Below are 57,119 nucleotides of genomic sequence, written 5' to 3'. Positions count from 1 at the left end.
TCGACCTGGCCGACGTCAAGGAGCCTGTGCTCTGCGCGCCGAACGACCCGGACGACGCCCGTCTGCTGTCGACCGTCGCCGGCGACAAGATCGACGAAGTGTTCATCGGTTCGTGCATGACCAACATCGGTCACTTCCGCGCTGCAGGCAAGCTGCTGGACAAGGTCAAGGGTGGCATTCCAACCCGTCTGTGGCTGGCCCCGCCAACCAAGATGGACGCCCACCAGCTGACCGAGGAAGGCTACTACGGCATCTACGGCAAAGCCGGTGCGCGCATGGAAATGCCAGGCTGCTCGCTGTGCATGGGTAACCAGGCACGTGTACAGACCGGTTCGACCGTGGTCTCCACCTCGACCCGTAACTTCCCGAACCGTCTGGGCGACGCCACCAACGTCTACCTGGCTTCGGCCGAGCTGGCCGCAGTTGCCTCGATCCTCGGCAAGCTGCCGACCGTCGAAGAGTACCTGCAGTACGCCAAGGACATCGACAGCATGGCTGCCGACGTCTACCGCTACCTGAGCTTCGACCAAATCGCCGAGTTCCGCGAAGCGGCGGCCAACGCCAAGATCCCAGTGGTCCAGGCGTAATGAGCGGCAAGCTGTAAGCTACAAGCTGTAATAAGAAGCCCCGGCAGAGATGCCGGGGCTTTTTTGTGGGCCTTGCATTGACTGCCCTGGACGCCTGGCAGGCACAAGCAGATGGAACAACGTGCAGGTTTACCCGCGAGAGGCTGACAAGGCGCACTCACATCACAAAGAGATCGACAAACCGCTGCACCGCTGTGCCTTCCAGCCTCGCCTGATCCTTGCACAAGGCAAAGATCTCATCACAGCGCTGACGCACGAACCGCGTCGCCAGGTTCTCCCTGAACTTGGCCTCCAACAGCGGTATGCCCTCCCCGCGTCGCCGCCGATGGCCGATCGGGTACTCCACCACCACCTGGGCGGTATGGGTCCCGTCCTTGAAAAACACCTGCAGCCCATTGGCAATGGAGCGCTTGTCCGCCTCCAGGTATTCCCGGCTGAAGCGCGGCTCCTCGACCACTTCCATCTTCTCGCGCAAGCGATCGATGCTGGGATGGGCCGCATGGAACGCATCCTCGTAGTGCTCGGCTACCAGGTTGCCGAAGATCAGCGGCACTGCAGTCATGTACTGCAGGCAGTGGTCACGATCGGCCGCATTGGCCAAGGGGCCGACCTTGGAGATGATGCGGATCGCCGACTCGTTGGTGGCGATGACGATGCGATCGACTTCGTGCAGGCGATTGCGCACCTGCGGGTGCAGCGTCACGGCAGCCTCACAGGCCGTCTGCGCGTGGAATTCGGCCGGGAAGCTGATCTTGAACAGCACGTTCTCCATGACATAAGTGCCGAACGCTTGAGGCAGGCGCAACGTGCGCTGGTCGACGGACTTGAGCGCCAAGTCCTTGTTGGTATGGCTGAACGAGACATCGTAGAAGCCCCACTGCGACGCCGTGAGTACACCCGGTACGCCCATCTCGCCACGCATGGCGATATCGGCCAGGCGCACTCCCCGACTGGACGCGTCGCCCGCCGCCCACGACTTGCGCGAGCCGGCATTGGGCGCATGACGGTACGTACGCAGCGCCTGGCCATCGACGAAGGCATGGGACAAGGCCGAGAGCAATTGCGCCCGATTGGCGCCCATCAGTTTGGCGCACACTGCCGTGGAGGCAACCTTGACCAGTACCACGTGATCGAGGCCGACGCGATTGAAGGCGTTTTCCAAGGCCAGCACCCCCTGGATCTCGTGTGCCATGACCATGGCTTCGAGCACGGTGCGCATGGTCAGCGGCGATTCACCGTTGGCCACGCGTTTTTGCGAAAGGTGGTCGGCAACCGCAAGGATGCCGCCCAGGTTATCGGAGGGATGGGCCCATTCGGCGGCCAGCCAGGTGTCGTTGTAATCCAGCCAGCGCACGGTACAGCCGATGTCCCAGGCAGCCTTGACCGGGTCCAGCCGGTAGGCCGTACCGGGCACCCTTGCGCCATAAGGGACCACTGTGCCCTCCACCAGCGGGCCGAGGTGCTTGGTGCATTCAGGAAAGCGCAGCGCCAGCAAGCCACAGCCCAGGGTGTCCATCAGACAGTTACGGGCGGTATCCAGGGCTTCGACCGACTCGACCTGGTAGTCGAGTACGTAGTCGGCGATGGTCTGCAGGACCCGGTCGTAGTCCGGGCGGTCGTTGAGGTCTACGTTGGCGCTCATTGTCTGCTCCCTTGAATAGGGGGCCGCAGCGCAGCCCCTCTCAACACAAGCCGAGCGCCAACGACGTGCTAGAAGCTATCGCCAGGCACGCGCACCCAGCCTTCCATCAACACGCGAGCACTGCGGCTCATGATCGCTTTGGTCACGGTCCATTCACCGTCCACCTTGCGCGCCTCGGCCCCAACCCGCAAGGTGCCAGAGGGATGACCGAACCGCACAGCGCTGCGCTCGCCGCCGCCAGCGGCGAGATTGACCAGCGTGCCCGGAATGGCCGCGGCAGTGCCAATCGCCACCGCTGCAGTCCCCATCATGGCGTGGTGCAGCTTGCCCATCGACAGCGCGCGCACCAGCAGGTCGACATCGCCCGCCTCGACAGGCTTGCCGCTGGACGCGGTGTACGACACCGGCGGCGCGACGAAGGCGACCTTCGGCGTGTGCTGGCGCCCCACCGCCTGGTCGACATGCTCGATCAGCCCCATGCGCACTGCGCCATAGGCGCGGAGGGTCTCGAAGCGCGTCAGCGCGGCAGAATCGCCGTTGATGGCATCCTGCAGCTCGGTGCCGGTGTAACCGATATCGGCAGCATTGACGAAGATGGTCGGGATCCCGGCATTGATCAAGGTCGCCTTTAAGGTCCCGACACCCGGCACCTCCAGATCATCGACCAGATTGCCGGTGGGGAACATCGAACCACCGCCGCCCTCCTCGTCGGCAGCCGGATCGAGGAACTCCAGCTGCACCTCGGCGGCCGGGAAGGTCACGCCGTCGAGCTCGAAATCACCAGTCTCCTGCACCTCGCCGTCAGTGATCGGCACATGGGCGATGATGGTCTTGCCGATGTTGGCCTGCCAGATGCGCACGGTGGCGATGCCGTTGCGCGGAATGCGCGCCGTATCCACCAGGCCTGCGCTGATGGCGAAGGAACCGACGGCGGCCGACAGGTTGCCGCAATTGCCGCTCCAGTCGACGAACGCCTTGTCGATGGAGACCTGGCCGAACAGGTAGTCGACGTCATGCTCAGGGCGAGTGCTGCGCGCGAGGATGACGGTCTTGCTGGTGCTGGAAGTGGCGCCGCCCATGCCGTCGATCTGCTTGCCGTAGGGGTCGGGGCTACCGATCACCCGCAGCAGCAGCGCGTCGCGCGCCGGGCCCGGTTGCTGGGCGCGCTCGGGCAGGTCTTGCAGACGGAAGAACACGCCTTTGCTGGTGCCGCCACGGATGTACGTTGCGGGAATCTTGACTTGCGGTACATGTGCCATGTTCGAATTCCTGTTTGCACGCCCCTGTGAGAGCACGTTTACTCGCCAAAGCGTGAGCACGGGCAACAGTGTTGCCTGATCGAACGCTTCGCGGGTAAACCCGCTCCCACAAGGACCGTGCTGCTCCTGTTTAGGCGGTCGCTTCCAGGAAGTCCTGGGCAAAGCGCTGCAGCACACCACCGGCCTCGTAGATCGACACTTCCTCGGCAGTATCCAGACGGCAGGTCACCGGCACCTCGAGGCGCTCGCCGTTACGACGGGTCACCACCAGGGTCAGGGTCGCACGCGGGGTACGTGCGCCAAGCACGTCATAGGTCTCGCTACCATCCAGGTCCAGGGTCTTGCGGTTGGTGCCCGGCAGGAACTCCAGCGGCAACACGCCCATACCCACCAGGTTGGTACGGTGGATGCGCTCGAAGCCTTCGGCGACGATCGCCTCGACCCCGGCCAGTCGCACACCCTTGGCCGCCCAGTCACGGGATGAGCCCTGGCCGTAGTCGGCGCCGGCGACGATGATCAACGGCTGCTTGCGCTCCATGTAGGTCTCGATGGCTTCCCACATGCGGGTCACCTTGCCTTCCGGCTCGATGCGCGCCAGCGATCCCTGTTTCACGCTGCCGTCTTCCTTGCGCACCATCTCGTTGAACAGCTTGGGGTTGGCGAAGGTGGCGCGCTGGGCGGTCAGGTGGTCACCGCGGTGGGTGGCGTAGGAGTTGAAGTCCTCTTCCGGCAGGCCCATTTTCGCCAGGTACTCACCCGCAGCGCTGTCGAGCATGATGGCGTTGGACGGCGACAGGTGGTCGGTGGTGATGTTGTCCGGCAGCAGCGCCAGCGGGCGCATGCCACGCAGCGTACGCTCGCCAGCCAGCGCACCTTCCCAGTACGGCGGGCGACGGATGTAGGTGCTCATTGGGCGCCAGTCGTACAGCGGTGCAACTTTCGGCCCGGTGTCCTGCTCGATGGCGAACATCGGGATGTACACCTTGCGGAACTGCTCCGGCTTGACCGCTGCCTGGACTACGGCGTCGATTTCCGCATCGCTCGGCCAGATATCCTTCAGACGGATTTCCTTGCCATCGACCACACCCAGCACGTCCTTCTCGATGTCGAAGCGGATGGTGCCGGCGATGGCGTAGGCCACGACCAGGGGCGGCGAAGCCAGGAACGCCTGCTTGGCATACGGGTGGATGCGCCCGTCGAAGTTGCGGTTGCCGGACAGCACGGCGGTGGCATACAGGTCGCGGTCGATGATTTCCTGCTGGATCTTCGGGTCCAGCGCACCAGACATGCCGTTGCAGGTGGTGCAGGCGAAGGCGACGATGCCAAAGCCCAGTTGCTCCAGCTCCTTCTCCAGCCCGGCTTCTTCCAGGTACAGCTGCACGGCCTTGGAACCTGGCGCCAAGGAGGACTTGACCCACGGCTTGCGGGCCAGGCCCAGCTTGTTGGCATTGCGCGCCAGCAGGCCTGCAGCGATCACATTGCGCGGGTTACTGGTGTTGGTGCAGCTGGTGATGGCAGCGATGATCACCGCACCGTCTGGCATCTGCCCGGGGACTTGCTCCCAGGCACCGGCGATCCCCTTGGCGGCCAGGTCGCTGGTCGCGACGCGGGCGTGGGGGTTGGACGGGCCAGCCATGTTGCGCACCACGCTCGCGAGATCAAAGCTCAAGACACGCTCGTATTCGGCCTTGGCCAGGCTGTCGGCCCACAGGCCGGCGGTCTTGGCATAGGTTTCCACCAGCTTGACCTGCTGCTCTTCACGGCCGGTCAACTTGAGGTAATCGATGGTCTGTTGGTCGATGGCGAACATCGCCGCCGTCGCGCCGTACTCCGGCGCCATGTTGGAAATGGTGGCGCGATCCCCCAGGGTCAGGGCGCGGGCTCCTTCACCATGGAACTCCAGGTAGGCACCGACCACCTTCTGCTTGCGCAGGAATTCGGTCAGCGCCAGGACCAGGTCGGTGGCGGTGATGTTCGGTTGCAGCTTGCCGGTCAGCTCGACGCCGACGATTTCCGGCAGACGCATCCAGGAGGCGCGGCCGAGCATGACGTTCTCGGCTTCCAGGCCACCGACGCCGATGGCGATCACGCCCAGCGCATCGACGTGCGGGGTATGGCTGTCGGTGCCGACACAGGTGTCCGGGTAGGCCACGCCATGATCGTTGTGGATGACCGGGGACATCTTCTCCAGGTTGATCTGGTGCATGATGCCGTTGCCCGGCTGGATCACATCGACGTTCTTGAACGCCTTCTTGGTCCAGTTGATGAAGTGGAAACGGTCTTCGTTGCGGCGATCTTCGATGGCGCGGTTCTTTTCGAACGCCTGCGGGTCGAAACCACCGCATTCCACCGCCAGGGAGTGGTCGACGATCAATTGCACCGGCACCACCGGGTTGACCTGGGCCGGGTCACCGCCTTTTTCGGCGATGGCATCACGCAGGCCCGCCAGGTCGACCAGGGCGGTCTGTCCGAGAATGTCGTGGCAGACCACGCGCGCCGGGAACCATGGAAAGTCCAGATCGCGCTTGCGCTCGATCAGCTGCTCCAGGGAAGCGTTGAGGGTAGCCGGATCGCAACGGCGCACCAGGTTCTCGGCGAGCACGCGGGAAGTGTACGGCAGGCCATCGTAGGCGCCGGGCTTGATCGCCTCGACGGCCGCGCGGGCGTCGAAGTAGTCCAGGTCGGTGCCTGGTAGGTTCTTGCGAAATGCGGTGTTCATATCGTTATCAGGCTCGGTCACGGTTTACCTAAGCGGGCACCACCCCTGCAGGAGCGGGCTTGCTCCTCTCCTGCAGGGAACGCGGAGCGCTCTGTTTCAACGCTGCTCGATGGGCACGAACTTGCGTTGCTCGACGCCAACGTACTCGGCACTCGGACGGATGATGCGGTTGTTGGCGCGCTGTTCGAAGACGTGCGCAGCCCAGCCGGTCAGGCGCGAGCAGACGAAGATCGGAGTGAACAGCTTGGTCGGGATGCCCATGAAGTGGTACGCCGAGGCATGGTAGAAGTCGGCGTTCGGGAACAGGCGCTTCTGCTCCCACATGGTCTTGTCGATCGCTTCAGAGACCGGGTACAGCACGGTGTCACCCACTTCGTCGGCCAACTGCTTCGACCAGCCCTTGATGACCTCGTTGCGCGGATCGGACTCTTTGTAGATCGCATGGCCAAAGCCCATGATCTTGTCCTTGCGCTCAAGCATGCGCAGCAGCTCGGCAACGGCCTCCTGCGGGCTCTGGAAGCGCTCGATCAGCTCCATGGCCGCTTCGTTCGCGCCGCCGTGCAGCGGGCCGCGCAGCGAACCAATCGCTGCAGTTATGCACGAATACAGGTCCGAAAGGGTCGAGGCGCAGACACGGGCGGTGAAGGTCGAGGCGTTGAACTCGTGCTCGGCGTAGAGGATGAGCGAGACATTCATCACCTTGACGTGCAGCTCGCTCGGCTTCTTGCCGTGCAGCAGGTGCAGGAAGTGGCCGCCCAAGGTGTCTTCGTCGCTGGTGCAATCGATGCGCACGCCATGGTGGGTGAAGCGGTACCAGTAGCACATGATCGCCGGGAAGACGGCCAGCAGGCGGTCGGTCTTCTCGCGCTGGGCCTCGAAGGTCAGTTCAGGCTCCAAGGTGCCCAGTACCGAGCAGCCGGTGCGCATCACGTCCATCGGGTGGGCGTCGCGGGGGATGCGTTCGAGCACTTCCTTGAGGGCCTGGGGCAGGTCGCGCAGGCCTTTGAGCTTGCGTTTGTAATCGGCCAGCTCGGCCTTGGTCGGCAACTCGCCGTACAGCAGCAGGTAGGCGACTTCTTCGAATTCGGCACCCGCCGCCAGATCGCGGACATCGTAGCCACGGTAAGTCAGGCCGGCACCGGCCTGGCCAACGGTCGACAGCGCGGTCTGGCCGGCCACCTGGCCACGCAGGCCTGCGCCACTGAGTACTTTTGCTTCGGCCATGGTGTGTTCTCCTTTCTTGAATTTGTTATCGAAATCTTGCTGGCTAATTCGGTTGCCTGTGCCGGCCTCATTCGTGGGGTGAAACCCACTGCTGCAGGTCCGGCGCATCATCGATGCATCAGCGAAAACCCTGTGGGAGCGGGCTTACCTGCGAACCGGCCGCTCACTCCTGTCCAGACTCGAACCTTCAGCCTTTCTTCTGGGCGAACAGCGCATCGAGGCTTTGCTCGAAGGCGTGATAGCCGATGGCATCGTAGAGCTCCATGCGCGTTTGCATGGTGTCGACAACGTTCTTCTGGGTACCGTCGCGGCGCAGTGCGGTATAGACGTTCTCGGCTGCCTTGTTCATGGCCCGGAAGGCCGACAGCGGGTACAGCACCAGCGAGACATCGACCGAGGCCAGCTCTTCGGTGGTGTACAGCGGCGTGGCGCCAAATTCGGTGATGTTGGCCAGGATCGGCGCCTTCACGCGGTCAGCGAAGGTCTTGTACATCGAAAGCTCGGTGATCGCCTCGGGGAAGATCATGTCGGCACCGGCCTCGATGCAGGCGGCGGCGCGGTCCAGGGCGGCGTTCAGGCCTTCGACGGCCAGAGCGTCGGTACGAGCCATGATCACGAAGCTGTCATCGGTGCGGGCATCCACCGCGGCCTTGATGCGGTCGACCATTTCCTGCTGGGTGACGATTTCCTTGTTCGGGCGGTGGCCGCAGCGCTTGGCACCGACCTGGTCCTCGATATGAATGGCCGCGGCGCCGAACTTGATCATCGAGCGCACGGTACGGGCCACGTTGAAGGCCGAGGCACCGAAACCGGTGTCGACATCCACCAGCAGCGGCAGGTCGCACACATCGGTGATCCGGCGCACGTCGGTCAGGACATCATCCAGGCCGCTGATGCCCAGGTCAGGCAGGCCCAGGGAGCCCGCCGCGACACCGCCGCCGGAGAGGTAGATGGCCTTGAAGCCGGCACGCTTGGCCAGCAGGGCATGATTGGCATTGATGGTCCCGACCACCTGCAACGGATGTTCGGCGGCGACCGCGTCACGGAAACGCTGGCCGGGCGTGCTCTTCAAAGTCATGACTCACCTCGTGGGCTATTGTTGTCGGCGCCTTGGTAGTGACGCTCGATGTTGCGCTTGGATGCGCCGATGTGGCGACGCATCAGGAGTTCGGCCAGCTCGCCGTCACGGTCGGCAATGGCATCGAGAATGCGATGGTGTTCGGCGAACGCCTGGCGTGGACGATTGGGCGTGGCGGAGAACTGGATGCGGTACATGCGCACCAGCTGGTACAGCTCGCCGCAGAGCATCTTGACCAGGGTCTGGTTGCCGCTGCCCTGGATGATCCGGTAGTGGAAGTCGAAATCGCCTTCCTGCTGGTAGTAGCCGACGCCGGCCTGGAACGCCGCGTCGCGCTCGTGGGTGTCCAGTACCCGGCGCAACTCATCGATCTCGGCTAGGCTCATACGCTCGGCAGCCAAACGACAAGCCATGCCTTCAAGCGATTCACGGATTTCGTACAGCTCGATGAGTTCGGCGTGATTGAGCGACACCACCCGGGCACCGACATGCGGAACCCGAACCAGCAAGCGCTGGCCTTCCAGACGGTGAATGGCCTCGCGCAACGGGCCACGGCTGATCCCATAGGTGCGAGCCAGTTCCGGTTCGGAGATCTTGCTGCCCGGGGCGATCTCGCCTTTGACGATGGCCGCCTGGATACGCCGGAAGACGTTCTCCGAGAGCGTTTCCGACTCATCCGACGCAGACAGGAGCGCTTGGCTTGCATCCAACATATTGTCGACACCTTGCGTTTCAATAGCGCCAAAGCTAGCTAAACGGAGTAATGGAGTCAAAGACAAAATCAATATTGTCGACAATCGTCTAAGAACGAACTTACCCGATACACCTGCTGTCAGATCGCGGCGCGCTGGCGTCCAACTGTCGGCGTGATAGAATGCCGCGCCTCCCAAGGGAGTATGGATAGTGTGTCTGCCAACCTTTTCAGCGTGTTGACAGATGAACGAGGAAGCTTGCGCAGTACTTGCCAGTCGCCTTGCCCCGAACCCGCACAGCACCGCGCCAGGATTTATGAGACTTACACCCGCTTCATTGCTGTTCTGCCTCGCCCTGCTGCCGGCCCTTGGCCAGGCGGGAGAAAAGACCGTGTACGGCCTGAATGAATATGCGCGCCTTTCCGATCTTGATCTGGAGGTGGCGGCCAAACTCGACACTGGCGCCAAGACCGCGTCCCTGAGTGCCCGAGACATCAAGCGTTTCAAGCGCAACGGCGAAAGCTGGGTACGTTTCTACCTGGCCATCGATGCTGCCCATTCGCATCCGATCGAGCGTCCCTTGGCCCGCGTCAGCAAGATCAAGCGCCGGGCCGGCGACTACAACCCCGACGAAGGCAAGGCCTACACCGCCCGCCCGGTCATCGAACTGGATATCTGCATGGGTCAGGCCAGGCGCACCATCGAGGTCAACCTCACCGACCGCAGTGCCTTCCAGTTCCCGTTGCTCATTGGTTCCGAGGCGCTCAAGCACTTTGACGCGCTGGTCGACCCAAGCCTTAAATACGCGGCCGGCAAACCTGCCTGCGCCACCAAAGCTCCCACCGCAGAGTAATTCCGATGCGCTCTCTTACCCTTCACCTGAAAGTCCTGATCACCGTCCTGGTGCTCCTGGGCGTGCTGGTCACGGCCTATCAGATCTTCATCCTTGGCATCCCGGTGACCGAGGATGAAACCGACGATTTGTGGAACATCGACGCCAAGGTCGAGTTCGTCGCCAACCCGAAGGACCCGGTCAAGGTGCAGATGTTCGTGCCCCCTCTGAACCGTGACTATGTCAGCCTCAACGAGAGCTTCATCTCCAACAACTATGGGGTGAGCGTCAACCGCGCCGACGGCAACCGCAAGGTGACCTGGTCGGCCCGCCGCGCCAGCGGCAACCAGACCCTTTACTACCGCCTGGTGCTGACCAAGCGCTACAGCAACGAGAAGACCACGGTCAAAGGCCCGACCTTCCGCGACAGCCTGGCGGTCGAAGGCCCTGAGAAGATCGCCGCTGAAGCGCTGATGGCGCCGATCCGACAGCATTCGGCCGATGTCGAGACCTTCGTCAGCGAGACCATCAAGCGGGTCAACAACCTCAACGACGACAACGTCAAGCTGCTGCTGGCCGGCGATACCTCGTCGATGAAGAAAGCCCAGGTCATCGACCTGCTGCTGTCCATCGCCCACGTGCCGATGGAGAAAGTCCATACCATCCGCCTGGTTGCCGACACCCCGCAAACGCCCGAACTGTGGCTGCGCAGCTTCAACGGCAACGACTGGCTGTACTTCAATCCCGATACCGGCGAACAGGGTCTGCCCAGCGATCGCCTGCTGTGGTGGACCGGTGACGACAACCTGATCACCGTCGATGGTGGCAAGAAAGCCAACGTCACCTTCAGCATGAACAACAGCGAGATGAACGCCATCCGCCTGGCCAAGCTGACCGACGAGAACACCGACGCCGACTTCCTGGAATACTCCCTGTACGGCCTGCCCCTGCAGACCCAGCAGACCTTCATGATCATGGTGATGATCCCGATCGGAGTGCTGGTGATCCTGGTGCTGCGCAACCTGATCGGCATCCAGACCCTCGGCACCTTCACTCCGGTCCTGATCGCCCTGGCCTTCCGCGAAACCCAGCTGGGCTTTGGCATCATGCTGTTCACGGTGATCACCGCCCTGGGTCTGTCGCTGCGCTCGTACCTTGAACACCTGAAGCTGCAGATGCTCCCGCGCCTGTCGGTGGTGCTGACCTTCGTCGTGGTCCTGATCGCCGCCATCAGCCTGTTCAGCCACAAGCTGGGTCTGGAACGCGGCCTCTCGGTGGCCCTGTTCCCAATGGTGATCCTGACCATGACCATCGAACGCCTGTCGATCACCTGGGAAGAGCGTGGCGGTGGCCATGCCATGAAGGTGGCCATCGGCACCCTGTTCGCCGCTTCGCTGGCGCACCTGCTGATGATGGTGCCGGAGCTGGTGTACTTCGTCTTCACCTTCCCGGCCGTACTGCTGATCCTGGTGGGCTTCATGCTGGCAATGGGCCGCTACCGCGGCTACCGCCTGACCGAGCTCGTTCGCTTCAAGGCTTTCGTGAAGGCTGACGCCTGATGTTCGGACTGATCAAGACCTGGAAAGCCCTGGAGGCCCGGGGCATCATGGGTATCAACCGGCGCAACGCGGACTACGTCCTGAAGTACAACAAGCGCCACCTGTACCCGATCGTCGACGACAAGATCATCACCAAGGAGCGTGCGATCAAGGCCGGCATCCATGTGCCGGAGATGTACGGCATCATCGAGACCGAAAAGCAGATCGAAAAACTCGACCAGATCATCGGCAACCGCAACGATTTCGTCATCAAACCGGCCCAGGGGGCCGGTGGTGACGGCATCATGGTGATCGCCGACCGCTTCGAGGACCGTTACCGCACGGTGTCGGGCAAGATCATCAGCCACGAGGAGATCGAGCATCAAATCTCCAGCATCCTCACCGGGCTCTATTCGCTCGGCGGGCACCGCGACCGCGCGCTGATCGAGTATCGAGTCACCCCGGACCAGATCTTCAAGAGCATCAGCTATGAAGGGGTGCCGGACATTCGCATCATCGTGCTGATGGGCTACCCGGTGATGGCCATGCTGCGCCTGCCGACCCGCCAGTCCGGCGGGAAGGCCAACCTGCACCAGGGTGCGATCGGTGTGGGCGTGGACCTGGCCACCGGCCTGACCCTGCGCGGCACTTGGCTGAACAAGATCATCAGCAAGCACCCGGACACCACCAACGCGGTGGATGGCGTGCAGTTGCCGAACTGGGATGGCTTCATGAAGCTGGCAGCCAGCTGCTACGAACTGTGCGGCTTAGGCTACATCGGGGTCGACATGGTCCTGGACCAGGACAAAGGCCCGCTGATTCTCGAGCTCAACGCTCGCCCGGGCCTGAATATCCAGATCGCCAACGACTGCGGCCTGACCCAGCGCACCCACGCCATCGAGGCGCACCTGGAAGCGCTGGCCAAAGACGGCGTGAAGGAAACCGCCGAGCAACGCGTACGCGTGTCCCAAGGCCTCTTCGGGCACGTTCACCCGCAATAACCCCTGGGCTGCCTTGCAGCCCATCGTAGGCTTCGCCGGCCCCCACAGTGCGAGCGCTTTTACTGTGGGAGCCGGCTCAGTCGCGAACGAGCCTAGCCTCGCCATCTGCCATCTTCTCCGCCCGACAGCTTTGCGCTTCTCCCACAGGCGAATACAATCCCCCTCCTCGCTTTGTCATCGCCGTCCACTCTGATGCCAACCTGTACGCTCCACCCCCTGCCCTATCAGATCGACCCCGCTGTCCATTTCGCCCGCCTGCGTCAGGCGCCGGGCGCGATCCTGCTCGACAGTGCCCGCCCCGGCGCCGAGCGTGGTCGCTTCGACCTGCTCAGCGCCTGGCCGCTGCAGCACTTGCAAGCCGAGGCGGGAGAAGATGGCCGAGCCTATCTGCAACGCCTTCGCGATGCTCTTGCTCATCTGGGGCACGCGACGTTGCCCGACGGCATCGAACTGCCGTTCGCCGGCGGCCTGATCGGCTACCTGAGCTACGATTTCGGTCGACGCCTGGAGCACCTACCCAGCCAGGCTAAGGATGATCTTGGCCTGCCGGACGCGCAGCTGGGCCTGTATGCCTGGGCCATGGTCAGTGATCATTTGCACTGCACGACACACTTGGTGTTCCATCCCAGCCTCGAGCCCGGCGAACGCACCCGCCTGATCGAGCTGTTCGAAACGCCTGAGGCCGATGAAGCAAGCGATTTCACTTTGCTCGCGCCGATGCGCGGTGACCTGCATCCTACGCAATACCGAGACGCGTTCGATCAGGTACAGGCATACATTCAGGCAGGCGACTGCTACCAAATAAACCTGACTCAGCGTTTCCGCGCCCCCTGCCAAGGCGACCCGTGGCGGGCGTATCAGGCGCTGCGCAAGGCCTGCCCGACGCCGTTCTCCGGCTATCAGCAGCTGGCCGACGGCAGCGCCTTGCTGAGCTTCTCGCCAGAGCGCTTCATCCAGGTCAGCCAGGGCCAGGTTGAAACCCGGCCGATCAAGGGCACACGCCCTCGCTCCGCCGATCCGCAGCAGGACGCACGCAACGCCGCCGAGCTGCAGAACAGCCCCAAGGATCGCTCGGAAAACCTGATGATCGTCGACCTGCTGCGCAACGACCTGGGGCGCACCTGCCAGATCGGCTCGGTCAAGGTGCCCGAGCTGTTCAGCCTGGAAAGCTACCCCAACGTCCACCACCTGGTCAGCAGCATCACCGGGCGCCTGGCCACCGGCAAGGATGCCCTGGACCTGATCGGCGACAGCTTCCCCGGTGGCTCGATCACCGGCGCCCCGAAAATCCGCGCCATGCAGATCATCGACGAACTCGAGCCGACGCGCCGTGCGCTGTACTGCGGCTCGCTGCTGTACGTGGACGTACGGGGCGAGATGGACAGTTCCATCGCCATCCGCAGCCTGTTGGTCAAGAAAGGTCAGGTCTGCTGCTGGGGCGGTGGCGCAGTGGTGGCCGACTCCGAATGGCAGGCCGAGTACGAAGAGTCCATCGCCAAGGTGCGGGTATTGATGGAAACCCTGCAAAGCTTGTGACCGATGGCGCCTCTTCATGGGTCGACCCGCGAAGAGGCGCCTCAAGGCAAACGTCTACCTGCCATTTTTTGTTACCATCGGCTCACTACGAGCGCACAGCGCCACACACACGATGGAAACCGCCTGATGAGCCAAACCTTCGACGTCGCCGCCCTGGCCGCGGCCTATGCCAGCAAGTCCCCCCAGGACATCCTCAAGCTTGCCTTCGAGCACTTCGGCGATGACCTGTGGATTTCCTTCAGTGGCGCCGAGGATGTGGTGCTGGTCGACATGGCCTGGAAGCTGAACAAGCAGGTCAAGGTGTTCAGTCTCGACACTGGCCGCCTGCACCCGGAGACCTACCGCTTCATCGACCAAGTCCGCGAGCAGTACAACCTGCCGATCGAGATCCTCAGCCCCGACCGCGCCCTGCTCGACCCTTTCGTGAAGGAAAAAGGCCTGTTCAGCTTCTACAAGGACGGCCATGGCGAATGCTGCGGCATCCGTAAGATCGAGCCGCTGCGCCGCAAGCTGGCCACCGTGAGCGCGTGGGCAACCGGCCAGCGCCGCGATCAAAGTCCCGGCACTCGCAGCCAGGTGGCAGCACTGGAAATCGACACAGCGTTTTCCACACCCGAGCGCACCCTTTACAAGTTCAACCCCCTGGCGCAGATGACCAGCGAGGAAGTCTGGGGCTATATCCGCATGCTCGAGCTGCCCTACAACAGCCTGCATGAGCGCGGCTTCATCAGCATCGGCTGCGAGCCGTGCACACGCCCTGTGCTGCCCAACCAGCACGAACGTGAAGGTCGCTGGTGGTGGGAAGAGTCGACCCAGAAGGAATGCGGCCTGCACGCCGGCAACCTGATCACCAAGGCCTGACCCTCCAAGCTCCAAGCTACAAGCTACAAGCCACAAGAAAAAAGCGGCCCTCATGAGGACCGCTTTTTTCTTGTGGCTTGTAGCTCGGGGCTTGTAGCTCAATGCACCGGCAGCTCGACCCCTTCGAAGAGCTCTTCGAGCTCCTGCTTGTTATGGCACTGGATGGCCTTGGCCATCACTTCGCGGGTCAGGTGCGGCGCGAATTTCTCGATGAAGTCGCACATGAAACCACGCAGGAAGGTGCCACGCCGGAAGCCGATCTTGGTGATGCTGGCCTCGAACAGTTCGCTGGCGTCCAGGGCCACAAGGTCGCTGTCGAGCTTGGTGTCCACAGCCATCTTGGCCACGATGCCCACGCCCAGCCCCAGGCGTACGTATGTCTTGATGACGTCGGCGTCGGCGGCGGTAAATACCACTTTCGGCGTCAAGCCACGGTGATTGAACGCCTCGTCCAGCTTGGAGCGCCCGGTGAAACCGAACACATAGGTCACGATCGGGTACTCGGCGACCGCTTCGAGGGTCAGCTTCGGCAGCTTGGTCAGCGGATGCCCCTGAGGCACCACCACGCAGCGGTTCCACTTGTAGCACGGCATCATGATCAAGTCGCCGAACAGCTCCAGCGCCTCGGTGGCGATGGCGAAATCGACGGTGCCGTCGGCAGCCATCTCGGCGATCTGCATGGGCGAACCCTGATGCATATGCAGGGCGACTTCAGGGTACTGCTTGATGAAACTGCTGATCACCGGCGGCAGCGCGTAGCGTGCCTGGGTATGGGTGGTGGCGATGGACAGGGTGCCCTTTTTCTCGTTGGAAAATTCCTGAGCGATCTGCTTGATGCTCTCGACCTTTCGCAGGATTTCGCCGGCGGTATTGATGATGCGCTCACCGGCGGGAGTGACGCGTGTCAGATGCTTGCCGCTGCGGGCGAAGACCTCGACGCCGAGCTCGTCCTCGAGCAGACGGATCTGTTTGCTGATCCCGGGCTGGGAGGTATAGAGGCTCTGCGCTGTCGCGGAGACGTTGAGGTCATGGTGCGCTACTTCCCAGATATAGCGCAGTTGTTGAAGCTTCATAGGTTTCCCTCGGATCAGCGGTAGGTCACCGGCAGCAGGCAGCGATGAGATATAACTATATTAGTGGTTCCCGAAATAAAACTAGAACTATTTTGTTACATGCCCTCGTTTTGACCTATCCCCTGTTTCAGCCTTTCCTACGCCCCAAATGCTGCGCCAATGGCACCATGTAGATCGGAACCGGGGACAGTTGCAGCAACCGCGCCGCAGTGCGGCCGATCGGCACATCCACCCCTGCTCCCTGGCTGTGACTGCCGAAAATCAGCAGATCGACGCTCAAGCGCTTAGCCTGCTCAATGATCACCTGGGCCGGATCCCCCTGACGCACCCTCACGGCCCGGATCAAGGCCAGGTCCGCTTCTTCACCTAGTTCGTCACGAAAGTTTTCCAACACCCGCTGCTCGATGTTGGCCATGACCGTATTCACACCCTCGCTGTGCAGCTCGTCCAGGGTCTGCTCGTCGAGGTAACTCTGCAGCAGGGACTCGGCGAACTGGCCCATGGGTTCCACCGCATGGATCACGTACAGCTCTGCGTTGAATGTCCGGGCCAGGGCCAAGGCGTGCTGCATGACAAAAGGCGCGTATACACCGAGGTCGGTGGCATACAGCATGGAATGAATCATTCGACCTCCTCGACTGCCGTTACGACAGAGCAAGGTTCAGCTTAGCAGCGCCGCGTACGACCGCTTGGCCGTCCGGCGCGCTGCCGGCGCCCGGCCTGGAGGGGTCAGCCGCTGCGATTGCGACGGTCGATGAAGGCCAGGGTCTGATACAGCATCTGCAGTTGCGGCAAATGACACCCAGCCGCTTGCGCACGTGCCAGCGGTTCGGCATAGATCGCCTGCAACTCCAGCGGTCGCCGCTGAGCATGATCGTGGTACATGCTTGGCCAGTAATCAGGCATCTTTTCGGTCAGGCGAAACAGTTGCTCGGCGTAACCATTCGGCAAGACATGGCCGCAAGCCTGGGCTCCCTGCACCACTTCAGCCATCAGCGCGCGTACCAGATCACGACTGTCGGGGTCCGTCATCAGTGCCGTGGTGCTGGCCTGAAGCAGTACCGAAAGACCGTTGTAAGGCATATTCCATACAAGCTTCTGCCAACGGGCCTGAGCAAGGTCATCCATGGCCTGGGAGTCGATGCCCGCCGCCCGGAACAGCGCCACCCCTTGGGCAACGATAGCGGCACCTCGATCCTCGGCCGGACCACTGTGGTATCCCAGATTGACCGTGCCTAGCGCCTGATGGCACACCACTCCAGGCGCCTGGCGGTTGACGCAAATGAAGCACAGTCCGCCAAGCAGGTGCATATCGGCGCGCAGTGACGGCCGTAACTGCTCCTCCACGCCCAGGCCATTTTGCAACAACACGACCCTGGCACCCGGGGCTGCGGCCTGGAGGATGAGCGGTGCAAGCTCCCGGTTGCTGGTGGCCTTGGCACCTACCAGCAACCAGTCGCAGGGGGGCATGTCGGCGGCCGAGGCGTAGGCCTGCACCTTCATGTGCAATTGGCCGTGAACCGCACTGTCCACGGCCATGCCATGCTCATGCACGATGCGGTATTCACTGCGCAACAGAAAATGCACATCGAAACCGGCCTGCGCAAGCATGAGCCCGTAGAAACCGCCGATGGCGCCGCTGCCGATAATGCCGATACGTGGGTTGCGAGTGTCCACACGCGCTCCTTGTCCGAAATCTGGTACTTGGTTTTACACCTAAACCCTTCGGTTTTCGAACGCAGAAGCATCCGCTCGCCCCTTAGCTGGCCGTACCACCTTGCAAATAAATCACGCCTTGGTCGTAAAAACCCAGTACCGGCGGGGGGCAGCCCATTGTCGAGCCACCTTGTAACGCGCTAAGGTTCGGCTCCCCGTTGCGAACAATCTTGCTGCTGGGCCGCACGGGGATTGCTGGCGGCCGGCACCCGTGACCTGACGAGTAACACGATGGCTGATTTACCGATCGACGACCTTAACGTTGCCTCCAACGAGACTTTGATCACCCCCGATCAGCTCAAGAAGGAACTCCCCCTCAGCGCCAAGGCCCTGCAGACCGTGACTGCCGGCCGAGAAGTGGTGCGCAACATCCTCGACGGCAAGGACCATCGACTCTTCGTCGTGGTGGGCCCCTGCTCCATCCACGACATCAAAGCCGCCCACGAGTATGCCGAACGCCTGAAGGTGCTGGCCGAAGAAGTTTCCGACACCCTTTACCTGGTGATGCGCGTGTACTTCGAGAAGCCGCGTACCACCGTCGGCTGGAAAGGCCTGATCAACGACCCTTACCTGGATGACTCCTTCAAGATCCAGGACGGTCTGCACATCGGTCGCAAGTTGCTGCTGGACCTGGCCGAAATGGGCCTGCCCACCGCCACCGAGGCACTCGACCCGATCTCCCCGCAGTACCTGCAGGACCTGATCAGCTGGTCAGCCATCGGCGCCCGCACCACCGAATCCCAGACCCACCGGGAAATGGCCTCCGGCCTGTCCTCGGCAGTCGGCTTCAAGAATGGCACCGACGGCGGCCTGACCGTGGCTATCAATGCCCTGCAGTCGGTCTCCAAGCCTCACCGCTTCCTGGGCATCAACCAGGAAGGTGGCGTGTCCATCGTCACCACCAAGGGCAACGCCTATGGCCACGTGGTGCTGCGCGGTGGCAACGGCAAGCCCAACTATGATTCGGTCAGCGTTGCCCTGTGCGAGCAGGATCTGGCCAAGGCCAAGATCAAGGCCAACATCATGGTCGATTGCAGCCATGCCAATTCCAACAAGGATCCGGCCCTGCAGCCGCTGGTAATGGAGAACGTCGCCAACCAGATCCTCGAAGGCAACCAGTCGATCATCGGCTTGATGGTCGAAAGCCATCTGAACTGGGGATGCCAGGCAATTCCGAAGGACCTGAACGAACTGCAATACGGTGTTTCCATTACCGATGCCTGCATCGACTGGAGCGCCACCGAGAAGGCCCTGCGCAGCATGCGCGCCAAGCTCAAGGATGTCCTACCTCAGCGTCAGCGCGGCTGACAATAGGGAGCAAACGAAAACGCCGGGCAATGCCCGGCGTTTTCATGTTCGGTGTTCGATTGTACCGTTCAGGCCTTGCTCGACTGACGTTGCTGACGCTCCATGTAGCGTTCGACGTAGGAGCAGGAGGGGATCACCGTGTAGCCCATCTCCTCGGCGTATTCCAGCGCCTTCTCGGTCAACGCTGCAGCGATGCCTCGCCCCCGCAGGGCATTGGGCACGAAGGTACGGTAGATATCCAGCGTCTGCTTGCCCAAGTCCATGTACGTCAGATAGGCACGGTGACCGTCCACATTGGTCTCGAACTGATGACCGGCCTGGTCATGGTGGATGGTCAACGCTTCGCTCATCACTACTCCTCGCAGGTCTGTCGGCAGACCCTTACCTTAACCGATGGTGTTTCCGGCGGAGGAACCTCTACGCCACCCCTGCCCCTTGGACCGTAAGGCGATCCGAATCGTTCTGCTGCGCGGGCACCCTACAAATAGTAGGCGCCGGAAGCGGGATTGCTCAAGGTGGCACGGGAAAAAGTACGAGATAACCCCTGCCCGTCGCTTCGCGGCCGCGTACACAGTGTTCTAGGCCTATGACGCTGACCGACAGTTAAAGTCACCATTAGTTCACCAAAAAGTTCCCGCTCTACAAATGCTTGCAGCCGCTGCGCAAAATTTTCACAAATGCCATACAAAGGTTGTCACCTTTTGGGGGCGGCAACATTTTTTTTGCAGTTCTTGCGCTTAGTCAGTTTACTTACTACAAGTAATGGGTACTATGTACGCCGGCCAGTTTCTCTTTTCCGAGAGATGGCTCTTTAATAGAAAGTCCTTGAAGGGGAACACGATGAACAACGTTCTGAAATTCTCTGCTCTGGCTCTGGCCGCAGTTCTGGCTACCGGTTGCAGCAGCGTATCCAAAGAAACCGAAGCTCGTCTGACTGCGACTGAAGACGCAGCAGCTCGCGCTCAAGCTCGTGCTGATGAAGCCTACCGTAAGGCTGATGACGCTCTGGCTGCCGCTCAGAAGGCTCAGCAGACCGCTGACGAAGCCAACGAGCGCGCTCTGCGCATGCTGGACAAAGCCAGCCGCAAGTAATAATCCTCACGGATTGTTATGGAGCCGACCCACTAGTGGGTCGGCTTTTTTATTGCCGCCTGAAAAGCAAACGGCAAAAACGAAAAAGGCCTGCACTAAGGCAGGCCTCGATTCGGGTTAACCGGAGCACCTCCCGAAAGAGACATCCCGCTTACTGCAGCTCCGGGGGAATGCTCGAAACCATCGGCGCTGTCCCACCATTGACCGGCACCGCGATTTCCACTGGCATGCCATCTTCGGCAGCCACCACGTCGCGCACCATGTCCCAGTTCATGCGCAAGTTGTTGGCCAGGTCTTCGCGCTTGAGCAAAGCATTGATGACCGCAGTATGTTTATCCACCACCGATGGATTGCCATGATCATCGAGCGGTGTATGAGCCTCGAGATAGACCTTTCCGCCACTGATGCCAAACTTGTAGGGTTCGTTGATGATGCGTACTGGCGTACCCACCGGCACCATCTTGGAAAGTTCCAGCACGTTGTTGTTGAGCATACGGAAGCAGCCATGGCTGGTACGCATGCCGATACCGAACTTCTTGTTCGAACCGTGGATCAGGTAACCCGGTACACCCAAGGTGAACTTGAACGGCCCCAGTGGGTTGTCCGGGCCGGCCGGCACCACGGCAGGCAGGATGTCACCGTCGGCGGCGTGTTCGGCCCGGATCGAGGCGGGTGGCGTCCAGGTCGGATTAGGGGTCTTGGCCGTGATCTTGGTGTTGGCGATGGGCGAGCCCCACCCTTCGCGACCGATACCCAGCGGGAAGGTGTGCACCACGTTCTGCCCTTTCGGGTAGTAGTACATGCGGTATTCGGCCAGGTTGATGACGATGCCTTCACGCGGACCTGGCGGCAGAATGTAGCGTGTCGGCAGGATGATCTCGGTGCCAGCGCCCGGCAGCCATGGATCCACGCCCGGGTTGGCCGCGATCATTTCGAGGTAGCCCAAGTCATTGGCGGTGCCGATGTCGGCAAAGGTGTCTTCGTACTTGGCCTTGATCACCTGGACCTGGCCGACGATATCTTCACCGGCAGGTGGCAACGGCAATTCCAGCGCAACGGTTGGACCGGCCACCAACAGGGCGGCCAGGGACAAGCTACGGGTGACGGCGGGAAGGCGCGGCAACATCCGGTAAATCCTTCGAAAGATGGGTCAAGAGGATCGATTGTACACCTACCCCAGGACAAGCGGGAGGCATCGGGTTCATGCTGGCATTTCAGATGATGAAAGGTGCTCAGAGTTCCGGCCACACCGGACGCATGCCACGGCGCTGGGCATCGAGAATCGCTCGGCACAACGCACAAAGGCGACCATCGCGGTAGACCGACCGCTCCACTGCGGACCAGCGCGGTTGCGCTGGCAACAGCCCACCGCACAGCGTGCGATCGACGGGCACGCCAAGCTCGAGCTGACGCGCCACCAGGTGAACGCGAACCTCCTGGCAAGCGAACAGGTCGAGCTGTTCATCGGGCTCGATCAGTTGATAGGCGTACAAAGACCAGGCAGGGCGCGGCATTGGGGGCTCTCGAAGCGGGGGGCGCAACATTAGCCGAAAGCCGGCCCCGATAAAAGCGTCACAGCAAGGGTTTTATCGCCGGCCAGGCATTTTCCAGCAAGCGCGGCTGGGCCCCCACGCTCGGGTGGATACCATCGGCCTGCATCATCTGCGGTACACCGCCGACGCCCTCGAGGAAAAACGGCACCAAGGGGACCTTTTTCTGGGCCGACAAGCGCTCATAGACCTGAGCGAAGGCGCTGGTATAACGCACACCATAGTTGGGCGGCAGCCGCATACCCAGCAGAACCACCTTGGCGCCCGCCTCACGCGCCTGATCGACCATCGAAGCAAGATTTTGTTGCAATTGCTGGGGCGGCAGCCCTCGCAGTCCGTCGTTGCCGCCAAGCTCCAGTACCACCAGGCTCGGCTTGTGCGCCGCAAGCAGCGCCGGCAGCCGCGCCTGGCCACCGGCGCTTGTGTCTCCACTGATCGAGGCATTGACCACTTGGTCGGTATAACCCTCCTCCTTGAGGCGCTGCTGCAGCAGGGAAACCCATCCCTGGCGGCTATCCAGGCCAAAACCGGCGCTGATACTATCCCCAACGACCAGCAGTGTACCCGCCGCCGCGCTTTGGGCCAGGCAATACAGGGCCAGACCGGCACTCAACCACCACACTCGCATCGGATTCTCCATGGGCCCCAGCATTCTCGTTGCGCAGAACCTTAGCAAAGTGGTCCCCAGCGCGGAAGGTGACCTGACCATCCTCCACGCCCTGTCATTGTCCCTTGCGCAAGGCGACAGCCTGGCCATCGTAGGCGCCTCGGGCTCGGGTAAATCGACCCTGCTCGGTCTGCTCGCCGGCCTCGACCGCCCCAGCGCGGGCAAGGTCATACTCGCCGGCCATGACCTGGGCCCTCTCGATGAAGATCAGCGTGCCCGGGTGCGCGCCGAGCATGTGGGCTTCGTGTTCCAGTCGTTCCAGTTGCTCGACAGCCTCAACGCTCTGGAAAACGTCATGCTTGCGCTGGAGCTCGATGGCCGCCGCGATGCACGCGAGCAAGCCCGGACCCTGCTGGAGCGAGTCGGCCTGGGCAAACGCCTGAGCCACACCCCACGCCAACTCTCCGGTGGCGAACAACAACGGGTGGCGATCGCCCGCGCCTTTGCAGCCCAGCCTGCGGTGCTGTTCGCCGACGAGCCGACCGGAAATCTGGACAGCCACACCGGCGAACGCATCAGCGACTTGTTGTTCGAATTGAACAAGGAGCGTGGGACCACACTGGTTCTGGTCACCCATGACGAGCGCCTGGCCCAACGCTGCCGACGCCTGATCCGCCTGGATGCCGGCCGCCTGGTGGAGTCCTGATGAGCCGCCTGCCCTTCTCCCTCTTCTGTCGCCTGGCCCTGCGGCAGTTACTGCGCGATGCCCGCGCCGGGGAAGTCCGGGTGCTGTTTTTCGCCCTGCTGGTGGCGGTGGCAGCCAGCACTGCCATCGGCTACTTCGGCGCGCGCCTAAACGGTGCCATGCAATTACGCGCCAGCGAATTCCTCGGTGCTGACTTGGTGCTGCAAGGCGGCTCGCCGGCCCGAGACAAGCAAATCAGCGCAGGCAAGGCGGCCGGCCTGCAGCACGCTCACGTGGTGGAATTCACCAGCGTGGTCGGTGGCGACAGCGGCATCCAGCTATCGAGCATCAAGGCCGCCGACGCCGCCTACCCTCTTCGCGGCCAGCTGCGCAGTGCCGCCACGCCCTATGCCGAGGAAACCCCTGGCGGCGGCCCCGCACCTGGCGAAGCCTGGGTCGAGGCACGTCTACTGGCGGCGCTGGGACTATCGATTGGCGACAGCATCGACGTCGGCATGAAGACCTTGCGTATGAGCCGCGTGCTGACCTACGAACCCGATCGTGCCAACAACTTCTATAGCCTCACACCACGCGTGCTGATGAACATAGCGGACCTGCAGTCCACCGGCGTGATCCAGCCGGGAAGCCGGGTCAGCTACCGCGACCTGTGGCGCGGTACTCCCGAGGCGCTGGCGCAGTACCGTGGGGAGGTGAAAAAGACCTTGGCCGCCAACCAGCGCCTGCTCGACACACGCGATGGTAACCAGCAAGTCGGTGGTGCGCTGGGCAAGGCTGAGCGCTACCTGAACATGGCCAGCCTGGTGGCGGTATTGCTGGCCGGGGTTGCCGTCGCGCTGTCTGCCAGTCGCTATGCGGCCCGTCGCCTGGATGCCAGTGCCTTGTTGCGTTGCCTGGGGCTTTCCCGACATCAGGCACTGGGCATTTACTGCCTGCAATTGGCCGCGCTCGGCCTGATTGCCGCGACCATCGGCGCCTTGCTCGGCTGGCTGGCGCAGTTGGGGCTGTTCCACTTGTTGCAAGGGCTGATGCCGAGCGAGGTGCCGGCTGGCGGCATGACCCCAGCCCTGGCCGGCGTAGGCACCGGCCTGGTGGCCTTGGCCGGGTTCGCCTTGCCGCCGCTGGCCGCCCTTGGCCGCGTCCCACCCTTGCGTGTATTGCGCCGCGACTTGTTGCCCGTGCCGCCGAGCAGCTGGCTGGTATATGGCGCAGCCTTGCTTGCCCTGGGGCTGATCATGTGGCGTTTGAGCCTGGATCTTCTACTCACTTCGGCCTTGCTCGCCGGGGGCTTCTTCGCCGCCTTGCTGCTTGGTGGCCTGCTACTGCTGGGCCTGCGCAGCCTGCGACGAGTGCTGGCCAGTGCTCCCTTGGCCTGGCGTCTGGGCCTGGGTCAACTGCTGCGCCATCCACTGGCTGCCGCCGGCCAGACGCTAGCCTTCGGCCTGATCCTGCTGGCCATGGCCTTGGTCGCACTGCTGCGAGGTGAATTGCTCGATACCTGGCAAGCTCAGCTGCCCAATGACGCCCCCAACCACTTCGCCCTCAATATCCTGCCTGACGAGCGCGACCCTTTCGCCCAGCGACTGCAGGCGATCAACGCCAGCTCAGCTCCCCTGTATCCGGTGATACCGGGACGCCTGACGCACATCAACGGTCAGCCGGTGCGGCAGTTGGTCAGCAAGGAGTCCACCGCCGAGCGCGCCGTGCAGCGTGACCTCAGCCTCACCTGGGCCGCCGAACTGCCTCCGGGTAACACCCTGAGCGCCGGCCACTGGTGGCAAGCATCACCTGCTGCAGACGAGTTGCCTGGGGTGTCGGTGGAAGCCCAGCTTGCCGACAGCCTGAAACTCAAGCTCGGAGATCTGCTTGACTTCGATATCGGCGGCCAGCAACGCCAGGCGCGGGTGACCAGCTTGCGTGCTGTGCACTGGGACAGCTTCCAGCCCAACTTCTACATGATCTTCCAGCCTGGAACCTTGCAAGGGCTGCCGGCGACCTACCTGACCAGTTTCTACCTGGCGTCAGGGCACGACCAGGAAGTCGTTGCTCTGTCACGGACGTTTCCGGCGGTGACCATTCTCCAGGTCGATGCGCTGCTGGCGCAGTTGCGCAGCATCCTGGCGCAGGTGACATGGGCGGTCGAATACGTGCTGTTGTTCGTGCTGGCGGCGGGGCTGGCGGTGCTATTCGCCGGGCTCCAGGCGACATTGGACGAACGTATTCGCCAGGGGGCGTTGTTGCGCGCGCTAGGGGCCGCCAGGCCGTTGCTGGTCAAGGCAAGGCGGATCGAGTTCGGCTTGCTTGGAGCGGTGAGTGGGTTGTTGGCTGCGCTAGGGTGCGAGCTGATTACTTGGGTGCTCTACCGATATGCGTTTGATCTGGCGTGGGGGCCACATCCCTGGTTGCTGGTGGTGCCGGTGGTGGGAGCTGTCGTGGTAGGCGGAGCTGGAGTCGTCGGGACGCGGCGGGCCTTGAACGCGAGTCCGTTGGTGGTATTGCGGGAGGGGTAGGCTTGGGCTTTCAGAGGGTTTGACTATCTGATTCTGGCGAAGGCCGCGCAGGAGCTGTGGCGCTGGCGAAACCTGTGATGGGTCGCGCAGCGGCCCTTTGGGTGAACGCTCCTCAATCGAAGGTCTGTATGAAATGTGTTCGCGCGAAGCCTCTTGAAAACAGCACAACCCGACTACCCATCAACCCCATAACAAATACGATTGACGTACCAGATCGCCTCCCCCGTAGGTGTCTTCACCACCACCTCATCACCCTCTTCCTTCTTGAGCAGCGCCCGCGCCATGGGTGAGTCGATGGAAATATAGTCGTTGCGCCCATAGATCTCGTCATACCCCACAATCCGAAACTTGAGCACCTCGCCTTCGTCATTTTCGATTTCCACCCAGGCACCAAAGAACACCTTGCCCTCTTGCTGCGGCGAATAGGCCACCACCTTGACGTCTTCAAGCCGCTTGCGCAGGTACCGGACCCGGCGGTCGATCTCTCGCAAAAGCTTCTTGTTGTACTGGTAGTCCGCGTTCTCGCTGCGGTCGCCCAGGGAGGCGGCCCAGGTGACCTTCTGGGTAATCTCAGGACGATAGACTCGCCACAGGTGATCGAGCTCTTTCTTCAGAGCCTCATGACCTTCAGTGGTGATGATGTTGGTGCTCAAGCGGCATTCTCCTCAGTGCATCCTCCGCTGACGCACACCAGCGGAGGGCTCCGAGCTTAGCGAAAAATCCCGTGGACGACACGCAGCTCAGCGGCGGGTGATTAGCCCCTGGCGCGCGATACGTGTCAGCTGGCCGATGACTTCGGCGGCGTCGGCGGCCAAGGGCGCCTGGATCACCGCAAGGTCGAAACGGTCATTGCCAAACTGGGCAAAGCCGTCACAGGTTTCGGCAAACTGCACGAGAAATGCACGCGCTTGCCCCTTGCGCCGCGACAAGCCGTCAAGGTTGCGTAAAAGAGTGGGTTGATGCTGGCCACCGAGCAGGATGCGCGGTGTACGGGAAGCCTGGCTGGCAGGCAATGGACTCAAGCAGACACTGGTACGTGGACAACTCATGGAGATATCTCTGCGCCTCGCAAATCCCGCTGGGCAGCGGTGGGAGGCGTCACCGAACCAGCGCTTTAGCGGTATTTCGGATGACCCAAAAGAGTTATCCCGCGCCCCGCAAGTAGCTGTTTAAATCGGCGCAGTCGGTATGCTAGAGCGTGACGCGATAAGTTACAAGATACCGATAGCAGCTAAACGCTAAGACTTTCGCAGGCCTGCCCCTTCACATGAAAAAACCCGCTTACCCGTACACCTGGAAAGCGGGTTCGATGTTAGCCGCAGATCAGTGGCGAGCGATCAGCCGGTCCAGGGAGAAGCGGCCTGCGCCTTCGATCAACACCGCGACCGTACCCGCCAGTAGCGCCAGGGCGAACTCGTAGCCATTGTTCGCCATAAACAGGCCATTGTTGATGTGCACCGAGAGGATCGCTACCACCAGGGTCACGGACAGCGCCAGTGCCGCAGGCCGTGCAAGCAAGCCAATCACGAGGGCCAGGCCACCGAAGAACTCGGCGCTGCCCGACAACAGAGCCATCAGGTAGCCTGGGGCCAGGCCGATGCTTTCCATCCATTGGCCGGTGCCTTCCAGCCCGTAGCCGCCAAACAGGCCGAACAGCTTCTGGGCACCGTGGGCCATGAATATGATGCCTACCAAGATACGGATGACGCTCAGACCGGTACCGGCGCGGGTAACGAACAGGGCGTTGAGTGTGTTGTTCATTTCGATGCTTCCTGAATCAAGGGATGATGTGTGCAGATGGCGCCATTCTAATCACCAAAATAGATAATAAAAGCGCAATAAACAGCCTATTTACATCTATATATTCGATTCGTTACCGGTTCGCGACGCGCTCCAGCGATTCCCGCTGCCGATTGAAAGCCAGGAAGTACTTATTGACGCTATTGACGAAGTTGACCGGCCCCATGCCTACCTGCTCCATGGCGATGCGCTCGGTCTGGAAGAACCACTGATTGCCATTTAGCCCACGGCGCCGCGCCTCGGCGCGCATGGCCTGGACCCGTTCCGGTCCAAGGTTGTAGGCGGCGAGGACAAACGCCATGCGCTCACGCTCATTGAGCTGGGGGCTGGCGAAGAACTTGCGGCGGATCAATGCCAGATACCGGGCGCCCGCCTGCACATTGCCGTCGACCGAGGCGATGTCACTCACCCCAACGCGGCGAGCCGCTGCCGGCGTGATCTGCATCAGCCCATGCGCGCCACCACCTCCGCGAGCCGCCGGGTTGAAGGTGGATTCCTTGAACGCCAGCGCCGCCAGGTTCAGCCAGTCGATCTGCTGCGCAGCGCCATGCTTCTGCAGCACCGTGCGCAACGACTCCAGACGCTTGCGGTCCTTTCTCGCCAGCGGATCATGCACACGGTATTGACGCCGGTAGATACGCTCGAAGGCTGCGTCCTGGTTCGCCGGCGCTCGGTAGCCTTCCAGGAAGCGATCCACCGTGGCGAGCAACATGCTGGCGTCACGTCGCACATACCAGCGCATCGCCTGAGGCTGGCCCAGGCTCACGCGCGAATCCAGCCGCAAGCGCGGCATCACCCGAGCCCAGCGCTGGGCAATCGGGCGCTCCACCACGGTCAGGTGATAAATGCCTGCCTGAACCATCTCCAGCACATCTTCCACCGCCAGACTGGCATCGACCCACTCCACCTTGATCGGTGCACGCTTGCGCAACGCCAGTTGCTGGTTGATCTGGGTGATCACCGCGCCAGCGGCGCTGGCACTGGTCAACGCGACAGTTCGTCCGGACAACTGATCCACCCGGGTGAAGCCGCGCTCCCCTTTGCGTCCGACTAGCATCAATTGCACTTGGTCCCGGACCGCTACGCTGCCACTGACCCCACGCACCAGCGCAGGATCGAGCAACTCGCCAGGGGCCGCCAGGTCGCCCTCGCCACGCTGCAGGGCGGCGAGTAGTTGCTCCTTGGCGCGGGGGATGAGCTTGAGGCGGATTTGCTGACCGTCCCGGGCCCGAGCATTGAGGTAGTGCTCGAGACCTCGCAAGCGGTGATGTTCCACGCCCACAGGCTCGCCTTTGACTTCACCCGAGCTGTTGCGACTCTGGTTGACCAAAACCCTGAGGACTTTGCTGCTGCGGATCTGTGCCAGGTCGCGAACCTGGCTGGCCGGCACATGCTGCTGGGGCCCCGGCAGCCGGGCATTGGCCGCTGGGGCCAGAGTCAAGCCGACAAGCAGCAGCGGTATCAGCAGTGATCGCAGCATGCGAGAACCTGTCCGGGGGCTGGGAGCGGGTGTCATACAGCGAGGTCCGTCCATGACAAATGACGCTAAAAGACCACGACAACCACTTGAAGTTCTGGGATTTCTTACGAATTACCCGTTTTTTGCTATGCTGGCCGGCCCGCGGCACGAGGTAGAAAGATGCAACTGATCGATATTGGCGTCAACCTGACCAACAGCAGTTTCCATGACCAGCAGGCCGCCGTCGTCGAGCGGGCCGTACAGGCGGGCGTGGTCCAGATGGTGCTCACCGGGACTAGCCTCCAGGTCAGCGAACAGGCCCTGACGCTCGCTTCGCAGCTCGATCCGGAAAGCCTGCGCTTGTTCACCACAGCCGGTATCCACCCTCACGATGCCAGCCATTGGGACAACGCCAGCGAGCGCTTGCTGCGTGAACTGCTGGCCCAGCCGCGGGTGCGGGCCGTGGGCGAGTGCGGGCTCGATTTCAACCGCGACTTCTCCCCCCGCCCGCAACAAGAGAAAGCGCTGGAGGCTCAGTTGGCGTTGGCCGCCGAGCTGGGCCTGCCCGTGTTCCTCCATGAGCGAGAGGCCAGCGCACGGCTGCTGGCGATCCTCAAAGCCTATCGTGACCACCTACCAGGGGCCGTGGTGCACTGCTTCACCGGCGAGCGCCAAGCCTTGTTCGCCTACTTGGATCTGGACTTGCACATCGGTATCACGGGCTGGATTTGCGACGAGCGCCGCGGCACCCATCTTCACCCGCTGGTAGGCAACATCCCCGAAGGCCGCCTGATGCTCGAAAGCGACGCACCCTATCTGCTGCCGCGCAGCCTTCGTCCGAAGCCAAAGAAGGGCCTCAACGAGCCTGCTTTCCTGCCCGAAGTCCTGCGAGAGGTTGCGCTGCACAGGGGAGAATCCCTGGAACAGACAGCCGCGCACACCACTGCCACCGCCAAAGCATTCTTCCAGCTGCCCTGAAACCGGGCTGGGTTTGTTGACGCATATCAAGGCAGGCGCTGGGACGAGCGGACACAATGATGGCACCTTGCCAATAATGTTTCCGCTCAACTCAGAGAAGACCTATCCATGGGTGCCTGGCTTAGCAATATTTCCCTGAAGTACAAGTTCTGGGCCGTCAATGCGGTGGCCTTCGTCACGACCCTGCTCCTGGTGCTCTACGCGGTTTACCTGGAGCAGCAAGCCCGTGCAGAAGGCGCGCGCAACCAGGCCGTTGCCCAGGCCGAGCTGATCGCGGCCTGGCCTGAAGGGCAACCACTGCCCCAACCCTCCCAGGCCGTGATGTGGCAGTCCGGGCAGACGCCGGTCATCGCCAACCAGCCGCGTGAGGCCTTGGTCGATGCACAAGGCTGGGTCGCCCTGCCCAATGCCTGGATCCTGGGCAACAATCCCTTGCAGGGCGCCCAAGTGATCCACCGGGCAGAGCAGCGCATCGCTGTGCTGGCCGAATCCCCCAGCCTGCGCCAGGTGTTCTTCGAGCGCTTCACCCAATACGCGGTCTGCGTGCTGATTCTGATGTTGGCGATGCTCTGCGCTTCGCAGTTGCTGATCCGTTTCTTGCTCAGCCAGCTCAATACGCTCAAAGACGTGATGCTGCATGTGGAGAAGACTGGCGACTTGTCGGCCCGTGTCCCGCTGTCCTGTGGCGATGAAGTCGGCCAGATGGCAGGCGCCTTCAATGCAATGCAAGCCACCTACCACCGGGTGGTCAGCACGGTAGCTCGTACCGCAGCGCAATTGGACAGCGGCGCAGCACGCCTGGCAGTGAGCATGGACGAGGTGCGCCACGGCATGATCGGCCAGCAAAGCGAGACCGACCAGGCTGCCACCGCCATCAACGAGATGTCCGCCACGGTCCATCATATCGCCCAGCACGCCGGCGCCACCCGTGACCTGTCGCAAACCGCCGATACCCTGGCCGGCAGCGGCCAGGCGGTGGTCACACGTGTGCAGGACTCCATCGCCGGCCTGTCCAGCGGTGTTCAGCAAACCGCCGAAATGATTCGCCAGCTCGCCGAGGACAGTCAGCGCATCAACGGTGTAGTCGGCGTCATCCATAGCATCGCCGAGCAAACCAATCTACTGGCCCTCAATGCTGCGATCGAGGCGGCCCGGGCAGGCGACCTGGGACGTGGGTTTGCCGTGGTGGCGGACGAAGTGCGCAACCTGGCCAAGCGCGTGCAGACCTCCACCGATGAAATCACCGGCATGGTGTCCGCCCTGCAGGCAGGTACCCGTGATGCCGTGGATTTCATGCAGGAGAGCTCCTACAAAGCCGACGATTGTGTCAAACAGGCCCAAGAGGCAGGCGAGGCGTTGCTGGAGATCACCAGTGCCGTCGCGCAAATGCGCGAGAGCAACACGCAGATCGCCGTCGCCGCCGAACAACAAAGCCAGGTGGCCGAAGAGATGAACCGGGCGGTGGTGAGCATTCGTGACGTCACCGAGGAAACGGTCCAGCAGACCGTCGGTTCTGCCACCACCAGCAACGAGCTGGCGACCCTGGCGGCCGAGCTGAACAAAGCCATCGGCCAGCTCAAGCTATAAGGCCGATAACCCGCCTCGATTGGCCCTCGCCGGAGGGCCACACTAAGCTTTGGGCATGACCGAGAGGAAATGCCCATGAGCAAACGACTGCCCAATCTGCACGCCTGGCAATGGCGTGGTTACCATCACAATCACCGGCATCCGACCAACCTGGTGCTGCATCTGATCGCCGTCCCATTGTTCATCCTGGGCACCCTGTTGATGCTCGGCGGGGTATTTGGCCTGGACCTCGGCCAACTGGCCATCGGCTTGATCGCCCTGGCCGCTGGCCTTGGACTGCAGCGCCACGGCCATCGTCTGGAAACCGAGCAACCCGAACCCTTCGCCAGCCGCAAGGACGCCGTTCAGCGTCTACTAACCGAGCAATTCATCACCTTTCCGCGCTTTCTGCTGAGCGGTGCCTGGTGGCGTGCCTGGCGCGAGCGCCACAAGCATCGCCGCTAGCTGCCCAGGTCTAGGCGAACACCGTCACGGTCTGTCGGCTCAAGGCAATCAGCTCGTTCTCGGCTGTCCACAGGGCAGCCGAGGCGTGCCCATAGCCATCGCGGGCGTGCTCGGTCTCGACACAGTAACGACACCAGTCCAAGGTCGACAGCTTGGGTGCTGGCTGAATGAACTCGATCGTCCAGGTCAGGGTGCTGCCTGCGGCAGGTTGTTTAAGATGCGGTAGCAAACTGGGCGGCCAGGCATCGACCATTGCCAGCACATGCGCTTCGCTCGCCGGCCCGTCGGCCATATCGCGCAGGCGTACCCAACCGCCCATCCGTCGATCATCGTTACCGCTGAACGGCAGGCCGCCAATGGCCCAACGCAAAGCCACATGACGCATGAACTCAGGCGTCACGCCTTTGATATAGGGTAATTCGGCGGCAGACTGATCGAGCGGCTTCATGTCCACGGCAGGCTGAGCCTTGACCTCGATTGCCGAAGGACGGCCATCTCCGAAGCTGCCCTGTACCAAGGTCACCACCTGCCCCTCCTGCACCGCGCGTCCCAGCAGCGTGCTGACAGCTTTGCCCTCACGCAACACCTCGACCTCGAAACTGATCGGCACCTCCGGCGTCGCTGGCCCAACAAAGGTGACAGCCAACGATCGCACCGGACGCCCCTCACCGAGCTTGGCACGCATCGCCTCATGCATCAGCGCGACCATCAGCCCGCCAAATACCGCGCGCCCCTGGCCCCAACTGGCCGGCACACTGACAGATTCGGGACACTCGCGCACGGCGCTGAGCAATTGCGTGAAATTCATATTCGGCTCCTACACCGGGGCTTGATTGGCTGCCACGGGACGTGCCCGCGTCAGAACGTGCCCCGGATATTAGCCAGCGAGTGCCTGGCTGGCAGCCCGCATAATGGCCATTCCCTGTGGCTATCGACGCGCCACGGCTGCCCGCAAGGCCTCCAGGGTGGCATCGGCCTTCTGCTCGGCCTCCTGCAGCTCGCGTTCCCAGGCTTTCTTGAAGGGCGCCAGATCGGCGTGATCACGCGCCAGCAAAAGCCATTGCACACGGTCGTGCCAATCGCCCAGGTCGGCCTGGGTGCGCTTGAGCAGGCGTTGCAGTTTGTTTCCGGCGTGCTCCAGCTGTGGGTACGCCTCGTCGCCATAACGCACCCGCTTGATCAGCAGGCGCAGGCGATGACGGTCGTGGCTGGGATCGTCAAGCGCCTTTTCGAGCTTGCGCCATTGCTTGTCCAGGCGCTTGTCGATGCGCTTGCCCAGGCCTCTGGCCAAGCCTTCGCGCGCGCAGGCCCGCAGGAATAACGGAAAGGTGTCGATGATCGCCAGCACCCGGGTGAGTTGGCGGCTCACGGCCACACTGGCGAAGATGCCCGCCCTGCCCTCCAGGCGACGCGCCCCAGCCTGCTCGTGTCCTTGGCTGATCAGGTGGGCCGCCAGCACCTCGCGGTCCCGCAAGGGGGTCGTGAGCGCGCCCAGCGAGCGCGCCGCGTCCTCCAACTGCTTGACACCAGGCAGCCCCCGCAAAGGCCGCAGCAGGCTCCGCAGGCGCCGCAGGCTTGTACGCAGGTCGTGCAATGCTTCGCTGTCGACATCGGCCGCCAGCCGCTCCTGACATGCCAGCAGACGGACCTGCAAGGCCAGTACCTGTGCGATGACATGATCGAGCATGGCGGCCATACAGCCCTCCTGGATCAACGACCCGCGCGGGACTCACGGATGTAGAAACGCGCCTTCTCGGCCTTGCGGCTACAGCCTTCGAAGGCCTCGAACTGCTGCTGCGTCTTGGCACCAGTCAACAGCGACAACGCCTTGGAATAGCTGACCGTGCCGGCAAACCCTTCGGCCTTGGCCAGGTCCAGCTCCTTCCACGCAGCATCGAGCTGAGTTGCACAGCTGTCACGGTACGCCGTCTTGCCCGCGCAACCTGTGAGGACAAGGGCGATCAGGGGAAGGCAGATCCAGGCTTTCATCAGTCAGTAACCTCAAGTTTGAACAAAAAAGAGTGGCAGTTCGACGCTCAAACAATCGAAAAGTGCCCTGCTCAGCGTAGCCCAGCGCGGTCTACATTGAAGCACAGGCAACAATGGGTGCATTGTTGGACCATGGTTGCACAGCAGTAGGGGACAGTCATGAGCAAACGCGTGGCATTGGTACTGGGATCAGGGGGCGCACGCGGGTATGCGCATATCGGCGTGATCGAGGAGATAGAGCGACGCGGCTACGAGATCGCCTGCATCGCCGGCTGTTCGATGGGTGCAGTGATCGGCGGCATCTACGCTGCCGGAAAGCTGGATGAATACCGCCGTTGGATAGAGAGCCTGGACTACCTCGATGTGCTGCGTCTGGTGGATGTGAGCTTTCGCCTGGGCGCGATCCGCGGCGACAAGGTGTTTGGCCAGATCCGCAAGATCGTCGGTGAGGTGAACATCGAACAACTGTCCATCCCCTACACGGCGGTGGCGGCGGACCTCACCAACCAGCAGGAAATCTGGTTCCAGGAAGGCTGCCTGCACCAGGCCATGCGGGCCTCGGCGGCGATCCCCAGCCTGTTCACGCCAGTGATGCAGGGTAACCGCATGCTGGTCGATGGCGGCATTCTCAATCCGCTGCCGATCGTGCCGGTGGTGTCCAGCCATTGCGATCTGATCATCGCCGTCAACCTCAACGCCACCAACCAGAAACAATATCAATTGCCGGTGATTGAGCGGCCTGCGGCGTTCAAGATGCGCTTCGATGCCGTCATCAGCTCGTTGGGCTCACGCCTGCCCTTTCGCCGCAAACCGGCCGAACAATTGATGCGCATCGAACAGGAAATCGTCGCCGAGGGACTGAGCGCGAGCGACCCCTGGCTTGGCGAATCTGCCGACCCAGAAGGCCAGCAACCGGCAGCGGCACCCGAACGTGGCGGCGCGCCCAAGTCCGCCACCGGTTCTTTCATCATCGATAACGTGGGGCCTGCGTCCTTGCTCGACCTGATCAACCAGAGCTTCGAAGTCATGCAGACCTCCCTCGCCCAGTACAAAATCGCCGGCTATCCACCAGACGTGCTGATCAACGTGCCCAAGCGGGTGTGCCGCTTCTTCGAGTTCTACAAGGCGCCGGAACTGATCGCCCTGGGACGGGAAATTGCCCGGGACACGTTGGACACTTACGAAGGTGAGCGGCGTTAGCCCACCAAAAACAAGAAAGGCCGCATGAGCGGCCATTCTTGTTGCGCGATTGCACTCAGTAGCGAGTGACGTCAGCCGCGGCTTCCAGTTGCTTGCGGTAGGCCGCGAAGTCCTGCTGGCCTGCACGCGAAGCGAGGTAACGGCGGATCTGCGCTTTCTCCTCGTCAGTGGCTGCAGCGCCTTCGTTGACCCCCTTGAGCTGCAGCACCACCAGACTGCCATCGCCGAGGACCACGCTGCCGTAGACCGGCTTGTCCTTGGAGGCAGGCTTGGCCAGGCGGAATACCGCTTGCAGTTCGGCCGGATCGATACCGTCCTGGCCACGCGTAACGGCCTCTTGGGTCTTCCACTTCTGGCCTTCCTGTTCGGCGGTCAGAGGGATGGCGCCATCGCGCAGGCCAGCGATCAGCTTGTCAGCCTTGGCCTTGAGCTCGGCAGTCGCCTTCTCCTTGGCCAGGTGCTCGCGGATGTTCTTTGCCACAGCCTCCAGCGGCAGCTGCTCCGGCTTGCGATGCTCCTTGACACGCAGCACGACCACGGTCTCCGGATCCAGCTCGATGGCATTGCTGTTGGCGCCCTCTTCCAGCACTTCTTCGCTGAAAGCGGCCTGGACGACCGAACGGTTGGCCGTGATACCCTCACCGCCTTCCCGACCGAATGCGGCCGAAGTCTGAACCTTCAGGCCCAGGTCCTGGGCCGGCTGAGCTAGGTCAGAGGCTTCGAACGCGGCATCTTCCAGCTGCTTGGTCACTTCAACGAAGCGCTGTTCGACCTGTTGGGTCTTGAGTTCGCGGGTCAGCTTGTCCTTGAGGCTTGCGAAGGTCGGAACTTCCGGCGCCTGCACACCCAACAGCTTGATCAGGTGGTAACCGTACTCGGTGCGTACCGGTGCCGATACCTGGTCCTTGTTCAGCTTGTACAGGGCATCCTCGAAGGCTGGGTCGTAGACGCCTGGGCCTGCGAAGCCGAGATCCCCCCCATTGCTGGCCGAACCTGGGTCCTTGGAGAATTCCTTGGCCAGTGCGGCAAAGTCCTCGCCTTTGGCCAGACGCTGCTGGATCTCTTCGATACGGGCCTTGGCCTGTGCATCGGAAACCTTGTCGTCGACCTCGATGAGGATATGCGCGGCATGACGCTGTTCGGCCAGGTTGGCGATTTCCTTCTCGTACAGGGCCTTGAGTTCGTCCTCGTTGACCTGTACCTGATCGAAGAAGGCCGACTTCTTCAGCTCGATGTAATCGATGACCACCTGGTCAGGCGTCATGAATTCCTTGGCGTGCTGGTCGTAGTGCGCCTTGATCTCATCGTCGCTCACCTTGACGGCGGCCGGGTCGGCCTTGAAGGTCAGCGAAGCGAAATCGCGGGTCTGCTTCTCCAGGCGAGCGAAGGCTTCGACCTGTTTGTCGGTGACGAAGCTGCTGCCAGCAAGGCCGGTGCGCAGCTGCCCGATGAGCATTTCCTCGGCGAGCATCTCGCGGAACTGCATGCGCCCATAGCCCATCTGGCGAATGACCGCATCGAAACGTTCGGCGCTGAACTTGCCATCGACCTGGAACTCCGGCGTTTGCAGGATCAGCTGATCCAGCGCGGCCTCGGAGAAGGCGAACTTGGCGTCTTCGGCACCCTGCAACAGCAGCTTGCGCTCGATCAGCCCTTTGAGCGCGGCTTCGCGCAGCATCTTTTCATCCAGCAGTGCTGGGTCGAAATCCTTGCCCAGCTGTTGCATCAGCTGGCGGCGCTGCATGTCGACGGCCTGGCTCAGCTCGTTCTGACTGATGGTCTGGCCGTTCACCTTGGCGGCGTCCTGGCTATGGCTGGTGGCCTGGAAAATGGCCTCGAAGCCGGTCAGCGCCATCAGCACGACGATAAGGCCGATGATGGTCTTGGCAATCCAACCTTGTGAATTGTCCCTGATATTCTGCAGCATGCGTCCCCCAGAAACGGTTGTACCACTGCGTCGACAACCGTGGAGCGTGGGTAGAGTCCTGATAGAAGAAAGGCGCATCCTGTGGGATGCGCCTTTTCAAAGCGAGCGTGCCAACGGGAACGTTTGCGGCCCCGCCGTCACGCGGTCGGGCCTGGTTTGACCAGGTCCGGCTGAAAGAGACGACTTAGTTGACGGCGTCTTTCAGGCCTTTGCCAGCCTTGAAGCCTGGAACCTTGGCAGCAGCGATCTTGATCGCCTTGCCGGTTTGCGGGTTACGGCCGGTGCGCTCAGCGCGCTCCTTGACCGAGAAGGTACCGAAGCCAACCAGTACAACATCGTCACCTTGCTTCAGGGCGCCGGTGACGGATTCGATGACTGCGTCCAGCGCACGGCCAGCTACAGCTTTCGGAATGTCAGCGGATGCGGCGATAGCGTCAATCAGTTCCGACTTGTTCACTCTAAGTCCCCTTATATCTCTATTGAGTTTGTTTCTAAGTATGTAATGAAAAGCTTATGAAACGAGCACTGGGCGGCCTATTGACACTGGCGTGCCGTTTTATAGCAAGGCCCCGAAAAAACTGTCAAGGAAAGCCCCCCAGCGAAATACGTACTAGTGCGTGCTAATTCTTTCCTTAGCATCGCCGTCGCGCTTTTCATCTTTCGCGACAATCTCCGGAGCCACATCTGGCAAGGGCTCCGGGGCGTATTGCAGCGCAATTTGGAGGACTTCGTCAATCCATTTGACCGGTTTGATCTGAAGATCCTGTTTGATATTTTCCGGAATCTCCTTCAGATCACGAACGTTTTCCTCTGGAATGATCACCGTCTTGATCCCACCGCGGTGTGCCGCGAGGAGTTTTTCCTTCAAGCCACCGATGGCCAGAACCTGGCCACGCAGGGTGATTTCACCGGTCATGGCCACATCGGCGCGCACCGGAATCTGGGTAAGCGCCGAGACCAGCGCCGTGCACATGCCGATACCCGCACTTGGGCCGTCCTTAGGCGTAGCGCCCTCGGGCATGTGGATGTGCACATCGTGCTTCTCGTGGAAATCGGCGGCGATGCCCAGACTGCGGGCACGGCTGCGTACCACGGTCTGCGCGGCGGTGATCGATTCGACCATGACGTCGCCCAAAGAGCCGGTCTTGATCAACTGGCCCTTGCCGGGGATGACCACGGCTTCGATGGTCAGCAGTTCGCCGCCCACCTGGGTCCAGGCAAGGCCGGTGACCTGGCCGATCTGATCCTGCTGCTCTGCCAGGCCGTAGCGGAACTTGCGCACGCCCAGCAGATGCTCGAGCTGCTCGCCGGTCACCTTGACCTTGAGCTGCTTCTCGCCGGTGTGCTCCTTGACCACCTTGCGGCAGACCTTGGCGATCTGGCGCTCCAGACCGCGCACGCCGGCTTCGCGAGTGTAGTAACGAATGATGTCGCGGATCGCCGTGACATCGATCTCCAGTTCACCCTTCTTCAGGCCATTGGCCTTCACTTGCTTGGGCGTCAGGTACTTGACCGCGATGTTGATCTTCTCGTCCTCGGTGTAGCCCGGCAGGCGGATGACCTCCATCCGGTCGAGTAGCGCCGGCGGAATGTTCATCGAGTTCGAGGTGCACAGGAACATCACGTCCGAGAGGTCGTAGTCGACCTCCAGGTAGTGGTCGTTGAAGTTGTGGTTCTGCTCAGGGTCGAGCACTTCCAGCAATGCCGAGGCGGGATCGCCGCGCATGTCGCTGCCCATCTTGTCGATCTCGTCGAGCAGGAACAGCGGGTTGCGTACGCCCACCTTGGTCATTTTCTGAATCAAACGACCCGGCATGGAACCGATGTAGGTGCGACGATGGCCTCGGATCTCGGCTTCGTCACGCACACCGCCCAAGGCCATGCGCACGAACTTGCGGTTGGTAGCAGCCGCGATCGATTCGGCCAGGGAGGTTTTACCAACGCCAGGTGGGCCTACCAGGCAAAGCACAGGGCCGCGAATCTTCTTCACGCGCTTCTGCACAGCGAGATATTCAAGGATGCGCTCCTTGACCTCTTCCAGGCCATAGTGATCGGCATCGAGGATTTCCTCGGCCTTGGCCAGGTCCAGACGCACTTTGCTCTGGGCTTTCCAAGGCACCTGCACGAGCCAGTCCAGGTAGGAGCGAACCACAGTGGCCTCTGCGGACATCGGCGACATCTGCTTGAGCTTGTTCAGCTCGGCCTGGGCTTTGGCCAGGGCGTCCTTGGGCAGGCCAGCAGCTTCGATACGCTTCTTCAGCTCCTCGACTTCGTTGTGGCCCTCGTCGCCATCGCCGAGCTCCTTCTGAATGGCCTTCATCTGCTCATTCAGGTAGTACTCGCGCTGGCTGCGCTCCATCTGCTTCTTGACCCGTCCACGGATACGCTTCTCGACCTGCAGCAGGTCGATTTCCGCATCGAGCAATGCCAGGACATGTTCGACCCGGGTCGGTAGATCGACAATTTCGAGGATTTCCTGCTTCTGCTCGATCTTCAGGGCCATATGGGCGGCCATGGTGTCGACCAGGCGGCCGGGCTCTTCGATGCTGTTGAGCGAGGACAGGACTTCAGCCGGGACCTTCTTGCCCAACTGGACGTACTGCTCGAACTGCGACAGCAACGTGCGCACGAAGACTTCCGACTCGCGCTCGGCGGCCTCGACTTCATCGATCAGGGTGACTTCGGCACGGACATGCCCTTCCACTTCCGTGAAACGCTCGACGGCGCCGCGCTGCTCGCCCTCGACCAACACCTTGACGGTACCGTCGGGTAGCTTCAGCAATTGCAGGACAGTGGCAATGGTACCGACGCGATACAGGGCATCTTCGCCCGGGTCATCGTCGGCAGGATTCTTCTGGGCCAGCAGGAGGATCTGCTTCTCGCCCGTCATCGCCGCCTCAAGGGCTTCGATGGACTTCTCGCGTCCCACGAACAGCGGGATGACCATGTGCGGATAAACAACGACATCGCGCAATGGCAAAAGAGGCAAGTCGAGGGTGGTCTTCATGATTTCGCCTCTACAGCGGCCTTATGGCCGGAAACCGGTGGAAATGATGCTTGGACCTAATGTGGGGGCAGGTCCATAAAATTACAAGCGTTGAGATCGGAAAAGCAGAAAGGGGCCCATAGGCCCCTTTCTTGCTCGACTTGGCTTACCCGACTCAGGCGTCAGGTGCGGCCTTGGCTTGCGGCTCGCTGTTCTCGTAGATCAGCAAAGGCTGCGAGGTACCATCGATGACGCTCTCGTCGATCACCACCTTGCTGACATCCTTCTGCGAAGGAATCTCGTACATGGTGTCAAGCAGCACGCCTTCGAGGATCGAACGCAGGCCCCGGGCGCCGGTCTTGCGCTCGAGCGCCTTGCGAGCAACCGCCTTGAGCGCGTCGCTACGGAACTCGAGGTCCACATCTTCCATCTCGAACAGCTTGGCATACTGCTTGGTCAAGGCGTTCTTCGGCTCGGTGAGGATCTGCATCAGTGCAGCCTCATCCAGCTCGTCGAGGGTTGCCAGCACCGGCAGACGGCCGACGAACTCCGGAATCAGGCCAAACTTGACCAGATCATCCGGTTCGACCTCACGCAAGGACTCGCCGACCTTCTTGCCTTCCTGCTTGCTGCGCACTTCAGCGCCAAAACCGATGCCACCTTTGGTGGAGCGGTTCTGAATGACCTTTTCAAGGCCCGAGAACGCACCGCCGCAGATGAACAGGATATTGCGGGTATCAACCTGCAGGAATTCCTGTTGCGGATGCTTGCGACCACCCTGAGGCGGCACGGAAGCCACAGTCCCTTCGATCAGCTTCAACAGCGCCTGCTGCACGCCCTCGCCCGACACGTCGCGGGTGATCGACGGGTTGTCCGACTTGCGCGAGATCTTGTCGATCTCATCGATGTAGACAATGCCCATCTGGGCCTTTTCCACGTCGTAGTCGCACTTTTGCAGCAGTTTCTGAATGATGTTCTCGACGTCCTCACCCACGTAACCGGCTTCGGTCAAGGTGGTGGCGTCGGCGATGGTGAACGGTACGTTCAACAGGCGCGCAAGGGTTTCGGCGAGCAGGGTCTTGCCCGAGCCGGTCGGCCCGATCAGCAGGATGTTGCTCTTGCCGAGTTCGACTTCGTCGCCCTTCTTGTCACGTTGGTTCAGGCGCTTGTAGTGGTTGTACACCGCTACGGACAGCACCTTTTTCGCGCGTTCCTGGCCAATGACGTACTGGTCCAGGATACCGCTGATTTCTTTCGGCGATGGCAATTTGTGCGCGTTGCTTTCGGCCTGGGCTTCCTGCACCTCCTCACGGATGATGTCGTTGCACAGGTCGACGCACTCGTCGCAGATAAATACCGAGGGCCCGGCAATCAATTTGCGCACTTCGTGCTGGCTTTTGCCGCAGAAGGAGCAATAGAGCAATTTGCCGCTGTCCTCGCCGTTACGGGTGTCAGTCATTCGATCGATCCAATCCGGTAGGCATGAAACACAAGATGAAGGCAATTGCGGGCTTTTTCAAGTCCGCAGGTAGGCGCCAACGGCGCCCACCCGCTCTGGCACCTTGGTTCAGGACGCCAGTTGCCGCTTGTCGTAGACCGAGTCGATCAGGCCGTACTCGGCCGCGCGCGCGGCGCTCATGAAGTTGTCGCGTTCGGTGTCGCGCTTGATGGTCTCGAGATCCTGGCCAGTGTGATGGGCCAGCAGCTCGTTCAGACGCGCCTTGATGTTGAGGATTTCCTGGGCATGGATCTCGATATCGGTCGCCTGGCCCTGGAAGCCACCCAATGGCTGGTGAATCATCACGCGCGAGTTCGGCAGGCAGTGACGCTTGCCTGCAGCGCCGGCCGCCAGCAGGAATGCGCCCATGCTGCAGGCCTGACCGATGCAGATGGTCGAGACGTCCGGCTTGATGAACTGCATGGTGTCGTAGATCGACATGCCGGCGGTGACCGAACCACCCGGCGAGTTGATGTACAGATGGATATCCTTGTCCGGGTTTTCCGCTTCAAGGAACAGCAGTTGTGCCACCACCAGGTTGGCCATGTAGTCCTCTACGGGACCAACCAGGAAAATCACACGCTCCTTCAATAGGCGCGAGTAGATGTCGTAGGCGCGCTCGCCACGGGCGGACTGCTCGATAACCATCGGGACCAGACCGCCCGCGGCCTGGATGTCGGAGCTCTGTTGAATATAAGAATTGCGGGACATGTCCTGCACTCACTCCCAAATAGTCATGGCTTGAATACGCACAAGCCAGCTCGAAGGCTGGCTTGTGGGGGTTTCCTACGAGAGAAGACCTATCACTCAGCGGCGGCAGGAGCCTGTGCTGGCTTGACAGCTTCTTCGTACGAGACCGACTTGTCGGTCACAGTCGCTTTCTGCAGGACAGTATCTACAACTTGCTCTTCCAGCACAACCGAACGGACTTCGTTCAGTTGCTGGTCGTTCTTGTAGTACCAGGAGATGACCTGCTCCGGCTCTTGGTAGGCCGAGGCCATTTCCTCGATCATTTCACGGACCTTGGCGTCGTCCGGCTTCAGCTCGAACTGCTTGACCACCTCAGCAACGATCAGACCCAAGACCACACGGCGCTTGGCTTGCTCTTCGAACAGCTCGGCCGGCAGTTGCTCTGGCTTGATGTTGCCGCCGAACTGCTGAACAGCCTGCACGCGCAGACGGTTGACTTCGTTCTCCAGCAGAGCCTTCGGCACTTCGATCGGGTTGGCGGCCAGCAGACCGTCCATGACCTGGTTCTTGACCTTGGCCTTGATTGCCTGACGCAGCTCACGCTCCATGTTCTTGCGAACTTCGGCGCGGAAGCCTTCCAGGGTCGATTCCTTGATGCCGAACTGGGCGAAGAAGGCTTCGTTCAGCTCAGGCAACTGAGGTGCCGAGACGCTGTTGACGGTGATGGTGAACTCGGCAGCCTTGCCGGCCAGGTCCAGGTTCTGGTAGTCCTCAGGGAAGGTCACGTTGACAACGCGTTCTTCGCCCGCTTTTGCGCCAACCAGACCGTCTTCGAAGCCTGGGATCATGCGGCCGGAGCCCAGCACCAGCTGGGTGCCCTTGGCCGAACCACCCGCGAAAGCTTCGCCGTCGATCTTGCCAACGAAATCGATATTGACCTGATCGTCGTTCTGGGCGGCACGTTCAACGGCCTCGAAACGTACGTTCTGCTTGCGCAGCACTTCCAGCATGTTGTCCAGGTCCGCGTCAGCGACTTCGGCGCTCAGGCGCTCGACCTTGATCGACTCCAGGCCGCTAACGGTGAACTCTGGGAAGACTTCGAAGATGGCGACGAATTCCAGGTCCTTGCCTTTCTCGAAGGACTTGGGCTCGACAGCAGGAGCACCAGCCGGGTTCAGCTTCTGCTCGACGATGGCTTCGTAGAAGGAAGCCTGGACCAGGTCACCGAACGCTTCCTGACGGGCATCGGCCTCGAAACGCTGACGAATGACGCTCATCGGCACCTTGCCTGGGCGGAAGCCGGCGACCTTGGCGCGCTTGGCAGTCTGCTGCAGACGCTTGTTGACTTCGTTCTCGACGCGCTCGGCCGGAACGGCGATGGTCATGCGGCGCTCGAGAGCGGAAGTGTTTTCAACAGAAACTTGCATGGATATTCCTCGTTGCACAGACGTTAGCCGGCGATAGCCCGACTCCAGAATCAAGGGCAAGCATTCTAGTGACTCGCGCATCAGAAGTCACCCCACCCCAGATGACGGAGAACCACACCGGTCAATTTCATTGAAGGCCCCGCACGGCGCGCCGCCGAAGCCCTCGCGTATCGCTTGCACGCAACGGCGGTTGCACGTCGCTTGCGCTGTAAAAACTTGTCAAACAATGCAGCTATATAAAGGCAGAGCTCAGTCGGAGTCGATCTCGTTGAACTGGCAATACTCTTCCCAGCTCATCCCTAGCGCCTCGGCCACCTCGCGGTGCACCTCCAAGCGCATGACCTGCAGCTCCTCGGGGCTTTGAGCGATCAATTGCAATGCCAGCTCCCAAGGCTCGACACCCTGCTCTTGCGCAGCATCCTCGAACGCCCACTGGATCTGCTGGGCCTGTTCATGCGCACCAAGCTCGCGGATCTCCTCGAGCAATTGCGGATTGGCCTCAGCGAAGCGCTGCAGTGCCAATGCCTGGCGAGCTTCTTTTGCAATCATGCGACAGCTCCTATATCGGGCCCGCTTGCCCTATTTCAACCGGCTGAAATCTAACAATTTTTGCCCGAGCAGCACCAGTACCACACGCCGGCACTGATGTTTGAAGAAACTGCAGACAATAAAAAAGCCGCTCCAGGCGGCTTCTTTATGGGTTTCGCGCGACTCAACGAAAGGCGGCAAAACCAAGGATGGTGCGGACGAAGAGACTCGAACTCTTACAGCTTGCGCCGCTGGAACCTAAATCCAGTGTGTCTACCAATTTCACCACGTCCGCGTGGAGCACTTAAAGCAAAGGCGCCAGATTATACAATCAAGGCGCCTTCGAGAATATGGGGTGGACGATGGGAATCGAACCCACGACAACTGGAATCACAATCCAGCGCTCTACCAACTGAGCTACGCCCACCATATTGCGGTATTGCGTCAAAACATCACTTGCTGTGCCAAAGCTGCCTAATGGCGCACCCGGCAGGACTCGAACCTGCGACCATCCGCTTAGAAGGCGGATGCTCTATCCAGCTGAGCTACGGGCGCATATTCAATCTGCTTTCTGTTACGATTGCAAATCAACTTTCAGCCGTACCGAACAAGCTAGCAAATCCACTCATTCTGCCTGACCTTGCTAACCAGTGCTAGGCTCTGCCCGACAAGTGCGACGAATGTTATAGACGAGCCGGAAGGTCGTCAACACTTTTTTCAAAAAAATTTAGTTTATTTAAGGGGTTAGGGGATTTGGCCGACCACCCGCCTTTGCCCTCGGGCCGTGTCGTGCGAGAATGCGCCCTCTTTTATGTTCCCTTCTCGATGGTTAATCACGCGTCTATGACTGCACACCTAATCGATGGCAAGGCGATCGCCGCCAACCTGCGCCAGCAGATCGCTCAACGTGTCGTGGAGCGTCGCCAGCAGGGCCTGCGTACCCCAGGCCTGGCGGTGATCCTGGTCGGTACCGACCCTGCTTCCCAAGTCTATGTTTCGCACAAGCGCAAGGACTGCGAAGAGGTCGGCTTCATTTCCCAGGCTTTCGACCTGCCCAGCGAGACTTCGCAGCAAGCCCTGACCGACCTGATCGACCGCCTCAACGACGATCCGGCCGTCGACGGCATTCTCCTGCAATTGCCACTTCCGGAGCATCTGGATGCCTCGCTGCTGCTCGAACGCATCCGCCCAGATAAAGACGTCGACGGTTTCCACCCCTACAACATCGGCCGCCTGGCCCAGCGCATTCCGCTTCTGCGCCCCTGCACGCCAAAAGGCATCATGACCCTGCTGCAAAGCACCGGTCAGGACCTGTACGGCATGAACGCTGTAATCGTCGGCGCCTCCAACATCGTCGGTCGCCCGATGGCCATGGAGTTGCTGCTGGCCGGCTGCACCGTCACCGTCTGCCACCGCTTCACCCAAGACCTGCCTGGCCACGTAGGCCGTGCTGACCTGGTGGTAGTCGCCGCCGGCAAACCGGGCCTGGTCAAGGGCGAATGGATCAAGGAAGGTGCGATCGTCATCGACGTCGGCATCAACCGCCAGGAAGATGGCAAGCTGGTGGGCGACGTGGTCTTCGAGACCGCCCTGCCCCGCGCCGGCTGGATCACGCCTGTACCGGGCGGCGTAGGCCCGATGACCCGTGCCTGCCTGCTGGAAAACACGCTTTACGCGGCAGAAGAACTGCACAAGTAGTTCGCCCTCTGTACCAACGGCACCTCTCGAGGTGCCGTTTTTCTTTCCGGGCTCGACCGGTCCGCGGTACTTATCTAACCCTTGCGCTCCCTCGCATCGCCCTAGGCTCGCCGCTTCTGATACCAGAGGTACCGCCATGAGCCTATCGCACTTCAGCTTCATAGACGCCCGCCTGCCAGGCTGGCTGAAATCAGCTACCCCAGCCCAACGCCAACGACTTGAACAACACATACGCCAGAGCCATCAGGCCACCCGCGCCCTGGATCGGGCACTTAAACAAGTGCAGCCCATCGACGCCTTCTGCCGTCCGTTGCTCAACGATGCCATGTCCCACTGGTACCCCGACCGAGAGCTGCCCGCGCCTGACCAAGGGTGGCTCTGGAACAACGCCGAAAAGCGCGATATGTCGTGGCTCGAAGCGGCCCTGCAGAACTTCGACAGCGACACATCAGTGACGCTGTATCTTTCCAAGAACGCCCCCGGCCCGATGACCGTGGACAGCACATTGTTCGTGAAAGGCGCCCGGAACCTGGACCTGGGACAACGCTACCGCAATCATCTGGGCGAACATGTCGATACCCCAGTGTTTCGCAGCCTGGTACTTCAGCAGGATCGCACAGCCTTCGAAGCCGATACGACAATGGCCGAGCTGCAAAAGCATCTCGATAGCCGAGGCCGGATGCTGGCAGATGCCGCGCTGGCAGGCGAATCATTCCTGCTTCACAGCGATGGCAAACCCTGGCCACTGGAATGCGGATACCTGGAGCTGTGCGGGACGCCTTTGTATGGCCCCTTGCTGATCCGCCAGCAGCCCATCGGGGGTGTCGAACCGTGTCTGCTGTATTTGCCTGGTCACCCACGCCAGCCACTGCGTCAATATGGCTCGCTGCGAGCAGCAGGCAAGGCGCTGACTCGACTGCTGCGCAAAGACAACGAGCGGCGCTTCTTCATGCGTTATGTCGCCCATGCCGAGCAACCTGGATTGGCGACCCAACTACGCCAGACCTTGTTTCCGCGATATCCCTACAAAGATCTGCAAACGGTCACGCCGGTACTTGAAGAGGGTCACTCCTTCAACTGGCTCAAGCGCCTGTTCCCCGCTCCGCGCGACCTATGGCAGCCGACATTAGACAAGAACGCCCGCTTGCCGCTTGCGTTCAAGCAATGGCCTGACGAATGTTTCAGCGCCCGCGCACGGACCCGGGTCGAGCTCATGCTACGCAACGCCGCCGACATCGCCGTGCCGGTCGCCCAGCGAGACGCCGCAGCCCAACTGGCCCGCATCGAAGGCTGGCTAGGGGTCGGTTTGTCGGTACTGAACATGGCCGGCTTTTTTGTTCCCGGGCTCGCCGAGGTCATGCTAGTGATTGGTGGCGCGCAACTGGTCGATGAGTTTCTCGAAGGCGTACATGCGGCAAACGAGTCAGATGCCGATGCGGCCATCGGTCATCTGTTCTCGGTCGTGGAGAACCTTCTTCAGGTAGCGGCGCTTGGCGCTGCCGGGCAGTTCATCGAGCCCAAAGGCACCCTGCACGCTTGGTCCCGCATCGGCCAGGGCGATCAGCAACGTCTTTGGCAGGGCAATCTGGAGCCGTTTGCACGTACTTCCCCTCCACAATTGCCGCCCAGCCTTGACCCCTACCTCTTCCAAGGCCGTCATTGGATCACGCTGGACGGCCGGCACTACCCGGTCGAGGCCACTCCAGAGGGCGGTTGGCGACTGTGCGCAGCCAAGGGACATCGCCATCAACCTTCACTGCTGGGCAATGGCGAAGGGACCTGGCTGCTGGACCACGAGCGACCTTTGGCTTGGGACGAGGACACCCTGTTGCGCCGACTCGGCCCGGCCATCGACAACCTGGACACCTCGACACTCCGACAGGCCCTGCGCTGCAGTGGCTATGAAACGGCCGACTTACGCCAGACCTTGGTCGAGCACCGCCCGCTGCCTGCGTTGCTGCTGGAGAGTCTGGAAGCCTTCGGCGCCGCTATCGAGCCGAGACCAGCTGTCTTTACCCAGGAGGATGCGCTCCTCGCCCAGGACTTTCCTTCACTGAGCCCGACACTGCGTCGGGAAATTCTGGCCCAGGCCCGGCCCCGTGACTTGAGCCAGATGCAGCGCACTGGCCGGATACCGCTCAATGTGTCCGAAACCGCTCGCCTTTACCTGCGTGCGTCACGCATCAACCGCGCGCTGGTGGCCTTTCATCAGGCCAGCGACAGTCTCGACGATCGCGATGCATTGGTGTTCGGTGCGCTGCAACGGCTCTGCGGATGGTCTGGCCAAGTACATCTCGAGCTGCGCGAAGGTCGTCTGGGCGGTTCACTGCTGGAGACGACAGGTGCAGCACAAGCTCCACTCAAGACCCTCGTACGCCGCGGCGATGGCTATGAGCCGTTCGACGAGGACGGCCAGAGCCTGGCCAACCGAGACAACCTATTCCGAGCAATCCTCCAGGCCCTCCCCGACAGCGAACGCGAAAATCTGGGCCTGCAGATCCATGAGTCGGAGACTTTGCGCGACCGACTTTTCGATCTGGCAACCGCAGACCGGGAGCAGGCCGCCCGTGACCTTGGCATGCAGCCTGTCCGCCCCTGGTACCGTCTGCCCACCCGACTGCCGGGCAGCCCTCGCCTTGGCTATGCCTTGAGTGGTCGTGGCCGGGGCTGGTTGACCGCTGATGAGCAGTTCGATCAATTGTTCCCTTCCAACCTGGACAATGATCGGGAAACACTACGCGCCCGGCTGCGTGAACAGACCGGTCACGACCCCATCGCCTTCAACCGCCTGATGCAGAATCTGCGTGACCAATACCGACAACTGGATAGCACCTTGCAAGGCTGGGTTCATGACACCGACGGCATCGCCGCCGATGAAGCCCAGGAACGCCAGACTGCGCGCCAAGCCACGGCCGAACGCATCCGCCGGGCGTGGCGGCGAGAAAACAACGACGCCAATGGGAGCCTCGACGAGGTCATCCTGAGCATCGACGCAGAGTACCTGGGCGCCTTGCCATCCCTGCCGATACAACTGCCACAGGTTCGCCAGCTGAACGTAACCGGCTTGTGGCGGGGCGGTACCGACAGCTTGGGCGCATTCCTTGCCGCCTTTCCCCAGGTTCGCGAACTGGAGCTCAGCGAAAACGGCTTGTACACGCTGCCAGAGCAATTGGGCGGGCTGACGGACGTCCAGTTGCTGGACCTCTCGGAGAACAACCTCGACCTGTCCATTGATGCCAACCTGTCCATCCTGGGCCGACTGACCAAGCTGCGCGCCCTGAACTTGAGCAGCGCTATTGGAGACCTACCGGTAGCCGCGCTAGAGCAGCTCGCGCAACTGCCCAACCTGATGGGGCTGCAGGCCGAAATGAACGAGCTGTTGCTCGGCGCCGAGCACTTCCAGGCGCTGCAACGCTGGCCCGCACTGATCGAACTGAGCCTTGGCCACAACGACATCACCCTGGATAACGCAAGCCGTGCAGCCTTGGCGCAGTTGAGCCGGTTACGCATCTTGTTCCTGCAGGAAAATCCCTTGGATCTTGCGCCAGACATCACCGGCTGGACGCATCTGGAACGGTTGGACCTGGAGCAGACCGGCATTGCTGAATGGCCAGCTGGCATCGAAGCGTTGCTCTGGCAGCGACCGTTGACCCTGCGCGCCGTGGACCTGAGCAACAATCAGTTGCACGACGCACCTGACCTTCGCGATAGCGCGTTCGCTGCGGCGGTCAGAGCAGGTGAAGACGAGATGTACCATGCCTTTCAGAACAATCCCTTCAGTGAGCAGGCCCTGCAACGACTCAACGATGCCGGCCTGCCAACCGCTGCGCGGGTCGATCATTTGGATTGGCTTGCCGCAGTGCCGCAAGCCGTCGGCAATCATGTCGCGGCCACATTGCAGGAGCCTGAGTGGCGACCGCTGTATGAGCTCTTTCGACGTGTCGAAGACACCCGGGACTATCAAGCCAGCCCGAACGCCATGCGTCGACGCATGCAGGTCATCGTCGAGCGGTTATCTGCCCAGGAAGGCGACAATCTCTGGGGCCAGGCCCAAGTCCATGAACGCATCATCGACCTGATCAACGAAGCCGCTCACGGCTGCGTCGACCAGGCCAGCCTGCTGTTCCAGCAAGTCGAGACGCAGGTCCTGGTATGGCAGCAGTCGCTCAACGCCGCCCCAGGGGATGCCAGCGACAAGGTGGCCATTTCCATTTGCCGCTCACTGCTGCGCCAACAGCTGCTGGACGAGCGCATCAGTGACCTCTATGACGCACGGGTTGCCAGGCGCAAGGCGCTCATTGCGGGACGCTCCGCCGACGAGACGCCCCTGCACGCTGCAGACGATATCAGTGACACGCAATTGCGCGAACCCACCTTTCTACTCGACGAACTGGAAATGGCGCTGCATGCCAGGATGCGATTACGCGAGCGCCTGGACCTCCCTCCACAACCCGGCGAGATCAGTTTCGACTACCTTGCACAGCTGAGCCCGGCCACGCTGGACCAACTCGCTCAGATGATCACGACCCAAGCGGATATTCCTCGACTGGTCCAATGGGCCGACGAGCAACCGTTCTGGCGAGATTGGATCAAGCACTTGCGCCACCAGGCATTCGAACATCTGGCCAACGAATGGGATGGTGCCAGCGCCTATTTCGACACGCTCAGCGAACCAGGCGAAGTCAGCACCTACACAGGTCCCCAGGTACCCCCGAGCTTCATCGATGCGCTGGAGCGTGAACGCCCAGACATTGCCTGGCGGCAAAACGGCGCGGTCCAACGTATCGACTTGGTCTCCAGCCGCTATCGCGACGAAGGCGCCCTTTATAACCGCGCAGCCCAACTGCTGCTGCAAACGCGTAGGGGTGCCGACACGGCATTGATTCGCCAACTTACCGAGACCCTGGCCAAGACGTATTTGGCCTGACGACAACCGGTGGAGTGCCGGCGCACTCCACCGGTGCCCTTCAAACCCCCGAGTTAGAGCTATGGGCGCCGAAAAGCGCCAACTGGTCAGACCGGTAAGGCCAAAAAATCTTGCAAAAGGGCTTTTTTCGCGGTTTTATGATCCCGCACTGACCATACCGGTAAGACCACAATAATTAAGTCCTGCGCTCTTTCGCCGTCGCCGGCACCGAAGCAAGGACACCGATCAGAGATCCCTCCCATGCTCAAATGGTGCTCGCGTTCGATCTTCCTCCAAGTCGTGCTAGGCCTCGCCCTTGGCATCGCTTGTGGCCTCAGCTTCCCCGAAGTGTCCCTGCAGCTAAAACCCTTGGGTGACGGCTTCATCAAACTGATCAAGATGCTCATCGGTCTGATCGTCTTCTGCGTGGTGGTCAGCGGCATCTCCGGCGCGGGCGATCTGAAGAAGGTCGGACGCATTGGCCTGAAGTCAGTGATCTACTTCGAAGTGCTCACTACCATCGCCTTGGTGATCGGCCTGGTATTCGCCTTCACCAGCGGTATCGGCAGCGGCGCGAACATCCATCTGGAGCAGTTGTCCAGTGCCGACGCCGCCAGCCTGGCCGAACGCGGCCAGCACATCCATGGCGCCACGGCCTTCTTCATGGATTTGATCCCGACCTCGGTGATCGGCGCCTTCGCGGACAACAACATCCTTCAAGTCTTGCTGTTCTCGGTACTGTTCGGCAGCGCCCTGAATCTGGTGGGCGAATCCGCCTCCGGCATATCGCGGCTGATCAACGAACTCAGCCATGTGGTGTTCCGCATCATGGGCATGATCGTGCGCCTGGCACCGCTGGGCGTGTTCGGCGCCATCGCCTTCACCACCAGCAAGTACGGTCTGGAATCGCTGCAGCACTTGGGCGGCCTGGTCGCGCTGTTCTACCTCACCTGTGCAGGCTTCGTGCTGATCATCCTCGGCACCGTAATGCGCCTGTCGGGCCTGAAACTGCTGCCGTTCATCAAGTACCTGCGTGAAGAGCTGACCATCGTGCTGGGCACCGCCTCCTCCGACGCCGTGCTGCCGCAGATCATGCGCAAGCTCGAACACTTGGGTATCGGCAGCTCCACTGTAGGTCTGGTGATCCCTACCGGGTATTCCTTCAACCTCGATGGTTTTTCCATCTACCTGACCCTGGCAATCGTGTTCATCGCCAACGCCACGGGCACGCCGCTGGCCATGACCGACCTGCTGACCATTCTGCTGGTATCGCTGGTGACGTCAAAAGGCGCACACGGCATCCCAGGCTCAGCGTTGGTGATCCTCGCCGCCACCCTCACCGCGGTACCGGCCATTCCTGTGGTGGGCTTGGTGCTGGTGCTGGCGGTGGACTGGTTCATGGGCATTGGCCGGGCATTGACCAACCTGATCGGCAACTGCGTCGCTACCGTGGCCATCGCCCGCTGGGAGCGAGACATCGACCTGGAGCGTGTCAACAACGTGCTGGCCGGTAAGCCGGGCTTCGCCCCGACCCCGCGCAAGCAACCCCCTCATGCACACCAGCAGGAATTCTGAAAACCGCAGCGGCCGGCACTGAGCCGGCCGCCAGGAGACATGATGCAACTAGGGAGCGAACCGTGATCAGCTCATCAACCGTCGTCAACTCAGTGGTGGAGAAACTCCGCCAGGCCCTGGCCAGCGGTCAGTGGCGCACTGGCGAAATGTTACCCGGCCAGCGCGAGCTGGCCGAACAGCTGGGCATCAGCCGTCCCAGCCTGCGCGAAGCCGTGACCGTGCTGGAAACCCTAGGCCTGGTGCGCTCGATGCCAGGCAAAGGCGTGCTGGTACTCGATGCCGAGGCCGCCGGACAAGAGCCGGCCAGCGACACCGTGGCAGCCGCAAGCCTGGCCGATGTGCTGGAGCTGCGCTACACCCTCGAGCCTTTTATCGTCGGTCTGGTCGCCCAGTCGGCCAACAGCCAGGACATCGGCCAACTGCGCCTGACCCTGATGGATATGCGCGAGGCATTGGAAGCCGGCGACAGCGAAGCCGGTGTCAACGCCTACATCGCCTTCCACGAGGCGTTGTTCGGCCTGACCACCAACCCGATCTTCCAGAGTGTGGTGCAGCAGACCGGCAATGCGCTCAAGCAGAGCACAGAAATGCTGCGCAACTCTCCGGAGCACCTGGCCGCACGACTGACTGAAAATGAAGCGGTGGTACGTGCCATCCGTGACAAGAATAGCGCCCAGGCCAGTGCCCAGATGCGCCGGCATATCCTCGAAGAAGGCCAGCGCATGGGCATCGAGCTGAACATTCCCGACGAACACCCGGGTCAATGACCCAAGGAGCGACCATGACTGCCTGCGCCCACGCCGCCCCTCGCCTGCCAGCCCTGCTCGCCAACGGAGAAACCCGTCTTTCGGCCGAGCAGATCTATCCACGTCTGTTCGATGCCATCCTCGAGCAGCGACTGCCGCCCGGCAGCGCCCTCCCCGAGCAGGCACTGGGCAATGCCTTCGGCGTTAGCCGCACGGTGATCCGCCGGGTGCTCGGGCGCCTGTCCGACCAGCAGGTGGTGGTGCAGCGCCCCAGCCATACCGCCCACCTGGCCACCCCCGATCCCCAGCAGGCGCGCCAGGTCCTCAGCGCCCGGCGTCTGGCCGAAACCACGCTGATCAGCCTGGCCACCCAGCGCGCCCGGCCCACGCAGATACGCCAATTACGTCAACTGGTCGAGCGCGAGCGCCTGCACCATGAACGCGGCGAGCGCTGCACGGCGATCCGCCTGGGCGGCGAATTCCACCTCAAGCTTGCGCAGATGGCCGCCAACGCACCGCTGGCGCGCTTTCTCAACGGCCTGGTGCCCATGACCTCGCTGATCATCGCCCGCTATGAGTTGCCCTGCTGCGAGCACTGCGCCTGGCAGGAGCACGCCGCGATCATCGATGCCGTGGAAAACGGCGATATCGATGCCGCCCTGGCCCTGATGAATGAACACCTGGACCATCTGGAAGCCAAGCTTGACCTGGGCGCCCCAGCCTGACACCAGCCCTTCTTCTCCCGCCGCTCGTACAGCGCGAGTGGCGATCGCTGTGGGAGCGGGCTCACCCACGGATGCGGTAGAGGCCGCTTCGCGGGTAGACCCGCTCCCCTCCTTGCAGGGCTGCACGATGGACTGCACAGCGGCCCCTGGTTGCCCCTGCCTATACTTCTGTGACAACCCTGCCTTTTCCCCAGGAAGGCCAGCCGCGTGAACACGCGTACCCTGCTCCTGCTGTCGTGCCTACTGCTGACCTTCGCCGGGTGCGCGGTCAAGCGCCCCCCTGCCCCGCCACCGCCTGTAACCATGACGCCGGCCCTGTGGCAACGGATCGACCAGGAACTGATCGAAGCCTCGGTGGCCGCTACCGGCTCGGCCAACGACTATGCAAGGCGTTCGATGCGGGTCTGGAAAGACCAAGTGCAACGACGCACCGAAAGCGATTTCATCCCTTGGTTCACCGGCTACTGGACGCAGCAATGGCTGACGCTCAAAGTCGCCTGGTACAAGATGAACAGCGGCAATGGTGCCGAGCCGCCCGAACGGCGCCTGGCGATGTACCTGCAGGAGCAGTACCACAAGCGGGTGATAGAACCGGTCGCCGAACAGATCAACCCCGAGGGGATCCGCGACCGCGCCAGCGAGTTGTACCTGCAGCTGTTCGGCCAGCAACTGCCGACCATCATCCAGCGCTACAACGCGCCGCCCGACCAGGTCAGCCAGCGGCTCAACCGCATTAAGATCATCGCCCTGGGACCACCGGCTGCCCGCGATGCCACCCTCTATCAACTGCTCAGGGCCCAATCCTTGGCTCAGCAACCTGCCTGGCAGGCGCTGCGCCAGCACTTGCACCAACAAGCGGCCAAAGCGCCTGGGCAAACCGAGGCCGGGTTGTCCTCGGTGGCAAACCGGGCCAGCGAGAAACTCGGCGCCACCCTGGCGCCGCGAGGTATCGCCAGTGCCGTCGCCGCGGCCGTGGGCAAGGCAGCCGGGACCTTGATTTCCCTGGCCGCGGCCGGCTATGGAATGGTCACCCACGACCAGGAGCACCCGCAGATGGTCGAACAACTGCGGGTGATATTGAATGTGGCGCTGAACGAGGAATGGCAGGATCTGATGGAGAATCGCCAGAGCGGCGCAATGTCTGGTGTGTACTACCTGTCCGGCCAAGTCGAGGACAGCCTGCTGGCCAGCGCCCCGAAGCCGCAAGAACAACAACTGCAGCAAGCGCCGGTGCAAGAGCAGGAGCCCCTGCTGATTCGATTGCCGCCCTGACGCAATCGTCGCTCAAGCAGTCGCCATCGCCGAGGTCGGTAACCCGAATACCCGATCGAAGGCCCAGTTGTAGGCAAAGGTGTAGCACGGGATGAGGATGATGAAGGCCAGGTCCACCAGGAAGGCCTCGAGCAAAGTCATGTCCAGCCACCAAGCGATGAGCGGGATCAGGTACACGATCAGCGTCAACTGGAAACCGACGGCATGGGCGATGCGCCGTGCCACACTGCGGCCGCGTTTGGCCTGGCGGCTTTCCCACCACTCGAACAGGGTATTGAAAATCAGGTTCCAGATCATCGCGATGGTGGTGATCATCACCGCCAACGGCCCGGTGTGGCTGGCCTGGGTATCGGAAAGGTAGGCCAGCCCCAGGGTCGACATGCACAGGCCGATCAGTTCATAGAAGGTCACATAGACCAGTTTTCGTTTGAATCCTTGCACGGTTTTCTACCCCTGGTGAATCACGAAGTGGCCAAAGGATGAATCAATCGACTTGACAGTAAAAGTCGGCAGCTTTCAGATTTACTGATAGGAGGCTGCCTATGAATTTTTCCAGCGACAACATCCAGCTGTTTCTCGCCGTGCTCGATCGCGGCTCCTTCTCGGCCGCCGCCCGAGCTTTGCAGCGCGTCCCATCGGCGGTGAGCATGGCCATTGGCAATCTTGAGGCGGAGCTGGGCTACCCCTTGTTCGAGCGGGGTGCCCGCGAAGCACGTCCCACCGCGCAGGCCCGTGCCCTGGAGCCCCATGCGCGGTTGATCGCCGAGCAGTTGGGGTTGTTGCAAGCCCATGCGCTGGAATTGTCCCAAGGGTTGGAGAGCCGCCTGGCCATCGCCGTGGTGCCGAACATCGACCAGCGTCGATTGCTCACCGCCATCGCCACCTTGAGCGAGCGCTATCCCCTGCTGGACATCGAACTGCTTGCCGCTCCCCAAGAAGAAGCGTTGCACCTGCTCGATAGCGGCCGGGTCAGCCTGTGCATGGCCTTCGCCGGATTGCAGGTCGACCCTCGCCGCAGCTTCCAGCACGTTGCGGTGGAGCCTTTGGTCGCCTCCTTGGCCCCGCACCATCCGGCGTTGCGCAGTGGGCGCATCCACAATCTGGAGGACCTGTTCGATGTGCGCCAGATACTGGTGTGCAGCCGCGATCTGCCGTTGTCCGACCCGCGCTCGCTGATCAGTGCAACCCATTGGCGCTGTAACAGCCTCGACCTGGCCATGCAGATCGTCGAAGCCGGCCTTGGCTGGGGGGACTTTCCGTTGGCGCGCGCCGCCCCGTTGTTCGCAGCCGGCCGGTTGGTGCGCCTGGATTTTCGCAACACCCAGAACGCCCTGGAACTGCCAGTGCGGGTGTTCTGGCTCAAGCAACAGCCCCTGGGCCAGGCGGCGCGCATTCTGGTGGAGCTTTTGGCGACACGCTGAGTGCGGCCATGTTCTGCGCGATTCGTCGGCTCTACGACGTATGGTTCATCAATTTTTGTAGGAACCGGCCGATACCGAGGTGACAGGTACCGCCCATCGCGCCAAAAGCGTGCGGCGTCCTCCCTTCATTGGTCCAAGGTCTCGAAACATGAACCTGAAATTCCGCCACAAGATCCTGCTCAGCGCCTGCGCCGTGGTCGTCCTGGCATTTGCCCTGTTCACCCTCTACAACGACTACCTGCAACGCAACATCATCCGCCAGAACATCGAGTCGTCTGTTCGCCAGGCCGGCGCACAGACTGCCAGCAGCGTGCAGAACTGGATGTCCGGACGCATCCTGGTACTGGAAAACCTGGCCCAGGACATCGCCCAGCAGGGCGCCGGCGAAACACTGCCCGGCCTGGTCGACCAGCCTTCCTACACCAATAACTTCCAGTTCACCTACTTCGGTCAGAACAACGGCGTGTTCACCCAGCGTCCGGACGCCAAGATGCCCGACGGCTACGACCCGCGCCAACGGCCTTGGTATAGCGCCGCGGTGGCCGCCAACCAGACCATGCTGACCCCGCCCTACCAGGCGTCCGTCGGCGGTCTGGTGGTCACCATCGCGATGCCGGTCAAGGCCAAGAGCACCGGCGAGCTGCTGGGTGTGGTCGGCGGTGACCTGAGCCTCAACACCCTGGTGGACATCATCAACGCCGTGGACTTCGGCGGCATCGGCCACGCCTTCCTCGC

50 protein-coding genes and 3 tRNA genes (1 of these 53 running past the window's edge) are annotated in these 57,119 nt (G+C 61.8%); 22 read left to right on the top strand and 31 right to left on the bottom strand.

From position 1 onward, the window contains the following. Positions 1-587, top strand: the 3' end of a protein-coding gene (acnB, locus tag HMPREF3173_RS14325; RefSeq protein ID WP_043213992.1) for a bifunctional aconitate hydratase 2/2-methylisocitrate dehydratase. 2,023 nt of this gene lie to the left of the window's left edge; 587 of the gene's 2,610 nt are visible here — the last part of the coding sequence; its start codon lies off the left edge, out of view; it ends in the stop codon at positions 585-587. 157 nt (positions 588-744) lie between these two features. On the opposite strand, the gene prpD is transcribed toward acnB, so the two are convergent. The 6 genes from prpD to HMPREF3173_RS14295 all read right to left on the bottom strand — a co-directional run bounded on the left by prpD (position 745) and on the right by HMPREF3173_RS14295 (position 9,222). Next, positions 745-2,229 carry a 2-methylcitrate dehydratase gene (gene prpD, locus HMPREF3173_RS14320; protein WP_070574023.1) on the bottom strand — a complete coding sequence of 495 codons (1,485 nt, stop codon included), beginning with the start codon at positions 2,227-2,229 and terminating at the stop codon, positions 745-747. A gap of 68 nt (positions 2,230-2,297) precedes the next feature. Next, on the bottom strand, positions 2,298-3,488 hold the full coding sequence (gene prpF, locus HMPREF3173_RS14315; protein ID WP_070574021.1) for a 2-methylaconitate cis-trans isomerase PrpF: 1,191 nt from the start codon (positions 3,486-3,488) through the stop codon (positions 2,298-2,300). A gap of 130 nt (positions 3,489-3,618) precedes the next feature. Next, complete coding sequence (gene acnD / locus HMPREF3173_RS14310) at positions 3,619-6,207, bottom strand: Fe/S-dependent 2-methylisocitrate dehydratase AcnD (RefSeq protein ID WP_070574019.1); 2,589 nt, start codon at positions 6,205-6,207, stop codon at positions 3,619-3,621. A 96-nt stretch (positions 6,208-6,303) separates the two neighbouring features. Beyond that, positions 6,304-7,431, bottom strand: a complete 1,128-nt coding sequence (gene prpC / locus HMPREF3173_RS14305) for a bifunctional 2-methylcitrate synthase/citrate synthase (RefSeq protein WP_070574018.1) — start codon at positions 7,429-7,431, stop codon at positions 6,304-6,306. A 187-nt stretch (positions 7,432-7,618) separates the two neighbouring features. Further along, complete coding sequence (prpB, locus tag HMPREF3173_RS14300; protein ID WP_043214002.1) at positions 7,619-8,509, bottom strand: methylisocitrate lyase; 891 nt, start codon at positions 8,507-8,509, stop codon at positions 7,619-7,621. Next, on the bottom strand, positions 8,506-9,222 hold the full coding sequence (locus HMPREF3173_RS14295) for a GntR family transcriptional regulator (protein ID WP_043214004.1): 717 nt from the start codon (positions 9,220-9,222) through the stop codon (positions 8,506-8,508). The genes prpB and HMPREF3173_RS14295 overlap by 4 nt, the downstream gene beginning before the upstream one ends. 295 nt (positions 9,223-9,517) lie before the next feature. Between HMPREF3173_RS14295 and HMPREF3173_RS14290 the strand changes: the two genes are divergently transcribed. The 5 genes from HMPREF3173_RS14290 (at position 9,518) to HMPREF3173_RS14270 (ending at position 14,969) form a co-directional block, all read left to right on the top strand. Continuing rightward, the gene (locus tag HMPREF3173_RS14290; RefSeq protein WP_043214007.1) at positions 9,518-10,054 is read left to right on the top strand and encodes a retropepsin-like aspartic peptidase RloA; all 537 of its coding nucleotides are present in this window, start codon (positions 9,518-9,520) and stop codon (positions 10,052-10,054) included. Positions 10,055-10,059: 5 nt separating this feature from the next. Next, on the top strand, positions 10,060-11,592 hold the full coding sequence (locus HMPREF3173_RS14285; RefSeq protein WP_070574016.1) for an osmotic stress tolerance membrane protein RloB: 1,533 nt from the start codon (positions 10,060-10,062) through the stop codon (positions 11,590-11,592). Further along, complete coding sequence (locus tag HMPREF3173_RS14280) at positions 11,592-12,572, top strand: alpha-L-glutamate ligase-like protein (protein WP_043214012.1); 981 nt, start codon at positions 11,592-11,594, stop codon at positions 12,570-12,572. Before HMPREF3173_RS14285 ends, HMPREF3173_RS14280 begins: the two co-directional genes overlap by 1 nt. Before the next feature lie 192 nt (positions 12,573-12,764). Further along, entirely contained in the window at positions 12,765-14,108 is a 1,344-nt protein-coding gene (pabB, locus tag HMPREF3173_RS14275; RefSeq protein WP_070574014.1) for an aminodeoxychorismate synthase component I, read from the top strand. Positions 14,109-14,234: 126 nt separating this feature from the next. Next, positions 14,235-14,969: a phosphoadenylyl-sulfate reductase gene (locus HMPREF3173_RS14270; RefSeq protein WP_070574012.1), complete on the top strand. Its 735-nt coding sequence runs from the start codon at positions 14,235-14,237 to the stop codon at positions 14,967-14,969. A 98-nt stretch (positions 14,970-15,067) separates the two neighbouring features. On the opposite strand, the gene cysB is transcribed toward HMPREF3173_RS14270, so the two are convergent. From cysB to HMPREF3173_RS14255, 3 genes are all read right to left on the bottom strand, one after another. Beyond that, positions 15,068-16,042 (bottom strand): HTH-type transcriptional regulator CysB, encoded by a 975-nt coding sequence (cysB, locus tag HMPREF3173_RS14265; protein ID WP_027593928.1) that lies wholly within the window; start codon positions 16,040-16,042, stop codon positions 15,068-15,070. A 127-nt stretch (positions 16,043-16,169) separates the two neighbouring features. Beyond that, entirely contained in the window at positions 16,170-16,667 is a 498-nt protein-coding gene (locus HMPREF3173_RS14260) for a universal stress protein (protein ID WP_043215810.1), read from the bottom strand. 104 nt (positions 16,668-16,771) lie between these two features. After that, positions 16,772-17,719, bottom strand: coding sequence for a putative 2-dehydropantoate 2-reductase (locus tag HMPREF3173_RS14255; RefSeq protein ID WP_070574010.1), 948 nt, complete (start codon positions 17,717-17,719; stop codon positions 16,772-16,774). Positions 17,720-17,989: 270 nt separating this feature from the next. Here HMPREF3173_RS14255 and HMPREF3173_RS14250 point away from each other — a divergent pair, with 270 nt between their 5' ends. Continuing rightward, positions 17,990-19,066 (top strand): 3-deoxy-7-phosphoheptulonate synthase, encoded by a 1,077-nt coding sequence (locus HMPREF3173_RS14250; RefSeq protein ID WP_043215813.1) that lies wholly within the window; start codon positions 17,990-17,992, stop codon positions 19,064-19,066. 68 nt (positions 19,067-19,134) lie between these two features. Here the strand turns inward: HMPREF3173_RS14250 and HMPREF3173_RS14245 are convergent, their stop codons facing one another. Continuing rightward, the gene (locus HMPREF3173_RS14245) at positions 19,135-19,416 is read right to left on the bottom strand and encodes a GNAT family N-acetyltransferase (protein ID WP_043215814.1); all 282 of its coding nucleotides are present in this window, start codon (positions 19,414-19,416) and stop codon (positions 19,135-19,137) included. 490 nt (positions 19,417-19,906) lie between these two features. On the opposite strand from HMPREF3173_RS14245, the gene oprI reads away from it, so the two are divergent. Further along, positions 19,907-20,158: an outer membrane lipoprotei OprI gene (gene oprI, locus HMPREF3173_RS14240; RefSeq protein WP_003259780.1), complete on the top strand. Its 252-nt coding sequence runs from the start codon at positions 19,907-19,909 to the stop codon at positions 20,156-20,158. A gap of 151 nt (positions 20,159-20,309) precedes the next feature. Here the strand turns inward: oprI and HMPREF3173_RS14235 are convergent, their stop codons facing one another. From HMPREF3173_RS14235 to HMPREF3173_RS14225, 3 genes are all read right to left on the bottom strand, one after another. After that, positions 20,310-21,284 carry a L,D-transpeptidase family protein gene (locus tag HMPREF3173_RS14235; protein WP_043215815.1) on the bottom strand — a complete coding sequence of 325 codons (975 nt, stop codon included), beginning with the start codon at positions 21,282-21,284 and terminating at the stop codon, positions 20,310-20,312. Between the two features lie 106 nt (positions 21,285-21,390). Further along, the gene (locus HMPREF3173_RS14230) at positions 21,391-21,672 is read right to left on the bottom strand and encodes a hypothetical protein (protein WP_043215816.1); all 282 of its coding nucleotides are present in this window, start codon (positions 21,670-21,672) and stop codon (positions 21,391-21,393) included. 58 nt (positions 21,673-21,730) lie between these two features. Beyond that, positions 21,731-22,336, bottom strand: coding sequence for an arylesterase (locus HMPREF3173_RS14225; protein WP_070574009.1), 606 nt, complete (start codon positions 22,334-22,336; stop codon positions 21,731-21,733). A 10-nt stretch (positions 22,337-22,346) separates the two neighbouring features. Between HMPREF3173_RS14225 and HMPREF3173_RS14220 the strand changes: the two genes are divergently transcribed. Further along, a complete protein-coding gene (locus tag HMPREF3173_RS14220) occupies positions 22,347-23,021 on the top strand; it encodes an ABC transporter ATP-binding protein (RefSeq protein ID WP_043213513.1) in 675 nt (224 codons plus the stop codon). Continuing rightward, positions 23,021-25,528, top strand: coding sequence for an ABC transporter permease (locus HMPREF3173_RS14215; protein ID WP_070574007.1), 2,508 nt, complete (start codon positions 23,021-23,023; stop codon positions 25,526-25,528). Before HMPREF3173_RS14220 ends, HMPREF3173_RS14215 begins: the two co-directional genes overlap by 1 nt. 173 nt (positions 25,529-25,701) lie before the next feature. Here HMPREF3173_RS14215 and greB read toward each other — a convergent pair whose 3' ends face one another. From greB to HMPREF3173_RS14195, 4 genes are all read right to left on the bottom strand, one after another. Further along, on the bottom strand, positions 25,702-26,181 hold the full coding sequence (gene greB / locus HMPREF3173_RS14210) for a transcription elongation factor GreB (protein WP_070574006.1): 480 nt from the start codon (positions 26,179-26,181) through the stop codon (positions 25,702-25,704). 87 nt (positions 26,182-26,268) lie between these two features. Next, the gene (locus HMPREF3173_RS14205) at positions 26,269-26,577 is read right to left on the bottom strand and encodes a hypothetical protein (RefSeq protein ID WP_043213510.1); all 309 of its coding nucleotides are present in this window, start codon (positions 26,575-26,577) and stop codon (positions 26,269-26,271) included. Positions 26,578-26,851: 274 nt separating this feature from the next. Further along, positions 26,852-27,289, bottom strand: a complete 438-nt coding sequence (locus HMPREF3173_RS14200) for a DoxX family protein (RefSeq protein ID WP_070574005.1) — start codon at positions 27,287-27,289, stop codon at positions 26,852-26,854. 112 nt (positions 27,290-27,401) lie between these two features. Further along, on the bottom strand, positions 27,402-28,808 hold the full coding sequence (locus tag HMPREF3173_RS14195) for an MltF family protein (protein ID WP_070574003.1): 1,407 nt from the start codon (positions 28,806-28,808) through the stop codon (positions 27,402-27,404). A gap of 159 nt (positions 28,809-28,967) precedes the next feature. Here HMPREF3173_RS14195 and HMPREF3173_RS14190 point away from each other — a divergent pair, with 159 nt between their 5' ends. The 3 genes from HMPREF3173_RS14190 to HMPREF3173_RS14180 all read left to right on the top strand — a co-directional run bounded on the left by HMPREF3173_RS14190 (position 28,968) and on the right by HMPREF3173_RS14180 (position 31,796). After that, entirely contained in the window at positions 28,968-29,765 is a 798-nt protein-coding gene (locus HMPREF3173_RS14190; protein ID WP_070574000.1) for a TatD family hydrolase, read from the top strand. A gap of 108 nt (positions 29,766-29,873) precedes the next feature. After that, a complete protein-coding gene (locus HMPREF3173_RS14185) occupies positions 29,874-31,352 on the top strand; it encodes a methyl-accepting chemotaxis protein (RefSeq protein WP_070573998.1) in 1,479 nt (492 codons plus the stop codon). 75 nt (positions 31,353-31,427) lie between these two features. Beyond that, entirely contained in the window at positions 31,428-31,796 is a 369-nt protein-coding gene (locus HMPREF3173_RS14180) for an Mpo1-like protein (RefSeq protein WP_070573997.1), read from the top strand. A gap of 10 nt (positions 31,797-31,806) precedes the next feature. On the opposite strand, the gene HMPREF3173_RS14175 is transcribed toward HMPREF3173_RS14180, so the two are convergent. The 3 genes from HMPREF3173_RS14175 to HMPREF3173_RS14165 form a co-directional block, all read right to left on the bottom strand. After that, positions 31,807-32,604 carry an acyl-CoA thioesterase gene (locus HMPREF3173_RS14175; protein WP_070573995.1) on the bottom strand — a complete coding sequence of 266 codons (798 nt, stop codon included), beginning with the start codon at positions 32,602-32,604 and terminating at the stop codon, positions 31,807-31,809. A gap of 120 nt (positions 32,605-32,724) precedes the next feature. Continuing rightward, positions 32,725-33,492 carry a CHAD domain-containing protein gene (locus HMPREF3173_RS14170; protein WP_070573993.1) on the bottom strand — a complete coding sequence of 256 codons (768 nt, stop codon included), beginning with the start codon at positions 33,490-33,492 and terminating at the stop codon, positions 32,725-32,727. Between the two features lie 14 nt (positions 33,493-33,506). Continuing rightward, the gene (locus tag HMPREF3173_RS14165; RefSeq protein ID WP_070093988.1) at positions 33,507-33,785 is read right to left on the bottom strand and encodes a hypothetical protein; all 279 of its coding nucleotides are present in this window, start codon (positions 33,783-33,785) and stop codon (positions 33,507-33,509) included. 159 nt (positions 33,786-33,944) lie between these two features. On the opposite strand from HMPREF3173_RS14165, the gene HMPREF3173_RS14160 reads away from it, so the two are divergent. After that, entirely contained in the window at positions 33,945-34,985 is a 1,041-nt protein-coding gene (locus HMPREF3173_RS14160; RefSeq protein ID WP_070573991.1) for a patatin-like phospholipase family protein, read from the top strand. A gap of 55 nt (positions 34,986-35,040) precedes the next feature. Here HMPREF3173_RS14160 and HMPREF3173_RS14155 read toward each other — a convergent pair whose 3' ends face one another. From HMPREF3173_RS14155 to HMPREF3173_RS14110, 10 genes are all read right to left on the bottom strand, one after another. Further along, positions 35,041-36,912: a SurA N-terminal domain-containing protein gene (locus HMPREF3173_RS14155; RefSeq protein WP_070573989.1), complete on the bottom strand. Its 1,872-nt coding sequence runs from the start codon at positions 36,910-36,912 to the stop codon at positions 35,041-35,043. Positions 36,913-37,096: 184 nt separating this feature from the next. After that, positions 37,097-37,369: a nucleoid-associated protein HU-beta gene (gene hupB, locus HMPREF3173_RS14150; RefSeq protein ID WP_011533117.1), complete on the bottom strand. Its 273-nt coding sequence runs from the start codon at positions 37,367-37,369 to the stop codon at positions 37,097-37,099. A gap of 153 nt (positions 37,370-37,522) precedes the next feature. Continuing rightward, the gene (lon, locus tag HMPREF3173_RS14145; protein ID WP_070573988.1) at positions 37,523-39,919 is read right to left on the bottom strand and encodes an endopeptidase La; all 2,397 of its coding nucleotides are present in this window, start codon (positions 39,917-39,919) and stop codon (positions 37,523-37,525) included. Between the two features lie 154 nt (positions 39,920-40,073). Beyond that, positions 40,074-41,357 carry an ATP-dependent Clp protease ATP-binding subunit ClpX gene (gene clpX, locus HMPREF3173_RS14140; RefSeq protein ID WP_043213487.1) on the bottom strand — a complete coding sequence of 428 codons (1,284 nt, stop codon included), beginning with the start codon at positions 41,355-41,357 and terminating at the stop codon, positions 40,074-40,076. A gap of 108 nt (positions 41,358-41,465) precedes the next feature. After that, positions 41,466-42,107, bottom strand: a complete 642-nt coding sequence (gene clpP / locus HMPREF3173_RS14135) for an ATP-dependent Clp endopeptidase proteolytic subunit ClpP (RefSeq protein WP_043213484.1) — start codon at positions 42,105-42,107, stop codon at positions 41,466-41,468. Positions 42,108-42,199: 92 nt separating this feature from the next. After that, entirely contained in the window at positions 42,200-43,513 is a 1,314-nt protein-coding gene (gene tig, locus HMPREF3173_RS14130) for a trigger factor (RefSeq protein WP_070573986.1), read from the bottom strand. A 249-nt stretch (positions 43,514-43,762) separates the two neighbouring features. Continuing rightward, positions 43,763-44,062, bottom strand: coding sequence for a DUF6388 family protein (locus tag HMPREF3173_RS14125; RefSeq protein ID WP_043213478.1), 300 nt, complete (start codon positions 44,060-44,062; stop codon positions 43,763-43,765). Between the two features lie 189 nt (positions 44,063-44,251). Beyond that, positions 44,252-44,336: transfer RNA gene (locus HMPREF3173_RS14120), tRNA-Leu, on the bottom strand. Positions 44,337-44,392: 56 nt separating this feature from the next. Then, positions 44,393-44,468 (bottom strand) — tRNA-His (locus HMPREF3173_RS14115). Positions 44,469-44,519: 51 nt separating this feature from the next. Continuing rightward, a tRNA-Arg gene (locus tag HMPREF3173_RS14110) sits at positions 44,520-44,596 on the bottom strand. A gap of 288 nt (positions 44,597-44,884) precedes the next feature. Here HMPREF3173_RS14110 and folD point away from each other — a divergent pair. The 6 genes from folD to HMPREF3173_RS14080 all read left to right on the top strand — a co-directional run bounded on the left by folD (position 44,885) and on the right by HMPREF3173_RS14080 (position 54,963). Beyond that, positions 44,885-45,739, top strand: a complete 855-nt coding sequence (folD, locus tag HMPREF3173_RS14105; RefSeq protein ID WP_043213476.1) for a bifunctional methylenetetrahydrofolate dehydrogenase/methenyltetrahydrofolate cyclohydrolase FolD — start codon at positions 44,885-44,887, stop codon at positions 45,737-45,739. Positions 45,740-45,875: 136 nt separating this feature from the next. Then, positions 45,876-50,666, top strand: a complete 4,791-nt coding sequence (locus HMPREF3173_RS14100) for an NEL-type E3 ubiquitin ligase domain-containing protein (protein ID WP_070573984.1) — start codon at positions 45,876-45,878, stop codon at positions 50,664-50,666. 240 nt (positions 50,667-50,906) lie between these two features. Then, positions 50,907-52,220: a C4-dicarboxylate transporter DctA gene (locus HMPREF3173_RS14095; protein WP_070573982.1), complete on the top strand. Its 1,314-nt coding sequence runs from the start codon at positions 50,907-50,909 to the stop codon at positions 52,218-52,220. 62 nt (positions 52,221-52,282) lie between these two features. Further along, positions 52,283-52,987 carry a FadR/GntR family transcriptional regulator gene (locus HMPREF3173_RS14090; protein WP_070573979.1) on the top strand — a complete coding sequence of 235 codons (705 nt, stop codon included), beginning with the start codon at positions 52,283-52,285 and terminating at the stop codon, positions 52,985-52,987. Between the two features lie 14 nt (positions 52,988-53,001). Then, positions 53,002-53,691 (top strand): GntR family transcriptional regulator, encoded by a 690-nt coding sequence (locus HMPREF3173_RS14085; protein WP_070573977.1) that lies wholly within the window; start codon positions 53,002-53,004, stop codon positions 53,689-53,691. Positions 53,692-53,898: 207 nt separating this feature from the next. Beyond that, positions 53,899-54,963, top strand: coding sequence for a hypothetical protein (locus tag HMPREF3173_RS14080; protein WP_070573975.1), 1,065 nt, complete (start codon positions 53,899-53,901; stop codon positions 54,961-54,963). A 12-nt stretch (positions 54,964-54,975) separates the two neighbouring features. Here HMPREF3173_RS14080 and HMPREF3173_RS14075 read toward each other — a convergent pair whose 3' ends face one another. After that, positions 54,976-55,404 carry a PACE efflux transporter gene (locus HMPREF3173_RS14075; RefSeq protein WP_070573973.1) on the bottom strand — a complete coding sequence of 143 codons (429 nt, stop codon included), beginning with the start codon at positions 55,402-55,404 and terminating at the stop codon, positions 54,976-54,978. A gap of 101 nt (positions 55,405-55,505) precedes the next feature. Between HMPREF3173_RS14075 and HMPREF3173_RS14070 the strand changes: the two genes are divergently transcribed. Together HMPREF3173_RS14070 and HMPREF3173_RS14065 are read left to right on the top strand one after the other, a co-directional pair. Next, positions 55,506-56,384 (top strand): LysR family transcriptional regulator, encoded by an 879-nt coding sequence (locus HMPREF3173_RS14070; protein WP_043213461.1) that lies wholly within the window; start codon positions 55,506-55,508, stop codon positions 56,382-56,384. A gap of 148 nt (positions 56,385-56,532) precedes the next feature. Beyond that, positions 56,533-57,119 (top strand): cache domain-containing protein (locus HMPREF3173_RS14065; RefSeq protein WP_177343698.1); only part of this gene is annotated, 587 nt, incomplete at its 3' end.

It is taken from the genome of Pseudomonas sp. HMSC08G10, from assembly GCF_001808425.1.
GTDB classification, from domain to species: Bacteria; Pseudomonadota; Gammaproteobacteria; order Pseudomonadales; family Pseudomonadaceae; genus Aquipseudomonas; species Aquipseudomonas guariconensis.
Note: the sequence above shows the minus strand (reverse complement) of the source record. Positions and strands in the feature narration are given on the sequence as shown.

Excerpts from the sequence above, each read along its gene's own strand:
- prpD (WP_070574023.1), bottom strand. The coding sequence starts at position 2,229 with ATGAGCGCCAACGTAGACCTCAACGACCGCCCGGACTACGACCGGGTC.
- prpF (WP_070574021.1), bottom strand. The coding sequence starts at position 3,488 with ATGGCACATGTACCGCAAGTCAAGATTCCCGCAACGTACATCCGTGGC.
- acnD (WP_070574019.1), bottom strand. The coding sequence starts at position 6,207 with ATGAACACCGCATTTCGCAAGAACCTACCAGGCACCGACCTGGACTAC.
- prpC (WP_070574018.1), bottom strand. The coding sequence starts at position 7,431 with ATGGCCGAAGCAAAAGTACTCAGTGGCGCAGGCCTGCGTGGCCAGGTG.
- prpB (WP_043214002.1), bottom strand. The coding sequence starts at position 8,509 with ATGACTTTGAAGAGCACGCCCGGCCAGCGTTTCCGTGACGCGGTCGCC.
- HMPREF3173_RS14295 (WP_043214004.1), bottom strand. The coding sequence starts at position 9,222 with ATGTTGGATGCAAGCCAAGCGCTCCTGTCTGCGTCGGATGAGTCGGAA.
- HMPREF3173_RS14290 (WP_043214007.1), top strand. The coding sequence starts at position 9,518 with ATGAGACTTACACCCGCTTCATTGCTGTTCTGCCTCGCCCTGCTGCCG.
- HMPREF3173_RS14285 (WP_070574016.1), top strand. The coding sequence starts at position 10,060 with ATGCGCTCTCTTACCCTTCACCTGAAAGTCCTGATCACCGTCCTGGTG.
- HMPREF3173_RS14280 (WP_043214012.1), top strand. The coding sequence starts at position 11,592 with ATGTTCGGACTGATCAAGACCTGGAAAGCCCTGGAGGCCCGGGGCATC.
- pabB (WP_070574014.1), top strand. The coding sequence starts at position 12,765 with ATGCCAACCTGTACGCTCCACCCCCTGCCCTATCAGATCGACCCCGCT.
- HMPREF3173_RS14270 (WP_070574012.1), top strand. The coding sequence starts at position 14,235 with ATGAGCCAAACCTTCGACGTCGCCGCCCTGGCCGCGGCCTATGCCAGC.
- cysB (WP_027593928.1), bottom strand. The coding sequence starts at position 16,042 with ATGAAGCTTCAACAACTGCGCTATATCTGGGAAGTAGCGCACCATGAC.
- HMPREF3173_RS14260 (WP_043215810.1), bottom strand. The coding sequence starts at position 16,667 with ATGATTCATTCCATGCTGTATGCCACCGACCTCGGTGTATACGCGCCT.
- HMPREF3173_RS14250 (WP_043215813.1), top strand. The coding sequence starts at position 17,990 with ATGGCTGATTTACCGATCGACGACCTTAACGTTGCCTCCAACGAGACT.
- HMPREF3173_RS14245 (WP_043215814.1), bottom strand. The coding sequence starts at position 19,416 with ATGAGCGAAGCGTTGACCATCCACCATGACCAGGCCGGTCATCAGTTC.
- oprI (WP_003259780.1), top strand. The coding sequence starts at position 19,907 with ATGAACAACGTTCTGAAATTCTCTGCTCTGGCTCTGGCCGCAGTTCTG.
- HMPREF3173_RS14235 (WP_043215815.1), bottom strand. The coding sequence starts at position 21,284 with ATGTTGCCGCGCCTTCCCGCCGTCACCCGTAGCTTGTCCCTGGCCGCC.
- HMPREF3173_RS14230 (WP_043215816.1), bottom strand. The coding sequence starts at position 21,672 with ATGCCGCGCCCTGCCTGGTCTTTGTACGCCTATCAACTGATCGAGCCC.
- HMPREF3173_RS14225 (WP_070574009.1), bottom strand. The coding sequence starts at position 22,336 with ATGCGAGTGTGGTGGTTGAGTGCCGGTCTGGCCCTGTATTGCCTGGCC.
- HMPREF3173_RS14220 (WP_043213513.1), top strand. The coding sequence starts at position 22,347 with ATGGGCCCCAGCATTCTCGTTGCGCAGAACCTTAGCAAAGTGGTCCCC.
- HMPREF3173_RS14215 (WP_070574007.1), top strand. The coding sequence starts at position 23,021 with ATGAGCCGCCTGCCCTTCTCCCTCTTCTGTCGCCTGGCCCTGCGGCAG.
- HMPREF3173_RS14205 (WP_043213510.1), bottom strand. The coding sequence starts at position 26,577 with ATGAGTTGTCCACGTACCAGTGTCTGCTTGAGTCCATTGCCTGCCAGC.
- HMPREF3173_RS14200 (WP_070574005.1), bottom strand. The coding sequence starts at position 27,289 with ATGAACAACACACTCAACGCCCTGTTCGTTACCCGCGCCGGTACCGGT.
- HMPREF3173_RS14195 (WP_070574003.1), bottom strand. The coding sequence starts at position 28,808 with ATGCTGCGATCACTGCTGATACCGCTGCTGCTTGTCGGCTTGACTCTG.
- HMPREF3173_RS14190 (WP_070574000.1), top strand. The coding sequence starts at position 28,968 with ATGCAACTGATCGATATTGGCGTCAACCTGACCAACAGCAGTTTCCAT.
- HMPREF3173_RS14185 (WP_070573998.1), top strand. The coding sequence starts at position 29,874 with ATGGGTGCCTGGCTTAGCAATATTTCCCTGAAGTACAAGTTCTGGGCC.
- HMPREF3173_RS14180 (WP_070573997.1), top strand. The coding sequence starts at position 31,428 with ATGAGCAAACGACTGCCCAATCTGCACGCCTGGCAATGGCGTGGTTAC.
- HMPREF3173_RS14175 (WP_070573995.1), bottom strand. The coding sequence starts at position 32,604 with ATGAATTTCACGCAATTGCTCAGCGCCGTGCGCGAGTGTCCCGAATCT.
- HMPREF3173_RS14170 (WP_070573993.1), bottom strand. The coding sequence starts at position 33,492 with ATGGCCGCCATGCTCGATCATGTCATCGCACAGGTACTGGCCTTGCAG.
- HMPREF3173_RS14165 (WP_070093988.1), bottom strand. The coding sequence starts at position 33,785 with ATGAAAGCCTGGATCTGCCTTCCCCTGATCGCCCTTGTCCTCACAGGT.
- HMPREF3173_RS14160 (WP_070573991.1), top strand. The coding sequence starts at position 33,945 with ATGAGCAAACGCGTGGCATTGGTACTGGGATCAGGGGGCGCACGCGGG.
- HMPREF3173_RS14155 (WP_070573989.1), bottom strand. The coding sequence starts at position 36,912 with ATGCTGCAGAATATCAGGGACAATTCACAAGGTTGGATTGCCAAGACC.
- lon (WP_070573988.1), bottom strand. The coding sequence starts at position 39,919 with ATGAAGACCACCCTCGACTTGCCTCTTTTGCCATTGCGCGATGTCGTT.
- clpX (WP_043213487.1), bottom strand. The coding sequence starts at position 41,357 with ATGACTGACACCCGTAACGGCGAGGACAGCGGCAAATTGCTCTATTGC.
- clpP (WP_043213484.1), bottom strand. The coding sequence starts at position 42,107 with ATGTCCCGCAATTCTTATATTCAACAGAGCTCCGACATCCAGGCCGCG.
- tig (WP_070573986.1), bottom strand. The coding sequence starts at position 43,513 with ATGCAAGTTTCTGTTGAAAACACTTCCGCTCTCGAGCGCCGCATGACC.
- HMPREF3173_RS14125 (WP_043213478.1), bottom strand. The coding sequence starts at position 44,062 with ATGATTGCAAAAGAAGCTCGCCAGGCATTGGCACTGCAGCGCTTCGCT.
- folD (WP_043213476.1), top strand. The coding sequence starts at position 44,885 with ATGACTGCACACCTAATCGATGGCAAGGCGATCGCCGCCAACCTGCGC.
- HMPREF3173_RS14100 (WP_070573984.1), top strand. The coding sequence starts at position 45,876 with ATGAGCCTATCGCACTTCAGCTTCATAGACGCCCGCCTGCCAGGCTGG.
- HMPREF3173_RS14095 (WP_070573982.1), top strand. The coding sequence starts at position 50,907 with ATGCTCAAATGGTGCTCGCGTTCGATCTTCCTCCAAGTCGTGCTAGGC.
- HMPREF3173_RS14085 (WP_070573977.1), top strand. The coding sequence starts at position 53,002 with ATGACTGCCTGCGCCCACGCCGCCCCTCGCCTGCCAGCCCTGCTCGCC.
- HMPREF3173_RS14070 (WP_043213461.1), top strand. The coding sequence starts at position 55,506 with ATGAATTTTTCCAGCGACAACATCCAGCTGTTTCTCGCCGTGCTCGAT.